Origin of the sequence: Streptomyces sp. ISL-12 (assembly GCF_018614415.1) — a bacterium.
Classification (GTDB): Bacteria; Actinomycetota; Actinomycetes; order Streptomycetales; family Streptomycetaceae; genus Streptomyces.
Genome location: NZ_JAGGOO010000033.1, coordinates 1 through 56,543, shown reverse-complemented (window position 1 = coordinate 56,543; position 56,543 = coordinate 1). Strand labels below are relative to the sequence as shown.

At 71.8% G+C, this 56,543-nt stretch carries 53 protein-coding genes and 1 riboswitch (1 of these 54 running past the window's edge); of the genes, 14 read left to right on the top strand and 39 right to left on the bottom strand.

The window, feature by feature from the left end:
* A protein-coding gene (locus J7I94_RS10090; RefSeq protein ID WP_215166649.1) for a metallophosphoesterase family protein crosses the window boundary here: on the top strand, nt 1–1,495 show its 3' portion. The gene continues 71 nt to the left of window position 1, outside the view; 1,495 of the gene's 1,566 nt are visible here — the last part of the coding sequence; the start codon falls outside the window, past its left edge; it ends in the stop codon at nt 1,493–1,495.
* A 9-nt stretch (nt 1,496–1,504) separates the two neighbouring features.
* Here the strand turns inward: J7I94_RS10090 and J7I94_RS38980 are convergent, their stop codons facing one another.
* The 3 genes from J7I94_RS38980 to J7I94_RS10080 form a co-directional block, all read right to left on the bottom strand.
* Nucleotides 1,505–1,636 carry a hypothetical protein gene (locus J7I94_RS38980; protein WP_285442520.1) on the bottom strand — a complete coding sequence of 44 codons (132 nt, stop codon included), beginning with the start codon at nt 1,634–1,636 and terminating at the stop codon, nt 1,505–1,507.
* A 252-nt stretch (nt 1,637–1,888) separates the two neighbouring features.
* On the bottom strand, nt 1,889–3,520 hold the full coding sequence (pruA, locus tag J7I94_RS10085; protein ID WP_215166648.1) for an L-glutamate gamma-semialdehyde dehydrogenase: 1,632 nt from the start codon (nt 3,518–3,520) through the stop codon (nt 1,889–1,891).
* A gap of 47 nt (nt 3,521–3,567) precedes the next feature.
* Nucleotides 3,568–4,494 (bottom strand): proline dehydrogenase family protein, encoded by a 927-nt coding sequence (locus tag J7I94_RS10080; protein WP_215166647.1) that lies wholly within the window; start codon nt 4,492–4,494, stop codon nt 3,568–3,570.
* 132 nt (nt 4,495–4,626) lie between these two features.
* Between J7I94_RS10080 and J7I94_RS10075 the strand changes: the two genes are divergently transcribed.
* Nucleotides 4,627–5,865 carry a CdaR family transcriptional regulator gene (locus J7I94_RS10075; RefSeq protein WP_215166646.1) on the top strand — a complete coding sequence of 413 codons (1,239 nt, stop codon included), beginning with the start codon at nt 4,627–4,629 and terminating at the stop codon, nt 5,863–5,865.
* Here the strand turns inward: J7I94_RS10075 and J7I94_RS10070 are convergent.
* A complete protein-coding gene (locus J7I94_RS10070; RefSeq protein WP_215166645.1) occupies nt 5,807–6,391 on the bottom strand; it encodes a TetR/AcrR family transcriptional regulator in 585 nt (194 codons plus the stop codon). The two genes, J7I94_RS10075 and J7I94_RS10070, sit on opposite strands and share 59 nt — an antisense overlap.
* A 66-nt stretch (nt 6,392–6,457) precedes the next feature.
* Between J7I94_RS10070 and J7I94_RS10065 the strand changes: the two genes are divergently transcribed.
* Complete coding sequence (locus J7I94_RS10065; protein WP_215166644.1) at nt 6,458–8,008, top strand: MFS transporter; 1,551 nt, start codon at nt 6,458–6,460, stop codon at nt 8,006–8,008.
* Nucleotides 8,009–8,177: 169 nt separating this feature from the next.
* Here the strand turns inward: J7I94_RS10065 and serA are convergent, their stop codons facing one another.
* The 5 genes from serA to J7I94_RS10040 all read right to left on the bottom strand — a co-directional run bounded on the left by serA (nt 8,178) and on the right by J7I94_RS10040 (nt 16,894).
* Nucleotides 8,178–9,767, bottom strand: coding sequence for a phosphoglycerate dehydrogenase (gene serA / locus J7I94_RS10060; RefSeq protein WP_215166643.1), 1,590 nt, complete (start codon nt 9,765–9,767; stop codon nt 8,178–8,180).
* Between the two features lie 231 nt (nt 9,768–9,998).
* Nucleotides 9,999–10,997, bottom strand: a complete 999-nt coding sequence (ilvC, locus tag J7I94_RS10055; protein ID WP_189234139.1) for a ketol-acid reductoisomerase — start codon at nt 10,995–10,997, stop codon at nt 9,999–10,001.
* Nucleotides 10,998–11,103: 106 nt separating this feature from the next.
* Nucleotides 11,104–11,628: an acetolactate synthase small subunit gene (gene ilvN, locus J7I94_RS10050; RefSeq protein ID WP_215166642.1), complete on the bottom strand. Its 525-nt coding sequence runs from the start codon at nt 11,626–11,628 to the stop codon at nt 11,104–11,106.
* Between the two features lie 20 nt (nt 11,629–11,648).
* Nucleotides 11,649–13,493, bottom strand: coding sequence for an acetolactate synthase large subunit (locus J7I94_RS10045; protein ID WP_215166641.1), 1,845 nt, complete (start codon nt 13,491–13,493; stop codon nt 11,649–11,651).
* 242 nt (nt 13,494–13,735) lie between these two features.
* Nucleotides 13,736–16,894, bottom strand: coding sequence for a bifunctional diguanylate cyclase/phosphodiesterase (locus J7I94_RS10040; RefSeq protein WP_215166640.1), 3,159 nt, complete (start codon nt 16,892–16,894; stop codon nt 13,736–13,738).
* Nucleotides 16,895–16,974: 80 nt separating this feature from the next.
* Here J7I94_RS10040 and J7I94_RS10035 point away from each other — a divergent pair, with 80 nt between their 5' ends.
* Entirely contained in the window at nt 16,975–17,187 is a 213-nt protein-coding gene (locus J7I94_RS10035) for a hypothetical protein (RefSeq protein ID WP_215166639.1), read from the top strand.
* 274 nt (nt 17,188–17,461) lie between these two features.
* Here J7I94_RS10035 and J7I94_RS10030 read toward each other — a convergent pair whose 3' ends face one another.
* On the bottom strand, nt 17,462–18,424 hold the full coding sequence (locus J7I94_RS10030) for a 2-hydroxyacid dehydrogenase (protein WP_251074913.1): 963 nt from the start codon (nt 18,422–18,424) through the stop codon (nt 17,462–17,464).
* Nucleotides 18,425–18,500: 76 nt separating this feature from the next.
* Between J7I94_RS10030 and J7I94_RS10025 the strand changes: the two genes are divergently transcribed.
* Nucleotides 18,501–19,499 carry an aldo/keto reductase gene (locus J7I94_RS10025; RefSeq protein WP_215166638.1) on the top strand — a complete coding sequence of 333 codons (999 nt, stop codon included), beginning with the start codon at nt 18,501–18,503 and terminating at the stop codon, nt 19,497–19,499.
* A gap of 96 nt (nt 19,500–19,595) precedes the next feature.
* A complete protein-coding gene (locus tag J7I94_RS10020; protein WP_215166637.1) occupies nt 19,596–20,762 on the top strand; it encodes a sorbosone dehydrogenase family protein in 1,167 nt (388 codons plus the stop codon).
* Nucleotides 20,763–20,772: 10 nt separating this feature from the next.
* On the opposite strand, the gene J7I94_RS10015 is transcribed toward J7I94_RS10020, so the two are convergent.
* From J7I94_RS10015 to J7I94_RS09975, 9 genes are all read right to left on the bottom strand, one after another.
* Entirely contained in the window at nt 20,773–20,961 is a 189-nt protein-coding gene (locus J7I94_RS10015; RefSeq protein ID WP_215166636.1) for a DUF6191 domain-containing protein, read from the bottom strand.
* Between the two features lie 141 nt (nt 20,962–21,102).
* Complete coding sequence (locus J7I94_RS10010) at nt 21,103–21,690, bottom strand: hypothetical protein (RefSeq protein WP_215166635.1); 588 nt, start codon at nt 21,688–21,690, stop codon at nt 21,103–21,105.
* Nucleotides 21,691–21,725: 35 nt separating this feature from the next.
* Complete coding sequence (locus J7I94_RS10005) at nt 21,726–22,301, bottom strand: GNAT family N-acetyltransferase (RefSeq protein WP_215166634.1); 576 nt, start codon at nt 22,299–22,301, stop codon at nt 21,726–21,728.
* The gene (locus tag J7I94_RS10000; RefSeq protein ID WP_215166633.1) at nt 22,279–24,519 is read right to left on the bottom strand and encodes an MMPL family transporter; all 2,241 of its coding nucleotides are present in this window, start codon (nt 24,517–24,519) and stop codon (nt 22,279–22,281) included. The genes J7I94_RS10005 and J7I94_RS10000 overlap by 23 nt, the downstream gene beginning before the upstream one ends.
* A 203-nt stretch (nt 24,520–24,722) precedes the next feature.
* Nucleotides 24,723–26,237 carry an Asp-tRNA(Asn)/Glu-tRNA(Gln) amidotransferase subunit GatB gene (gene gatB, locus J7I94_RS09995; RefSeq protein ID WP_215166632.1) on the bottom strand — a complete coding sequence of 505 codons (1,515 nt, stop codon included), beginning with the start codon at nt 26,235–26,237 and terminating at the stop codon, nt 24,723–24,725.
* Between the two features lie 15 nt (nt 26,238–26,252).
* Entirely contained in the window at nt 26,253–26,492 is a 240-nt protein-coding gene (locus J7I94_RS09990; protein WP_215166631.1) for a hypothetical protein, read from the bottom strand.
* Entirely contained in the window at nt 26,489–27,988 is a 1,500-nt protein-coding gene (gene gatA, locus J7I94_RS09985) for an Asp-tRNA(Asn)/Glu-tRNA(Gln) amidotransferase subunit GatA (protein ID WP_215166630.1), read from the bottom strand. Before gatA ends, J7I94_RS09990 begins: the two co-directional genes overlap by 4 nt.
* A 6-nt stretch (nt 27,989–27,994) precedes the next feature.
* Entirely contained in the window at nt 27,995–28,291 is a 297-nt protein-coding gene (gene gatC / locus J7I94_RS09980; RefSeq protein ID WP_023546575.1) for an Asp-tRNA(Asn)/Glu-tRNA(Gln) amidotransferase subunit GatC, read from the bottom strand.
* A gap of 97 nt (nt 28,292–28,388) precedes the next feature.
* Nucleotides 28,389–28,757 carry a DUF4267 domain-containing protein gene (locus J7I94_RS09975; RefSeq protein WP_215166629.1) on the bottom strand — a complete coding sequence of 123 codons (369 nt, stop codon included), beginning with the start codon at nt 28,755–28,757 and terminating at the stop codon, nt 28,389–28,391.
* A gap of 88 nt (nt 28,758–28,845) precedes the next feature.
* Between J7I94_RS09975 and J7I94_RS09970 the strand changes: the two genes are divergently transcribed.
* Nucleotides 28,846–29,442, top strand: coding sequence for a TetR/AcrR family transcriptional regulator (locus tag J7I94_RS09970; protein WP_215166628.1), 597 nt, complete (start codon nt 28,846–28,848; stop codon nt 29,440–29,442).
* A gap of 78 nt (nt 29,443–29,520) precedes the next feature.
* On the opposite strand, the gene J7I94_RS09965 is transcribed toward J7I94_RS09970, so the two are convergent.
* From J7I94_RS09965 to J7I94_RS09945, 5 genes are all read right to left on the bottom strand, one after another.
* Nucleotides 29,521–31,743, bottom strand: coding sequence for a bifunctional diguanylate cyclase/phosphodiesterase (locus J7I94_RS09965; protein WP_215166627.1), 2,223 nt, complete (start codon nt 31,741–31,743; stop codon nt 29,521–29,523).
* 261 nt (nt 31,744–32,004) lie between these two features.
* The gene (gene ligA, locus J7I94_RS09960) at nt 32,005–34,200 is read right to left on the bottom strand and encodes an NAD-dependent DNA ligase LigA (protein ID WP_215166626.1); all 2,196 of its coding nucleotides are present in this window, start codon (nt 34,198–34,200) and stop codon (nt 32,005–32,007) included.
* Nucleotides 34,201–34,216: 16 nt separating this feature from the next.
* Nucleotides 34,217–35,224 (bottom strand): methionine synthase, encoded by a 1,008-nt coding sequence (locus tag J7I94_RS09955; protein ID WP_215166625.1) that lies wholly within the window; start codon nt 35,222–35,224, stop codon nt 34,217–34,219.
* Nucleotides 35,225–35,256: 32 nt separating this feature from the next.
* Nucleotides 35,257–35,946, bottom strand: a complete 690-nt coding sequence (locus J7I94_RS09950; protein WP_215166624.1) for an SDR family oxidoreductase — start codon at nt 35,944–35,946, stop codon at nt 35,257–35,259.
* 47 nt (nt 35,947–35,993) lie between these two features.
* On the bottom strand, nt 35,994–36,533 hold the full coding sequence (locus J7I94_RS09945; RefSeq protein WP_215166623.1) for a TIGR00730 family Rossman fold protein: 540 nt from the start codon (nt 36,531–36,533) through the stop codon (nt 35,994–35,996).
* Nucleotides 36,534–36,623: 90 nt separating this feature from the next.
* Here J7I94_RS09945 and J7I94_RS09940 point away from each other — a divergent pair, with 90 nt between their 5' ends.
* Both J7I94_RS09940 and J7I94_RS09935 read left to right on the top strand, forming a co-directional pair.
* A complete protein-coding gene (locus J7I94_RS09940; RefSeq protein ID WP_215166622.1) occupies nt 36,624–36,947 on the top strand; it encodes a DUF427 domain-containing protein in 324 nt (107 codons plus the stop codon).
* 37 nt (nt 36,948–36,984) lie between these two features.
* Complete coding sequence (locus J7I94_RS09935) at nt 36,985–37,764, top strand: alpha/beta fold hydrolase (RefSeq protein ID WP_215166621.1); 780 nt, start codon at nt 36,985–36,987, stop codon at nt 37,762–37,764.
* 99 nt (nt 37,765–37,863) lie between these two features.
* On the opposite strand, the gene mnmA is transcribed toward J7I94_RS09935, so the two are convergent.
* Nucleotides 37,864–38,997: a tRNA 2-thiouridine(34) synthase MnmA gene (gene mnmA / locus J7I94_RS09930; protein WP_215166620.1), complete on the bottom strand. Its 1,134-nt coding sequence runs from the start codon at nt 38,995–38,997 to the stop codon at nt 37,864–37,866.
* Between the two features lie 60 nt (nt 38,998–39,057).
* Between mnmA and J7I94_RS09925 the strand changes: the two genes are divergently transcribed.
* Entirely contained in the window at nt 39,058–39,819 is a 762-nt protein-coding gene (locus J7I94_RS09925) for an N-acetylmuramoyl-L-alanine amidase (protein ID WP_215166619.1), read from the top strand.
* Nucleotides 39,820–39,841: 22 nt separating this feature from the next.
* On the opposite strand, the gene J7I94_RS09920 is transcribed toward J7I94_RS09925, so the two are convergent.
* The 3 genes from J7I94_RS09920 to J7I94_RS09910 form a co-directional block, all read right to left on the bottom strand.
* Entirely contained in the window at nt 39,842–41,005 is a 1,164-nt protein-coding gene (locus tag J7I94_RS09920) for a cysteine desulfurase family protein (protein WP_215166618.1), read from the bottom strand.
* 68 nt (nt 41,006–41,073) lie between these two features.
* The gene (locus J7I94_RS09915) at nt 41,074–41,346 is read right to left on the bottom strand and encodes a DUF4190 domain-containing protein (protein ID WP_215166617.1); all 273 of its coding nucleotides are present in this window, start codon (nt 41,344–41,346) and stop codon (nt 41,074–41,076) included.
* A 35-nt stretch (nt 41,347–41,381) separates the two neighbouring features.
* A complete protein-coding gene (locus J7I94_RS09910) occupies nt 41,382–41,546 on the bottom strand; it encodes a hypothetical protein (RefSeq protein WP_215166616.1) in 165 nt (54 codons plus the stop codon).
* Nucleotides 41,547–41,662: 116 nt separating this feature from the next.
* Between J7I94_RS09910 and J7I94_RS09905 the strand changes: the two genes are divergently transcribed.
* Nucleotides 41,663–42,289 carry a TetR family transcriptional regulator gene (locus tag J7I94_RS09905; RefSeq protein WP_215166615.1) on the top strand — a complete coding sequence of 209 codons (627 nt, stop codon included), beginning with the start codon at nt 41,663–41,665 and terminating at the stop codon, nt 42,287–42,289.
* Nucleotides 42,290–42,295: 6 nt separating this feature from the next.
* On the opposite strand, the gene J7I94_RS09900 is transcribed toward J7I94_RS09905, so the two are convergent.
* The 11 genes from J7I94_RS09900 to J7I94_RS09850 form a co-directional block, all read right to left on the bottom strand.
* On the bottom strand, nt 42,296–42,619 hold the full coding sequence (locus J7I94_RS09900) for a hypothetical protein (RefSeq protein ID WP_215166614.1): 324 nt from the start codon (nt 42,617–42,619) through the stop codon (nt 42,296–42,298).
* 189 nt (nt 42,620–42,808) lie between these two features.
* Entirely contained in the window at nt 42,809–43,669 is an 861-nt protein-coding gene (locus J7I94_RS09895; RefSeq protein WP_215166613.1) for a thioesterase family protein, read from the bottom strand.
* A gap of 56 nt (nt 43,670–43,725) precedes the next feature.
* Entirely contained in the window at nt 43,726–44,385 is a 660-nt protein-coding gene (locus tag J7I94_RS09890) for a trimeric intracellular cation channel family protein (protein WP_215166612.1), read from the bottom strand.
* A 98-nt stretch (nt 44,386–44,483) separates the two neighbouring features.
* Entirely contained in the window at nt 44,484–45,692 is a 1,209-nt protein-coding gene (locus tag J7I94_RS09885) for an ABC transporter ATP-binding protein (protein ID WP_374198373.1), read from the bottom strand.
* A 23-nt stretch (nt 45,693–45,715) separates the two neighbouring features.
* Nucleotides 45,716–46,813, bottom strand: coding sequence for an ABC transporter ATP-binding protein (locus tag J7I94_RS09880; RefSeq protein WP_215166610.1), 1,098 nt, complete (start codon nt 46,811–46,813; stop codon nt 45,716–45,718).
* Nucleotides 46,810–47,808, bottom strand: a complete 999-nt coding sequence (locus J7I94_RS09875) for an ABC transporter permease (protein WP_215166609.1) — start codon at nt 47,806–47,808, stop codon at nt 46,810–46,812. The genes J7I94_RS09880 and J7I94_RS09875 overlap by 4 nt, the downstream gene beginning before the upstream one ends.
* A 109-nt stretch (nt 47,809–47,917) precedes the next feature.
* A complete protein-coding gene (locus J7I94_RS09870) occupies nt 47,918–49,708 on the bottom strand; it encodes an ABC transporter substrate-binding protein (RefSeq protein ID WP_215166608.1) in 1,791 nt (596 codons plus the stop codon).
* A 70-nt stretch (nt 49,709–49,778) separates the two neighbouring features.
* Nucleotides 49,779–50,786 carry an ABC transporter permease gene (locus tag J7I94_RS09865; protein WP_215166607.1) on the bottom strand — a complete coding sequence of 336 codons (1,008 nt, stop codon included), beginning with the start codon at nt 50,784–50,786 and terminating at the stop codon, nt 49,779–49,781.
* A gap of 309 nt (nt 50,787–51,095) precedes the next feature.
* A complete protein-coding gene (locus tag J7I94_RS09860) occupies nt 51,096–51,893 on the bottom strand; it encodes an enhanced serine sensitivity protein SseB C-terminal domain-containing protein (RefSeq protein WP_215166606.1) in 798 nt (265 codons plus the stop codon).
* 182 nt (nt 51,894–52,075) lie between these two features.
* On the bottom strand, nt 52,076–52,843 hold the full coding sequence (locus J7I94_RS09855; protein ID WP_215166605.1) for an enhanced serine sensitivity protein SseB: 768 nt from the start codon (nt 52,841–52,843) through the stop codon (nt 52,076–52,078).
* A gap of 53 nt (nt 52,844–52,896) precedes the next feature.
* The gene (locus J7I94_RS09850; protein ID WP_215166604.1) at nt 52,897–53,565 is read right to left on the bottom strand and encodes an AAA family ATPase; all 669 of its coding nucleotides are present in this window, start codon (nt 53,563–53,565) and stop codon (nt 52,897–52,899) included.
* A gap of 179 nt (nt 53,566–53,744) precedes the next feature.
* Nucleotides 53,745–53,839: riboswitch (glycine riboswitch) on the top strand.
* Nucleotides 53,840–54,006: 167 nt separating this feature from the next.
* Here J7I94_RS09850 and gcvT point away from each other — a divergent pair.
* The 3 genes from gcvT to J7I94_RS09835 form a co-directional block, all read left to right on the top strand.
* Nucleotides 54,007–55,125: a glycine cleavage system aminomethyltransferase GcvT gene (gene gcvT / locus J7I94_RS09845; protein ID WP_215166603.1), complete on the top strand. Its 1,119-nt coding sequence runs from the start codon at nt 54,007–54,009 to the stop codon at nt 55,123–55,125.
* A gap of 120 nt (nt 55,126–55,245) precedes the next feature.
* Nucleotides 55,246–55,626 carry a glycine cleavage system protein GcvH gene (gene gcvH / locus J7I94_RS09840; protein ID WP_215166602.1) on the top strand — a complete coding sequence of 127 codons (381 nt, stop codon included), beginning with the start codon at nt 55,246–55,248 and terminating at the stop codon, nt 55,624–55,626.
* 12 nt (nt 55,627–55,638) lie between these two features.
* Nucleotides 55,639–56,543 (top strand): serine hydroxymethyltransferase (locus tag J7I94_RS09835; RefSeq protein WP_215166601.1); only part of this gene is annotated, 905 nt, incomplete at its 3' end.

Sequence of the window (56,543 nt, the reverse complement as noted above, 5' to 3'; positions counted from 1 at the left end):
TCTGCGCACCCGGCTCTCCCGGCGCCGGACGCTGGTGACGGCGGGGGCGGTGGCGAGCGGGCTGCTGACCGGCTGCTCCGGCCGTGACGTCCGGTCCGCGTCCGCCCCGGCCGCGTCACCGGCCGCTTCGACGGCCGTCTCCGGGGCGGTGGTCGCGCCGTTCGGCCGTCATCTGGCGTTCGGCGCGGATCCGATGCGGCAGATGCGGATCTCCTGGCAGGTGCCGCTGGCGGTGCGCCGGCCGTTCGTCCGGGTCGGGCCGCGCCCCGACGAGCTGGGCCGCCGCCTCGAGGCCGAGGTGCGTGACCTGACCACTCCGGCCCTGGACGGCGTACGCCCGGCGGCCGAGCAGTACTACGTGCACGCGGCCCTGGACGGCCTGCGGCCCGGCACGACGTACTACTACGGCGTCGGCCACGAGGGCTTCGACCCGGCCGCGCCGGCCCACCGCGCCACGATCGCCTCATTCCGCACGGCGCCCGCGGCACCGGAGCGCTTCACCTTCACGGCCTTCGGCGACCAGGGCGTCGGCGCGGAGGCGGTGGCCAACAACCGCGTCCTGCTGCGCCAGGACCCGGCCTTCCACCTCCACGCCGGGGACATCTGCTACGCCAACGACAAGGGCCGCGGCGAGAAGTCGGACCTGTACGACGCCACGCGGTGGGACCGGTTCCTGAAGCAGACGGAGCCGGTGGCGCGTTCGGTGCCGTGGATGGTGACGACCGGCAACCACGACATGGAGGCGTGGTACTCGCCGGACGGGTACGGCGGCCAACTGGCCCGTTTCTCCCTGCCGGACAGCGGTTTCGACCCGCGTACGGCGCCGGGGGTGTACTCCTTCACCTACGGCAACGTGGGCGTCGTGGCGCTCGACGCCAACGACGTGTCCTACGAACTGCCGGCCAACCTCGGCGTCACGGAGGGCCGGCAGACGCGCTGGCTGGCGCGGAAGCTGGCCCAGCTGCGGGCGGCGCCGGAGGTGGACTTCGTCGTCGTCTTCTTCCACCACTGCGCGTACTCGACGTCGACGCACGCCTCGGACGGCGGCGTGCGCGCCGAGTGGGTGCCGCTGTTCGCCCGCCACCAGGTGGACCTGGTGATCAACGGGCACAACCACGTCTACGAGCGGACCGACGCGATCAAGGGCGGGGAGGTGGGCCGCCCGGTACCGGTCGGCGAGTGGACCGACCCCACCCGGGACGGGACCGTGTACGTCACCGCGGGCGGCGGCGGCAAGGAGCTGTACGGCTTTCCGGCGGGCGTGCCGGAGAGCCACGAGGGGCGGACCGCCCGCGACGAGCCGGTGGACAGCTTCCGCTGGACCCGGTCCCGGGACCGCAAGGCGGAGACGGTCCAGTGGTCGCGGGTGCGCTACCGGGGCTTCTCGTTCCTCAGCGTGGAGGCTCAGGCGGGCGCCGCGCCGAAGCTGAAGGTCTCGGCGCTGACGCCGGAGGGCACCCGCGTCGACCACTTCGAGGTGCGGCGCGGGCGGTGACCGCCCGGCTCAGTGGCCGGTGGCGCCGCCGTTGTCCCGGCGGTCGAGGGCGCGCTGCAGGGCTGCGGCGGCGTTCTTCCGGTCGGACTCGCTGGTACGGGAGGCGTGACGGACTCGGCGGCGGGTGGTCGTCTCGGCCATGGGATCGGCTCCTTCGGCACACGGGAGGAATGTGACGGGCCGGAAGGGGCGGGGAGCGTCGGACCGCAGGGATCGCCTGCGCGGGGCCCGGCTCACGTCCGCCATTCGCTGGGTCGAGCGAGACGTTCGGCTCCTACAAAGCTAAGCGAGGAGCACGCGCCTGTCTCCACAATTACTCGGACTTCCTACTATCTGAGACGGAGGACGGGCCAGGTCGGGGGGAGACCTGGCCCGTCCGGTATCAGAGGGACGTCAGCCCATGTGCGGGTAGCGGTAGTCGGTCGGGGAGACCAGCGACTCCTTGATGGCGCGGGTCAGGGTCCAGCGCATCAGGTTCTGCGGGGCACCGGCCTTGTCGTTGGTGCCGGAGGCCCGGCCGCCGCCGAAGGGCTGCTGGCCGACGACGGCGCCGGTCGACTTGTCGTTGATGTAGAAGTTGCCGGCCGCGTAGCGCAGCTTCTCCATCGTGTACGCGGCGGCGGCACGGTCGTTGGCGATGACCGAGCCGGTGAGCGCGTAGTCCGACACCGACTCCATCTGCGTCAGCGTCTCGTCGTACTTCTCGTCGTCGTAGACGTGGACGGCGAGGATCGGGCCGAAGTACTCGGTGGTGAAGACCTCGTTCTCCGGGTCGGTGCACTCGATGACGGTCGGGCGGACGAAGTACCCGACCGAGTCGTCGTAGGTGCCGCCCGCGACGATCGTGCACGCCGGGTCGGCCGCGGCCCGGTCGATGGCGGCCTTGTTCTTGGCGAAGGCGCGCTCGTCGATGACGGCGCCGATGAAGTTCGACAGGTCGGTGACGTCACCCATGGCGATGCCGTCGACCTCGGCCGCGAACTCCTCCTTGAAGCCGGCGTTCCAGATGGACGCCGGGATGTAGGCGCGGGAGGTGGCGGAGCACTTCTGGCCCTGGTACTCGAAGGCGCCGCGGGTCAAAGCCGTCTTCAGTACGGCGCGGTCGGCGCTCGGGTGGGCGACGACGAAGTCCTTGCCGCCGGTCTCGCCGACCAGGCGCGGGTAGGTGCGGTACTTCTCGATGTTGTTGCCGACCGTCTTCCACAGGTGCTGGAAGGTCTTGGTCGAGCCGGTGAAGTGGATGCCGGCCAGGTCGCGGTGGTTCAGGGCGACCTCGGAGACCTCCAGGCCGTCACCGGTGACGAGGTTGATGACGCCCTTGGGGAGCCCGGCCTCCTCCAGCAGCTCCATCATCAGCACGGCGGCGTGGGTCTGCGTCGGGGACGGCTTCCAGACCACCACGTTGCCCATCAGGGCGGGGGCGGTGGGCAGGTTGGCGGCGATCGCCGTGAAGTTGAACGGCGTGATCGCGTAGACGAAGCCCTCCAGCGGGCGGTGGTCCAGGCGGTTCCAGACGCCGGGGGCGTTGGCCGGGGGCTGCTGGGCCAGGATCTGGCGGGCGTAGGAAACGTTGAACCGCCAGAAGTCGATCAGCTCGCAGGGCGTGTCGATCTCGGCCTGCTGGGCGGTCTTGGACTGGCCGAGCATGGTGGAGGCGGCCAGCGTCTCGCGCCACGGGCCGGACAGCAGCTCGGCGGCGCGCAGGATGATCGCCGCGCGGTCGTCGAAGGACATCGCGCGCCAGGCGGGGGCCGCGGCGAGGGCGGCGTCGACCGCGTCCTGGGCGTCCTGCCGGGTGGCGTTCGCGTACGTGCCCAGGCGCGCCTTGTGGTTGTGCGGCTGCACGACGTCGAAACGGTCGCCGCCGCCCATCCGCTTCTCGCCGCCGATGGTGCAGGGCAGGTCGATCGGGTTCTCGGCCAGTTCCTTGAGCTTGGCCTCCAGCCGGGCGCGCTCGGGCGAGCCGGGGGCGTAGCCGTGCACCGGCTCGTTGACGGGGGTGGGGACCTGGGTCACAGCGTCCATGTTGTTCGTGACTCCTTGACTTGAACGGTGTGCGAGCGGGTGCGGGCTCAGCCCTTGGTGACCATCGAGCGGACGAAGAACCGGAGGTTGGCCGGCTTCTCCGCCAGACGCCTCATGAAGTAGCCGTACCAGTCCGTGCCGTAGGCGGTGTAGACGCGCATGCGGTGGCCCTCGGCGACCAGTCGCAGGTGCTCGTCGCCGCGGATGCCGTAGAGCATCTGGAACTCGTACTCGTCGGGCTTTCGCCCGGCGCGGTGGGCGAGCTCCTGGGCGATGGCGATCAGACGCGGGTCGTGGGACCCGACCATCGGGTAGCCCTCGCCGTCCATCAGCGTCCGCAGCACGCGCACGTACGCCTTGTCGATCTCGTGCTTGTCCTGGTACGCGACCTCGGCGGGCTCCTTGTAGGCGCCCTTCACCAACCGTACGCGAGCGCCGGCCGCGGCGAGCCGGCGCGCGTCGGCCTCGGTGCGGAACAGGTACGCCTGGATCACGCAGCCGGTCTCCGGGAAGTCCTTCCGCAGTTCCTCGTGGACGGCGAACATCGAGTCGAGGGTGGTGTGGTCCTCGGCGTCGAGCGTGACCGTGGTGCCGATCTCCGCCGCCGCCTCGACGACCGGGCGGACGTTGGCGAGTGCCAGCTCGTGGCCGCCGGCCAGGGCCTGCCCGAACATCGACAGCTTCACGGACATCTCCGCGCGCGTGCCGAGGTCGAGCGGCTTGAGCCGGTCGATCAGCTCCAGGTAGGCGTCGCGGGCGGCGGCGGCCTGCTCGGGCGTGGTGATGTCCTCGCCGACGACGTCCATCGTCAGCTCCAGGCCCTTCGCCGTGAGGTCCCGGATGATCGGGACGATCTCGTCGACGCCCTCGCCGGGGATGAAACGGTCGACGACCTGCTTGGTCACCGGGGCCGCCGAGACCAGACGGCGCATGCGATCGCTGCGCGACGCGGCGAGAATCACGGGACCCAGCACGGGGCACCTCCACTGACGGAACAACAAGGTCGGCCACCGTGAAACCTAAGGATGGCTCCGATCCTGGGCCATCGACAGCTGTCACGCATCCGTGCCGCAGATCTCAGACACATGTATGAAAGGCGTACCGGGATGGGGGAGAATGCCCGGGTGACGTCGGATTCCCAGGGTGACTACCAGGAGCTGGTCGACGAGGTCTCGGAGCTGCTGGGGGCGCCCGCCACCCTGGAGAACCGGGACTTCGAGCTGATCGCCTTCGGCGCCTACGACAGTGAGGGCGACCTCGATCCCTCCGCGCTGGACCCGGTGCGCGCCCGCTCGATCCTGACCCGGCGTTCGACCCCGGCGGTCCGCGCCTGGTTCGAGGGGTTCGGCATCACCCGGGCCACCCGCCCGGTCCGCATCCCGCCCACCCCGGAGGCGGGGGTGCACCGGGGCCGGATCTGTCTGCCGGTACGCCATCGGGGCGTGGCGCTGGGTTACGTATGGCTCCTGGACACCGATCCGGGGCCGACCGCGCGGCAGCTGACCGCCGCCATGACGGTCACCGCCCGGATCGGGGCGCTGCTCGCCGACGAGGCCCAGCACGGCGCCGACCTCAGCCGGGAGCTGCGGGCCGTCCTCACCGCCGAGCCGGGCTGGCAGCGGGACATGGCCGTCGCCGAACTGCGCACCGCGCTCGGGCCGCGCGCCGGGGTCCCGCACACGGTGGTGTGCGTCGCGCCCTGGCCCTCGGCCGACCCGGACGACACCCCGTCGGTGCGTACGGTGCCGGGGGCGACGGCGCTGTGCACGGTGCCGTGGGGTGTCTCGGCGTACGCGCTGGCGCTGCTGGTCCGGCTGCGCTCGGTGGACGTACCGGCCCCGGCCCTGGCCGCGGCGGGGCGGCTGCTGGAGCGGGCGCGGGGCCTCGGGGGCGCCCGTTCCGCCGCCGGGGTGGCTGCCGCCCGTACCGGTCTCGCGGAGCTGGGGACGGGCTGGCGGGAGGCGTCGGCGGCGGCCCGCGCGGCCCTGGCGGAGGCCCGGTTCGCCCCGGTCGCCGAGTGGGCGTCGATCGGCCCGTACCGCCTGCTGACGGGGCTGGCCCCGGAGGCGACGCGGGACCCGGCCGTGGGGGCGCTGCTCTCCCCCGCCCACCGCGAACTGGCCCGCACCGCCGAGACCTACCTCGACCGGGCCGGCCAGGCCGGCCGCACGGCGGCGGAACTGGGCATCCACCGCCAGACCCTCTACTACCGCCTCTCCCGCGTCGAACAGCTCACCGGCCTCGACCTGGACGACGGCGAGGACCGGCTGCTCCTGCACATGGCGCTCAAGGCGCACCGTCTGCGGCACGGGCGGCGTCGATCACCTGACGAAGGCCTTCGGTGAGCTGCCCGGCCTCCGGCGCGGTCTTCGGATCGAAGGTCCACTGGGCCATGAGGCCCATCATCAGGGTCGTGTAGAAACTGCCGAGCGTGTCGATCACCTCGTCCGGCTGATCGTCCTCGGGCACCCCCGTGAACATCGCGACGAAGCCGCGCGAACCCTCCCGCTGAGCCCGCGCGAGGTGATCCCGCACCACCGGCAGCTGGTCGCCCATGGCCACGATCTCCATGCTGAGCCGCCACATCGACCCCGGCTCCCGCATGGTGCCGATGATGTTCGACCACACCGAGGCGAACCGCTCCAGCGACCCGGACTCCCCGCGGATCTCGCCGTCGAACAGCTCGGACATGTCCTCGACCATCGCCACGTACGCCTGCGCCAGCAGCGCGTCCTTCGACCCGTAGTGGTAGCCGATGGACGCCAGGTTGGTCCCCGACTCCTTGACGATGTCCCGCGCCGTCGTGCGCACGAACCCCTTGGCGAGCAGGCAGCGCTTGGCGCCTTCGAGCAGATCCTCACGGTGTCCCATGCGGCCAGCCTATCCCCGGATACATACAGCCGTCTTAAACAATCGTCATAGACAGTCGTATAAGACATGCGTACAGTCTCCGCCATGACGACGAACCCGACGCGAGCCGGGAGGCGCGAATGGACCGCGCTCGCTGTGCTGATGCTTCCGCTGCTGCTGGTCTCGATGGACGTCTCGGTCCTCTACTTCGCCATCCCGGCCATCAGCGCCGACCTGGAACCGAGCGGCGCCCAACAGCTGTGGATCTTCGACATCTACGGCTTCGTCCTGGCCGGCCTGCTGATGACCATGGGGGCGGTGGGCGACCGGATCGGCCGCCGCCGGCTGCTGCTGATCGGCGCCGCCGCCTTCGGCGCGGCCTCCCTGGTGGCCGCCTACGCGCACACCGCCGAGACCCTGATCGCCGCCCGCGCGGTCCTCGGCATCGGCGGCGCGACCCTGATGCCGTCGACGATGGCGCTGGTCCGCACCATGTTCACCGACCCGGGCCAGCGCGCGAAGGCGATCGGCCTGTGGTCCGGCGTGATGACGGCCGGGATCGCGCTCGGCTCCGTGATGAGCGGCGTCCTGGTCGAGTACTTCTGGTGGGGCTCGGTCTTCCTGGTCAACCTGCCCGCGATGGCCCTGCTGCTGCTCCTGGGCCCCGTCCTGCTCCCGGAGTCGAAGACCTCGCGCCCCGGCCGCTTCGACCTGCTGAGCGTCCCGCTGTCGATGGCCGCCGTGCTGCCCGTGGTCTACGGCCTCAAGGAGATCCCGACCGAGGGCTGGCACGTGCGGTACGTGATGTCGGTGACGGTCGGCCTGCTGTTCGCCGCGCTGTTCGTGCACCGCCAGCGCACGGCGGCCTCCCCGCTGATCTCACCGGAGATCTTCCGGGGCCGCGGCTTCACCCCCGCGGTCGTCCTCAACCTGGTGTCGGCCGCGGGGATGATGGGCTCGACCTACTTCACCACCCAGTACATCCAGTCCGTGCTGGACAAGAGCGCGCTGGAGGCGGCGCTGTGGGCGCTGCTGCCCTCGGTGCTCATCGGTTTCGCCGCGCCGATCGCCACGCAGTTGGTCCAGCGGGGCGTGGAGCGGGCGCATGTCGTCGCGGCCGGGTTCGCCGTCGCGGCGAGCGGCTACGCGCTGCTGGCCCTCGCGGACACCGACTCCCTGTGGCTGGTGCTGGCCGCGTGCGGTGTCCTGGCCGCCGGCATCGTCGCCGTGATGTCCCAGCTCACCGACCTGGCGCTCAGCTCCGCGCCGGTGGAGAAGGCGGGCGTGGCCTCGTCGCTGATGGAGACCGGCACGGAGTTCGGCGGCGCGCTGAGCATGGCGGTCTTCGGCTCCATCGGTACCGCCGTCTACCACCATGAGATGCCGGCCTCGGCACCGGACGCGGCCCGCGAGACCCTGGGCGGCGCGCTGGCGGTGGCCGGCCGGTTGCCGGGGTCCGCGGGAGAGGCCCTGGCGACGGCGGCACGGGAGGCGTTCACCAGCGGGATGCGGGGCGCCGCGGTGGCGGGGGCGGTACTGCTGCTGGCGGCGGCGGTCCCGGCGGCGCGGGCGCTGCGCGGCATCCGGGTACGCGAGAACGCCGGGGAGGCCGAGCGACTCGACCTGTCCGGCGTGTGAGAGGACGCGAGCACGCCGGACAGGTGGTCAGCCCAGCCCGTCCGGCGTCAGAGAGCACGAAAGAACGCCGGACGGGCTGACCGACTCAGCCCGTCCGGCGTGTGAGGACGAGGCCCGTTCAGGGCCCGAAGCGGGGGCCCGGGGGCGGCAGCTCCCGGACGACGGTCACCTAGACCAGGTTGACCGATCGGGCCGACGTCGCCCCGATCTCCGACGCGACCTCACCGAGCACCGCGGAGCCCACCGTGTCGTCGACCGTCAGGACGGCCAGCGCCTCGCCGCCGACGGTCGCGCGGGCGACCTGCATGCCGGCGATGTTGATGCCCGCCTCGCCGAGGATGCGGCCGACGGTGCCGACGACACCGGGACGGTCCTCGTAGCGCAGGACGAGCATGTGGTCGGCGAGGGCGAGGTCGACGTCGTACTCGCCGACGGCGACGATCTTCTGGACGTGCTTCGGGCCGGCCAGCGTGCCGGAGACGGAGACCTCCTCACCGTTGGCCAGGGTGCCGCGCACGGTGACGACGTTGCGGTGCTCCGCCGACTCCGAGCTGGTCGTCAGCCGGACCTCGACGCCGCGCTCCTGGGCGAACAGCGGGGCGTTGACGTAGGAGACGGTCTCCTCGACGACGTCCTCGAAGACGCCCTTGAGCGCGGACAGCTCCAGCACCTTCACGTCGTGCTGGGTGATCTCGCCGTAGACCTCGACGTCCAGGCGGACGGCGACCTCGCCGGCGAGCGCGGTGAAGATGCGGCCGAGGTGCTCGGCGAGCGGCAGGCCCGGCTTGACGTCCTCGGCGATGACGCCGCCCTGGACGTTGACCGCGTCCGGGACCAGCTCACCGGCGAGGGCGAGGCGGACCGACTTGGCGACGGCGATGCCGGCCTTCTCCTGGGCCTCGTCGGTGGAGGCGCCCAGGTGCGGGGTGCAGACGACCTGGTCGAACTCGAAGAGCGGGGAGTCCGTGCAGGGCTCCTTGGCGTACACGTCGAGGCCGGCGCCGGCGACCCGGCCCTCCTTCAGCGCCGAGTACAGCGCCTCCTCGTCGACGATGCCGCCGCGCGCGGCGTTGACGATGCGGACGCTGGGCTTGACCTTGCGCAGCGCCTCGTCGCCGATCAGGCCGAGGGTCTCGGGGGTCTTGGGCAGGTGGACGGTGATGAAGTCGGAGACCTCAAGCAGCTCGTCCAGCGACAGGACCTTGACGCCCATCTGCGCGGCCCGCGCGGGCTGTACGTAGGGGTCGTAGGCGACGACCTTCATCCCGAAGGCGGACATGCGCTGCGCGACGAGCGCGCCGATGCGGCCGAGGCCGACCACACCGAGGGTCTTCTCGGCCAGCTCGACACCGGTGTACTTGCTGCGCTTCCACTCGCCGTTCTTCAGGGCGGCGTTGGCCTGCGGGATGTTGCGCGCGGTGGCGACGATCAGGCCGCAGGCCAGCTCGGCGGCGGTGACGATGTTGGAGGTCGGGGCGTTGACGACCATCACGCCGGCCTTGGTGGCGGCGGAGACGTCCACGTTGTCCAGGCCCACGCCGGCCCGGGCGACGACCTTCAGTTTCTGCGCGGCGGCGATGGCCTCGGCGTCGACCTTGGTGGCGGAGCGGACCAGGATCGCGTCCACGTCGGCGATGGCGGTCAGCAGTTCGGCGCGGTCGGCTCCGTTGCAGTGCCGGATCTCGAAGTCCGGACCGAGTGCGTCGACGGTCGCGGGCGACAGCTCTTCAGCGATGAGTACGACAGGGTTCGAGCTCACGTGAGTCCTCACAAGTCCAATGCGGACGGCCGTCCCGACGGCCGCAAGCGGTGGAGGTTGGCTAGCCGCGTGGAAGACGCACGACGCTGTGGGCCTGACGCGTATGTAGTGCAGCAGTGTAGTGGCGTCGAGGGCGTCGTCTTACGCCGCTACGGAAGGATCACCCGTCCGTGGCTGGACGGGTTGGACAACAGGGGCCGGGGCTGTCGCCCCGGCCCCTGCCGTTGAGGCTTACGCCTCCTCGTCGACCCAGCTCATGAGCTTGCGCAGCTCCTTGCCGGTGGTCTCCAGCAGGTGCTCGGAGTCCTGCTGCTTGTACTCGTTGTACTTCTTCAGACCGCCGTGGTACTCGTCCATCCAGTTCTTGGCGAACGTGCCGTCCTGGATCTCGGCGAGGACCTTCTTCATCTCGGCCTTGGTGGCGTCGGTGATGATCCGCGGGCCGGTGACGTAGTCGCCCCACTCGGCGGTCTCGGAGATCGACCAGCGCATCTTCTCCAGGCCGCCCTCGTACATGAGGTCCACGATCAGCTTCAGCTCGTGCAGGCACTCGAAGTAGGCGATCTCCGGCTGGTAGCCGGCCTCGGTCAGGGTCTCGAAGCCCGCCTTGACCAGCGCGGCCGTGCCACCGCAGAGGACGGCCTGCTCGCCGAAGAGGTCGGTCTCGGTCTCTTCGGTGAAGGTCGTCTTGATGACGCCGGCGCGGGTGCCGCCGATGCCCTTGGCGTAGGACAGGGCCAGCGCGAAGGCGTTGCCGGTCGCGTCCTGCTCGACGGCCGCGATGCAGGGAACGCCGCGGCCCTCCTCGTACTGGCGGCGCACCAGGTGGCCCGGGCCCTTGGGGGCGACCATGCAGACGTCCACGCCGGCCGGCGGCTTGATGAAGCCGTAGCGGATGTTCAGGCCGTGGCCGAAGAACAGCGCGTCGCCGTCCTTCAGGTTGTCCTTGATGTGCTCCTCGTAGACCTGGGCCTGGATCGGGTCCGGGACCAGGATCATGATGACGTCGGCCTCGGCGGCGGCCTCCGAGGGGCTCACCACGCGCAGGCCCTGCTCCTCGGCCTTGGCCTTGGACTTGGAGCCCTCGTGCAGACCGACGCGCACGTCGACGCCGGAGTCGCGCAGCGACAGGGCGTGGGCGTGGCCCTGGCTGCCGTAACCGATGACCGCGACCTTGCGGCCCTGGATGATGGACAGGTCGGCGTCGGCGTCGTAGAACAGCTCGGCCACTTTGGGTTCTCTCCTTGTGTGCAGGTGTCGCGTCCCACCGTATGCCGGTGGGGGGAAGGGAAGGTGGGGGGTCTCGGAATACGGGCGGTGCCCGCACCCCTCGGCGTCACGCCGACCGGTCGAGGGCGCGCAGCGAGCGGTCCGTGATCGAACGGGCGCCGCGGCCGATGGCGATCGTGCCGGACTGCACCAGCTCCTTGATGCCGTACGGTTCCAGCATCCTGAGCATGGCGGACAGCTTCTCGCCGCTGCCGGTCGCCTCGATGGTGACGGCGTCCGGGGAGACGTCGACGGTCTTGGCGCGGAACAGCTGGACGATCTCGACGATCTGGGAGCGCGTCTCGTTGTCGGCGCGCACCTTCACCAGGACGAGTTCGCGCTGGACGGCCTGCGACGGCTCCAGTTCGACGATCTTCAGCACGTTGACCAGCTTGTTGAGCTGCTTGGTGACCTGTTCGAGTGGCAGGTCCTCCACTCCCACGACGATGGTGATGCGGGAGATGTCGGGGTGTTCGGTGACGCCGACGGCGAGCGAGTCGATGTTGAAGCCGCGGCGGGAGAACAGGGCGGCGATCCGGGCGAGGATGCCGGGGGTGTTCTCCACCAGGACGGAGAGCGTGTGCTTGGACATGGTCTCTTGGTCTCTCTCGCTCAGTCGTCTTCGTTGTCGCCGAAGTCGGGGCGGACGTCCCGGGCGGCCATGATCGTGTCGTTGGAGGTGCCGGCGGCGACCATCGGCCAGACCATCGCGTCCTCGTGGACGATGAAGTCGACGACGACCGGGCGGTCGTTGATCGAGTTCGCCTCCTCGATGGCCTTGTCCAGGTCGGCGGGGTCCTCACAGCGGATGGCGTAGCAGCCCATGGCCTCCGCCAGCTTGACGAAGTCGGGGACGCGGGTGCCGCGGGCCGCCGGGTTGACGTCGTCCGGGCCGGAGTGCAGCACCGTGTTGGAGTAGCGCTGGTTGTAGAACAGCGTCTGCCACTGGCGGACCATGCCGAGGGCGCCGTTGTTGATGATGGCGACCTTGATCGGGATGTTGTTCAGGGCGCAGGTGGTCAGTTCCTGGTTGGTCATCTGGAAGCAGCCGTCGCCGTCGATCGCCCAGACGGTCCGGTCGGGCAGGCCGGCCTTGGCGCCCATGGCGGCCGGGACGGAGTACCCCATGGTCCCGGCGCCACCGGAGTTCAGCCAGGTGGCGGGCTTGTCGTACTGGATGAAGTGGGCGGCCCACATCTGGTGCTGGCCGACGCCCGCGGTGAAGACCGTGCCCTCGGGGGCGAGCTGTCCGATGCGCTCGATGACCGCCTGCGGGGAGAGCGAGCCGTCCTCGGGCCGGTCGTAGCCGAGGGGGTAGGTCTCGCGCCAGCGGTTGAGGTCCTTCCACCAGGCGGCGTAGTCGCCGCGCTGGCCCTCGCTGTGCTCCTTCTGCACGGCCTGGACCAGATCGGCGATGACCTCGCGGGCGTCGCCGACGATCGGGACGTCGGCCTCGCGGTTCTTGCCGATCTCGGCCGGGTCGATGTCGGCGTGGACGATCTTGGCGTGCGGGGCGAAGCTGTCCAGCTTGCCGGTGACGCGGTCGTCGAAGCGGGCGCCGAGGGCGACGATCAGGTCGGCCTTCTGGAGCCCGGTGACGGCGGCGACGGAGCCGTGCATGCCCGGCATCCCCAAGTGCTGGGGGTGGGTGTCGGGGAAGGCGCCCAGGGCCATCAGGGTGGTGGTGACGGGGGCGCCGGTCAGCTCGGCGAGGACCTTCAGCTCGGCGGTGGCGCCGGCCTTGAGGACGCCGCCGCCGACGTAGAGCACGGGCCGCTTGGCGGCGGTGATCAGCTTGGCGGCCTCGCGGATCTGCTTGGCGTGCGGCTTGGTCACCGGGCGGTAGCCCGGCAGGTCCATCACGGGCGGCCAGGAGAACGTGGTCTTCGCCTGGAGGGCGTCCTTGGCGATGTCGACCAGGACCGGGCCGGGGCGGCCGGTGGAGGCGACGTGGAAGGCCTCGGCGATGACCCGGGGGATGTCGTCGGCGTCGGTGACCAGCCAGTTGTGCTTGGTGATCGGCATGGTGATGCCGACGATGTCCGCCTCCTGGAAGGCGTCCGTGCCGATCGAGTCGGAGACGACCTGGCCGGTGATGGCGACCATCGGCACCGAGTCCATGTGCGCGTCGGCGATCGGCGTGACGAGGTTGGTCGCGCCGGGTCCTGAGGTCGCCATGCAGACGCCGACCTTGCCGGTGGCCAGCGCGTAGCCCTCGGCCGCGTGGCCCGCGCCCTGCTCGTGGCGGACCAGGACGTGGCGGACGCGGGTGGAGTCCATCAGTGGGTCGTACGCCGGGAGGATGCAGCCACCGGGAATGCCGAATACCGTGTCGGCGCCGACCTCCTCGAGAGAGCGGATGAGGGACTGCGCGCCCGTGACGTGCTCGGGCGCGGACTGTCCTCCGGATCGGGGCCGGGGCTGCGGGTGAGGGGCCCCGGTGGCCTGCTCGGTCATCGGCATTCTCTTCTCGATGCTGAGGGTTTCGCTGGGTGTTTTGGTGCGGTTTGTGCGGTGTGCGGCAGGTGCCTGTGCAACAAAAAACCCCTCGTGCCGAAAGGCAAGCGAGGGGAGCGCGCCGGTGTGGGTCGCTGGGATTCCGGGTCGTCCGGACGTCACCAGCTTCAGCCGACGCGCTGACCAAGTACGAGAATTCGGGTGCGCATGGAACTGACCCTCCCCCCGGCACGCACCCACTGTCAAGTGGGTGGGACGGGGGTCTCATTATGTGAGCGCAGTGCCGTGCCGCCGCCGAGGACGACCGGCACGGCTCCGGAAACCTGGCTGGTGAGGCCGGTGGCGATACCGCCGGCGACGGTCCCGACGGCAGTGCCGACCGCCCCGCCCGCGAAGGCCGGCTCGGCCGGTCCGTGCGGCACCGGATAGCGGCCGGTGGCGAGGGCCCGGCGCAGCCGGTGCTCGTCGAGCGGTCCGGAGAACGCCATGCCCTGGCCGTGGGTGCAGCCCATCGCGCGCAGGGCGACGACCTGCTCGGGCAGGTCCACCCCGTCGGCCACGGTCTTCAGCCCTAGATCGGTGGCGATGCGCAGCAGCCCCTTGGTGATCTTGTACAGCCGGGCTGACTCGACGATCCCCTCGACCATGGTCCGGTCGAGTTTCAGGATGTCCACGGGGAGTCTGCGCAGGGCGGTGACGGTCGCGTGGCCGCTGCCGAAGCCGTCCAGCGCGATGCGTACGCCCGCCCGCCCGAGCGCGTTCAGCCGGCGCTCCAGCTCGTCCAGGGGGACCCGGGGGTCGAGGTCGGACAGCTCGATCACCAGGGAGCCCGGCGGCAGCCCGTACCGGGTCAGCAGGGCCTCCACCGAGCCGACCGGCATCGAGCGGTCCAGCAGGCGGCGGGCGGCGATCCGGACGGTCACGGGTACGCCGACGCCGGCCGCCACCCGTTCGGCGGCCTGTTCCACGGCCTCCTGGAGCATCCACCGGTCGAGCTCGGCGGTCTTGTCGCCGGCCTCGGCCACCCTGAGGAACTCGGCGGTGGTGAACAGGACGCCCTGCGAGGACCGCCAGCGCGCCTGGGCGCGGACCGACGAGATCCGGCCGTCCGTCAGGGACACCACCGGCTGGTGCAGCAGCGCGAACTCGCCGTCGTGCAGCGCCGCCCGCAGCCGGCCGGCCAGCTCGGCCTTGCGTACGACGTCCTGCTGCATCTGCGGCTGGTACAGCTCGACGCGGCCCTTGCCGCCCGCCTTGGCGCGGTACATCGCCAGGTCGGCGTTGCGCAGCAGCTCGCCCGCGCCGAGGCCGGGCTCGGCGAAGGCGACGCCGATGGAGGCGTTGACCCGGACATCGTTGCCGTCGATGAGGTAGGGCTGGGAGAGGGTCAGCCTGAGGCGGTCGGCGAGCTCCAGGATGTGTCCCTCGCGGGCGGCCCGGTCCCGGGTGCCGTCCCCGATGATCAGGGCCGCGAACTCGTCGCCGCCCAGCCGGGAGGCGGTGTCGCCCTGGCGGACCGCCTCGTGGAGTCTGCGGGCGGCCTGGACGAGCAGTTCGTCCCCGGCCTGGTGCCCGATGGTGTCGTTGACGGCCTTGAAGCCGTCGAGGTCGATGAAGAGGACCGCGGTGCCGCGCAGGTGGGCGCCCCGGTCGGAGGCGCGGCGGCCGGACAGGGCCTGCTGGACGCGCTTGGTGAACAGGGCGCGGTTGGGCAGGTCGGTGAGCGGGTCGTGCTCGGCGTTGTGCTGGAGCTGCGCCTGGAGGCGCACGCGCTCGGTGACGTCGCGGCTGTTGAAGATCAGTCCGCCGTGGTGCCGGTTGACGGTGGATTCGACGTTGAGCCAGCCTCCCCCGCCGTCGGCTCCGCCCGAGCGGGAGGTGCCGCCACCGCCGGAGCGGAAGCGGCACTCGATGCGGGTGGTGGGTTCCTCGACCGGGTCGGCGGCGAGGAAGCGGCGCACCTCGTGCACCACGCAGCCCAGGTCCTCCGGGTGGATGAGATCGGCCAGTTCACCGCCGACGAGTTCCTCGGCGGGGCGTCCGTAGACCCCGGCGGCGGCCGGGGAGACGTAGCGCAGGATGCCGTTGGGCGCGGCGATCATGATGACGTCGCTGGAGCCCTGCACCAGCGAGCGGAAGTGGTTCTCCTTCTGGGCCAGTTCCTGGGTGAGGGTGATGTTGTCGAGCAGCATGATGCCCTGGCGCACCACGAGGGCGAGGACGACCGTGCCGCCGGTGAGCAGGACGACGCGGTCGACGCTGTGGCCGTTGAGCACGTTGTAGAGGATGCTCAGGGTGCAGACGGCGGCGGCGAGGTAGGGCGTGAGGGCGGCCAGCGACCCGGCGATGGGCCGGGCGGCCGGGTAGCGGCCGTGCTCGCCGCCCGGAACGGGGGCCGGCCGGTGGGCGGTGACGCGCTGGCCGGGTACGTGCTCGTGCACCACGCGCGGGTGCCCGTCGGATTCGTCCGCGCGGCCCGCGCGGTCCGTTCGGCCCGTGTGGTCCGTGCGGCCCGTGTGGTCCGTGTGGTCGGGGCTGTCTGCGGTCCGTCGCTGTCCGTGCCGCGGGGCGGCCCAGGGGGCGTACGCCAGCAGCAGCGAGCCCGCGAACCAGCCCGCGTCGAGCAACTGGCCCGAGCGGTAGTCGTTGTGCAGCAGCGGTGAGGTGAACAGGGCGTCGCACATCACCGTCAGGGCGAGCGCCCCGATCGCGGTGTTGACCGCGGACCGGTACACCGGGGAGCGCCGGAAGTGCAGCGCGAGCACGATGCTGACCAGGGCGATGTCGAGCAGCGGGTACGCCAGCGACAGCGCGGTGTGCGCCACGCTGGAGCCGTCCGCCTCGGCGGCCTGGGCGAGCGCCAGGCTCCAGGCCAGGGTCAGCAGCGAGCCGCCGATCAGCCAGGCGTCGAGGCCCAGGCAGACCCAGCCGGCCTTGGTCACCGGCCGTTTGGCGAACACCAGCAGGCCCACGATGGCGGGCGGCGCGAAGCACAGGAAGAACAGGTCCGCGTAACTGGGATCGGGCACGGGCCGCCGCAGGACGACCTCGTACCACCCCCAGACCACGTTGCCCGCGCAGGCCATCGTCGAGGAGAGGGCGAACAGCAGCCAGGCCGGCCGGAAGCGGACATGGCGGGCGCGGGCGTAGAGGAAGCAGGAGACGGCCGCGGCGGCGGCCGCGGCGGCCAGGCCGAAGTCGCCCATGAACACGGCGAGCCGGTGGGAGCCCCAGCCGAGCGCGGAGCCGATGGCGTAGGCCGCGCAGACCGCCGCGAGGAGCAGTTGGCCGACCAGTCCGGGCCGGCCGTCACCGGCCGACGGCCGGGCGGGCCGGTAGGCCGGCACGGAGTGCGCCCGGGACGCTCCGTCGAGGGTCGGGGCGGGAGGGGGTGGCAACATCACCTGGGCCTCCCGATCCGTGCCGCGCCCGGGACCCCCGGGTCCCGGTGCGCCGAGCCGGCCCGGCCGCTACGGCCGCCGTGCCCGCGCTGATGGTCACCGTGCTCGTGGTGATGGCTGTGGTCGTGGTGATGGCTGTTGCCGTGATGGCTGTGGTCGTGATGGCTGTGGTCGTGATGCTGGCTGGGATGGCCGTGCCGACCGCCGTGGTGGCCGTGGCGACCGCGTTCGCGGGCCGCCGTACACCAGGGCCGTCGGCGGCGGCTCCGCCGCGTCGGATCGTTGGTCCATAGGCCGTGCATCGCCCGTCGCCCCCCTCGCAGTCTCCATGTCCGTCCCCGGCGCCGAACGGTGCGCGGCGCAACCCCTGTCGGGACGATACACCAGTCTCGTCACTCAGGGACATAGGTTCTCTACGCTCCGTGACGACCAGCGGATATGCGGGTACCCACTGCTCCCGACAGAACGCAGAGGGTGCCCGAAACGGATTGCGCCGTTGTCACCACGCGCGCGCCGTGCGTGCCGTCACGGCGCGAAAAACGCGCCGGGGGCACTCGGCGCCGCGCGTCACGCGCCGGGGTCTCCCGTCGTCAGGATCACGTTGCGCAGCGGCTCCCGGTTCACGAAACGGGTCAACTGATCGGCCAGCAGACGCTTCGCGCGCGGCAGGAAGGCGGACGTGGGCCCGCCGACGTGCGGGCTGATCAGCACGCCCGGCGCCTGCCACAGCGGGTGCCCCGGCGGCAGCGGCTCGGGGTCGGTGACGTCGAGGGCGGCGGTGAGGCGGCCGGTGGCCAGCTCGGCGAGGAGCGCCCCGGTGTCGACCACGGGCCCGCGGGCCACGTTGACCAGCAGGGCCCCGTCCTTCATCCGGGCCAGGAACCCGGGGTTCACCAGGTGCCGGGTGTCCTCGGTGAGCGGCGTGGAGAGGATGACGACGTCCGCTTCCGGGAGCAGGGCGGGCAGTTCGGCGAGTGGGTGCACCGGGCCGCGCGCCGTGGTGCGTGCGGAGCGCGCGACGCGCGCCACCCGCGCCACCTCGAAGGGCACGAGCCGGTCCTCTATCGCCGCGCCGATCGCGCCGTAGCCGACGATGAGCACGTTCTTGTCGGCCAGCGCGGGCCGGAAGCCGCCGCGCCACTCGCCCTTGTCCTGGGCCCGGACGAAGTCGGGGACGCCGCGCAGCGCGGCGAGGGTCAGGGTGAGGGCCAGTTCGGCGGTGCTGGCCTCGTGCACGCCGCGGGCGTTGCAGAGCCGGACGCCGGGCCTGATCACCGACAGCCGCCCCATGACGTCGTCGACGCCGGCGGTCAGCGTCTGGACGACCTGGACGCGGCTCAGGTGCTCCAGCGGCCGGACCCGTACCGGATGCGGCTTCATGTACGGCACGACGTAGAACGCGCAGTGCGCGGGGTCGCCGGGGAAGTCCCGCTCGCCGTCGTCACCCCCGTCCCAGAACAGGTACCGGGGTCCCTCGGGGAGCCCGTCGATCTCGTCCGGCGGTATGGGCAGCCACACGTCAGCAGTCATGCCAGGAGGCTATGTCAGGGGCCTTGACCGGCAGAGGTTAGGTTGGGGTGGCCACAAGAGGGAGGGTCACGACCACGTGGAGCGCAGGACGATCGGCGCGGCGGCACTCGCGGTGGGGGCCGTCGGTCTCGGGTGCATGCCGATGAGCTGGGCGTACAGCACCTCCCGGCAGCGCGGCGACGAGTCGCTCAGGGCGGTGCACCGGGCGCTGGACCTGGGCTCCTGTCTGCTGGACACCGCCGACATGTACGGCCCGTTCACCAACGAACTGCTGCTGGGGCGGGTGTTGAAGGAGCGGCGGTCCGACGCCTTCGTGTCGACCAAGGTCGGTCTGCTCGTCGGCGAGCAGCACATCGTGGCCAACGGCCGCCCCGGGTACGTGAAGCGGGCCTGTGACGCGTCCCTGCGCCGCCTCCAGACCGACGTGATCGACCTCTACCAGTTGCACCGGGCCGACCCCGAGGTCCCGGTGGAGGAGACCTGGGGCGCGATGGCGGAGCTGGTCCGGGCCGGGAAGGTACGGGCGCTGGGGCTGTGCGCGGTGGGCGCCCGGTCGGCGCGGCGGTCCGGGGCGCGACTGCACGACGGAACGATCCGGCAACTGGAGCGGGTGCAGCAGGTGTTCCCGGTGAGCGCGGTGGAGGCCGAGCTGTCGGTGTGGTCGCCGGAGGCGCTGGAGGCGCTGCTGCCGTGGTGCGCGACGCGCGGTGTGGGGTTCCTGGCCGCGATGCCGCTGGGCAACGGCTTCCTGACCGGCACGCTGACGCCGGGCGAGGGCTTCGAAGCGGACGACCTGCGCGCCCGGCACCCCCGCTTCACCGCGGAGATGATGGCCGCCAACCAGCCGATCGCGGCCGGTCTGCGCCGCGTCGCCGCCCGGCACGGCGACGGGGTGACACCCGCGCAGGTGGCGTTGGCCTGGGTGCTGGCGCAGGGCGGGCAGGTGATCCCGGTGCCGGGCACCAAACAGGAGCGCTGGGTGACCGAGAACGCCGCCGCGGCCGGGCTGCGGCTGTCCCCCGGGGACCTGGCGGAGGTGAGCGCCCTGCCGAGGGCGCTGGGCTCCTGGGAGTGAGGGACCGGGGCGTACGGAAGGGTCCGCGCGGGAACCTGTGGGGCACGGGCGGGGTTCGTCACTGTGAGGACCCACCGCGTCGAAGGGACCGTGATCGTGCGACGTCGAGCCGTACCGGCCGCGCTGACCACCGCCGTGCTGCTGCTGGCGGCCGGCTGCTCCTCCGGCGACGGGGACGGTGAGGGCGCGGCCGGCTGGAACGAGCGCGCCACCCCCGGCCGTACGGCGTCGTCCGCGCCGTCCACGCCCGCGGAACAGGCGCCGCCCGCCAAAGGCTCGGTCGAGGTGACCCGTACGGTCGCCACGGGCCTGGACAGCCCCTGGGGCCTGGCCCCGCTGCCCGACGGCGACCTGCTCGTCTCCTCCCGGGACGAGGGCACGATCACGCGGGTCGACACCGCGACCGGGAAGAAGACGGAACTGGGCGAGGTGCCCGGGGTGTCACCGGCCGGGGAGGGCGGCCTGCTCGGCATCGCGCTCTCCCCCGACTACGCCGCCGACCGTACGGTCTACGCCTATTACACCTCCGCCTCGGACAACCGGATCGTGCGGATGCTCTACGACACCGGCAAGCCGTCCGGCGAGCAGCTCGGCGCCCCGGACACGGTGTTCAGGGGCATCCCCAAGGGCTTCGTCCACAACGGCGGCCGGATCGCCTTCGGCCCGGACAAGCTGCTGTACGTGGGCACGGGCGAGAGCGGCGACACCGGGCTGTCCCAGGACGAGGAGTCCCTCGGCGGGAAGATCCTGCGCCTGACCCCCGAGGGCGAGCCGGCGCCGGGCAACCCCTCCTCCGGCTCCCCCGTGTACTCCTACGGCCACCGCAACGTCCAGGGGCTGGCCTGGGACGCGCGGCGGCGCCTGTTCGCCGCGGAGTTCGGCCAGGACACCTGGGACGAGCTGAACGCGATCACGCCGGGCGGCAACTACGGCTGGCCCGAGGCCGAGGGCGAGTCGGACGACGACGCGTTCCGTGACCCGGTGGCGCAGTGGAGCACCGACGAGGCGTCCCCGAGCGGCATCACGTACGCCGGGGGGTCGGTGTGGATGGCGGGGCTGCGGGGCGAGCGGCTGTGGCGCGTGCCCCTGGACGGCACCGAGGAGGCGGCCGAACCGCGGTCCTTCCTCCGGGGCGAGTACGGCCGGCTGCGCACGGTCGTGGCGGCGGGCGACGGCAAGCTGTGGCTGGTGACCAGCAACACGGACGGGCGGGGCGATCCGGAGCGGGAGGACGACCGGATCCTGGAGCTGGAGGTGCGGTAGACGGCGCCGGTCACTCGTCTGCGGATGCGGCCTCCGGCCGCTTCGGGGGCCGTACGACGACCTTCCCGGAGGTGAGGTCTATCGGGCCGTGTCCGGGGTCGCCGTCGCCGGCGTCCTCCCGGGTCAGCTCCAGCCTGTTCTGCTCGTCCCGGGTGTGTTTGCGGCCGGGTGCGAACAGTTCCTCGAAAGCGTTGAACACGTGACCTCCTCGGCCGGTGTTCCCCAGCGTACGTCCACCCCGCCGTACGGGAGGCGGCCCCGGACGCGCGCGGGGGCCCCGGGGCGTCCGGCGCTCCTTGTGCGCCGGGTACCCCGAGGCCCCCTCCGGTCCGTACGGGCGTCAGCTCGCGGACGGCACGGCCAGCAGGATGTCGGTGTACTTGAGCACGGCCAGGAGCAGGCCGATCACGCCCAGGGCGACGCCCGCCCAGGAGACCGACTTGATCCACGCCGGCTGCGGCCTGCCCGGCGCGCCGAACGCGGGGCGGGCCAGGACGAAGACGCCGACGATCAGCGCGACCAGGGCGAAGACGCCGCCCCACAGCGCGGTGGCCTGCCAGGCGTCGCCGTAGCCCTTCTGCAGCATCGTCTGGACGTCCGAGGTCTGGGTCGTCGCCAGCTGCCCCAGGACCGCCTGGCGGGCGGAGGCCACGGTGCCCACCCAGCTGCCGGTCAGCGACACGATGCCGAGCCCGGCGGAGACGACGGCGCCCGCGCCCTGGCCGACGCCGGAGGGTCCCTCGGTGGCGGTCCCGGTCTCCGTGACCGCCTCGGGCTCGGTGTCCTCGGCGCCCTCGGCCGCCGCCTCACCCTCCGTGACCTGCGACTCCTCCTGAGCCTCGGGGGCGTCGGTGACGTCGGTGACGTCCGTCCTGTCCTCGTCCGCCTTCGTCGCGGCGCCGGTCTCGTCCACTGTCTTCGTTCCCATGTCTCGCACCGTACGGACGCTCTCTGAGAGGTCCCTTAATGATCGTTGTGAGAGGTACGCGCGCGTGCCGCACGCCACTGAGGCACGAGCACGGCCCATATCTCCAAGTCCTGCCGCACCCCACGGTACGGGTGGTGCTCCCGGAGCACGCCCTCGCGGGTCATGCCGAGCCGCCGGGCGCCGTTGACGCTGGGGATGTTGGCGGAGGAGGCGCGCCATTCCACGCGGTGCATCCCGCGCTCGTCGAAGGCCCAGTCGATCAGGACGCGGGCGCCGCGGGTGACGAGGCCCTTGCCGGTACCGGCCGGTTCCAGCCAGCAGCCGATCTCGCAGGCGCCGGTCGCGGCGTCGAAGGTCCGGAACATCAGTCCGCCGACCAGCTCGCCGCCGAGCCACAGCCCGTGCAGGAAGCCGCTGTCGGCGGCACGCTTCTCGGCGTACACGGTGAGCAGCGCCCGCGCGGAGGCGGTGTCGGTGGCCTGTGTCCCGAACGGGATGTGCCGGGTGATGAACTCCCGGCCCCGGTCGAGGTGGGCGAGGAACTCCTCGGCGTGCCAGGGCTCCAGCGGACGCAGTTCGGCTCCGTCGTCACCCAGCGATATCGCGTACATCCCGGTCCCGCTCCTTCGGCGTTTCCTGTTCCATGGCGCTCACTACGTCGGTGAGCCTCTCATGGGCGGCACGGCACTCGGGCGGTTCGATGCTGATCCGGGGCAGCCGGGCCGCCAGCCACTTCGGCAGCCACCAGTTGGCGCGGCCCAGCAGGTGCATCAGGGCGGGCACCAGCAGGGTGCGCAGGACGAAGGCGTCCAGGGCGACGGCGGTGGCGAGCGCGATGCCGAACATGGCGATGACGCGGTCGCCGGTGAGGACGAAGGCGAGGAAGACGGAGATCATGATGACCGCCGCGGAGTTGATCACCCGGCTGGTCTCGGCGAGTCCCACCCGTACCGCCCGCCGGTTGTCTCCGGTCTCCAGCCACTCCTCGTACATGCGGCTGACCAGGAAGACCTGGTAGTCCATGGAGAGTCCGAAGAGGACCGAGACCATGATCACGGGGAGGAAGGGCTCGATCGGGCCGGCGCTCCCCAGGCCCAGCGCCTCGCTGCCCCAGCCCCACTGGAAGACGGCCACGACGACGCCGAAGGACCCGGCGACGGCGGCGATGTTCATCGCGGCGGCCTTCAGCGGGATGCCGGCCGACCGGAAGGCCAGCAGGAGCAGCAGACAGCCCAGGCCCACGACGACGCCGACGAAGACGGGGAGTTTGCCGACGATGACGTCGGCGAAGTCGTCGTACCCGGCCGTCACCCCGCCGACGTGGACGTCGAGCGCGGTGCCCCGCTCGGCGCGCGGCAGCACCTCGGTGCGCAGCCGGTCCACGAGGTCGCTGGTGCGCGGCGACTGCGGGGCCGACTCGGGGACGACGGTGAGGTACGCGGTGTCGCCGCCGGAGTCGAAGGTCACCGGCGTCACCGAGGCGACGCCGTCGGTGGCCCGCAGCGTGGCGTCGAGGTTGTCCAGGGCGAGCCGGTCCTCGGCGCCGCCGACCTCGGTGACCAGGGTGAGGGGGCCGTTGACGCCGGGGCCGAACCCTTCGGCGACCAGGTCGTAGGCGGCGCGGGTGGTGGTGCCCTTCGGGTCGTTGCCCTGGTCGGAGGTGCCCAGGCGCAGGCCCAGGGTGGGCAGGGCCAGGACGGTGACCACGAGGAGGGCGGCGGCGCCGAGGGCCTTGGGGTGGCGTTCGACGAAGGCCGACCAGCGGGCCGCGAACCCGGTGGGCAGCTCGGGTTCGGGGCCGTGCTCGGCCAGCCTGCGGCGCTCGCGGCGGCTGAGGGCGCGGGGGCCGAGGAAGGAGAGCAGGGCGGGCAGGAGGGTGACGGAGGCGGCGACGGTGAGGACCACGGTCAGCGCTGCGGCGACGGCGACCCCGTTGAGGAAGCCCAGCCGCAGGACCAGCATGCCGAGCAGGGCTATGCAGACGGTGGCGCCCGCGAAGACGACCGCGCGGCCGGTGGTCCGTACCGCGTTCACGGCCGCCTCGGCGGGGCTCAGGCCGCGTTTGAGGCCGCGTCGGTGCCGGGTGACGAGGAACAGCGCGTAGTCGATGCCGACGCCGAGCCCGATCAGCAGGCCCAGCATCGGCGCGAAGTCGGCGACGGTCATCACGTGGCCGAGGAGGGTGATGCCGGCGTAGGCGGTGCCGACGGAGACCAGCGCGGTGGCGATGGGCAGCAGCGCGGCGGCGAGGGAGCCGAAGGCGAGGAACAGGACGAGGGCGGCGACGGCCACGCCGACGGCCTCGGCGAGGTGTCCGCCGGGCGCCTCGGTCACCGCGACGGCACTGCCGCCCAGTTCGACCTGGAGCCCGTCGGTCGCGGCGGCCCGGGCGGTGTCGGCGACGGCCCGGGCGTCGGCCTCGGCGATGTCCTCGGCCCGCTCCTCGAAGGCGACGGTGGCGTAGGCCGTGTGGCCGTCCTCGCTGATCCTGCCCGTGCCCTGGTCCCCGTAGGGACCGGTGACAGCGGCCACGCCGGGCAGGGCGGCGATGTCGTCGAGCGTGCCGGTCATGGTCTGTTCGACTGCGGCGGACCGGACGGTGCCGGACTCGGTGTGCCAGACCACGGTGACGCTGTCGCCGCCGACTCCGGGGAAGCCGGCGGCGAGGAGTCCGGCGGCGCGGCTCGACTCGGTGCCGGGCACGTCGTAGTCGTTGGAGTACGAGGGGCCGGTGACGACCGCGGCGGCGGCGACGCCGGCGAAGGCGAGCAGCCACAACAGGACGGCGACGAGGCGGCGTCGGACACACCAGCGTGCGAGTGCTGCCACGGACCTGCTCCCAGAATGCCTGATTGTGGATCTTTGATTCAGGAACAGCCGCTCATCGACCGAACTGCCCGCAAAGAACGCATGAGTGATGCGATGACACTCTTACAGGGAGAAATGATCCTTGGCGCGGTTCGTGGGTTTACTCACAAAACTGGGGGCGCGTCGTGTCCGACGCGCCCCCGGGGCTCACAACGAGGAGCGGATCAGCCCTCCTCGACCCCCAGCTTCTGGAGGATCAGTTCCTTGACACGGGCCGCGTCCGCCTGGCCGCGTGTCGCCTTCATGACGGCGCCGACCAGCGCGCCGGCCGCGGCCACCTTGCCGGACTGGATCTTGGCGACGATGCCGGCGTTGCCGGCGATCGCCTCGTCCACGGCGGCCGACAGCGCGCCCTCGTCCGATACGACCTTCAGACCGCGCTTGTCGACGACCTCGTCCGGCGTGCCCTCGCCGGCGAGGACGCCCTCGATGACCTGGCGGGCCAGTTTGTCGTTCAGGTCGCCCTTGGCGACCAGCTCGGTCACCCGGGCCACCTGCTGCGGCGTGATGGCCAGCTCGTCCAGCGGCTTCTGCGACTCGTTGGCGCTGCGGGCCAGCTCGCCCATCCACCACTTGCGGGCGGAGGCCGCGTCGGCTCCGGCGTCGATGGTGGCGACGATCGGGTCCAGCGCGCCGGCGTTGAGGATCGCCTGCATGTCGGTGGCCGAGACGCCCCACTCCTCGCGGAGCCGGTTGCGGCGCACCAGCGGCAGCTCGGGGAGCTGGGCCCGGATCTCCTCGACCCACTCGCGGGCGGGGGCGACCGGCACCAGGTCGGGCTCCGGGAAGTACCGGTAGTCCTCGGCCTCCTCCTTCACGCGGCCCGAGGTCGTGGACCCGGTGTCCTCGTGGAAGTGGCGGGTCTCCTGGATGATCGTGCCGCCACTGCTCAGGACAGCCGCGTGCCGCTGGATCTCGAAGCGGGCCGCGCGCTCCACGGACCGCAGCGAGTTGACGTTCTTCGTCTCCGAGCGGGTGCCGAACTTCTCGGTGCCGTGCGGGCGCAGCGACAGGTTCACGTCGCAGCGCATCTGCCCCATCTCCATGCGGGCTTCCGACACGCCGAGCGCCTTGATGACCTCGCGCAGCTCACGCACGTACGCCCGCGCGACCTCGGGTGCGCGCTCCCCCGCGCCCTCGATCGGCTTGGTGACGATCTCGATGAGCGGGATGCCGGCGCGGTTGTAGTCGAGCAGGGAGTGGGACGCGCCGTGGATACGGCCGGTGGCGCCGCCGACGTGGGTCGACTTGCCGGTGTCCTCCTCCATGTGGGCGCGCTCGATCTGGACGCGGAAGGTCTCGCCGTCCTCCAGCTGTACGTCGAGGTAGCCGTCGAAGGCGATCGGCTCGTCGTACTGGGAGGTCTGGAAGTTCTTCGGCATGTCCGGATAGAAGTAGTTCTTCCGGGCGAAGCGGCACCACTCGGCGATCGAGCAGTTCAGCGCGAGGCCGATCTTGATGGCGGACTCGACGCCGGTCGCGTTGACGACCGGGAGCGCGCCGGGCATGCCGAGGCAGACCGGGCAGGTCTGGGTGTTCGGGTCGGCACCGAGCGCGGTCGAACAGCCGCAGAACATCTTGGTCTTGGTGCCGAGTTCGACATGGACCTCAAGGCCCATGACGGGGTCGTACGACGCGAGTGCGTCCTCGTACGACACCAGGTCGGTCGTGGTGGTCACGGTGAAACTTCCCTCTCAGCCCAGCAGGACGTCGTCGTCGCCCAGCCGCTTCAGCTCGCGGTAGAGGATGGCGAGGCCGGTGACGATGGCGGCGGCGGACACGGCGGCGTCGACCAGGCGGAGCGTGTCGCTCTCGGTGCGGGCGAGCTTCGCCTGCTTGGCGACGCTGAACGCGCCGAACGCGGTGGTGGCCATGGACAGGTACAGGCCGTTCTTGGACTTCTTGAAGCCCTTGGCCTTCGACAGCTTGCTCACAGCGACGGTGCCTCCTCGATCAGCGGGTGGCCCCACTTTTCCACGAAGGCGGCCTCGACGGCGGCGCCGACCTTGTACAGCCGGTCGTCCCGCATGGCGGGGGCGATGATCTGCAGACCCACCGGCAGGTTGTCCTCGGGCGCGAGGCCGCAGGGCAGCGACATGGCCGCGTTGCCCGCGAGGTTGGTGGGGATGGTGCACAGGTCGGCGAGGTACATCGCCATCGGGTCGTCGGCGCGCTCGCCGATCGGGAAGGCGGTGGTCGGGGTCGTCGGGGAGACGATCACGTCGACCTGCTCGAAGGCCTTCTCGAAGTCGCGGGTGATGAGCGTACGGACCTTCTGCGCGGAGCCGTAGTACGCGTCGTAGTACCCGCTGGACAGGGCGTACGTGCCGAGCATGATGCGGCGCTTGACCTCGGGGCCGAAGCCGGCCTCGCGGGTCAGGGAGGTGACCTCCTCGGCGGAGTGCGTGCCGTCGTCGCCGACGCGGGCGCCGTAGCGCAGGCCGTCGAAGCGGGCGAGGTTGGAGGAGCACTCGGACGGGGCGATCAGGTAGTACGCCGACAGGGCGAGGTCGAAGGACGGGCAGTCCAGCTCGACGATCTCGGCGCCCAGCTTCTTCAGCAGCTCGACGGACTCGTCGAACCGCTGGATGACGCCGGCCTGGTAGCCCTCGCCGCGGAACTGCTTGACGACGCCGACGCGCATGCCGTCCACGCTGCCGTTGCGGGCGGCCTCGACGACCGGCGGGACGGGCGCGTCGATCGACGTGGAGTCCATCGGGTCGTGCCCGGCGATCACCTCGTGCAGCAGGGCCGCGTCCAGGACCGTACGGGCGCAGGGGCCGCCCTGGTCGAGGGAGGAGGAGAACGCCACCATGCCGTAGCGGGAGACGCCGCCGTAGGTCGGCTTGACGCCGACCGTGCCGGTGACGGCCGCGGGCTGGCGGATGGAACCGCCGGTGTCGGTGCCGATGGCCAGCGGCGCCTGGAAGGCGGCGAGCGCGGCGGAGGAACCGCCGCCGGAACCGCCGGGGATCTTGGTGAGGTCCCAGGGGTTGCCGGTCGGCCCGTACGCGCTGTTCTCCGTCGACGACCCCATGGCGAACTCGTCCATGTTGGTCTTGCCGAGGATGACGACGTCGGCGGCCTTGAGCTTCTTGGTGACCGTCGCGTCGTAGGGCGGGAGCCAGCCTTCGAGGATCTTCGAGCCGACGGTCGTGGGGACGCCCTCGGTGGTGAAGATGTCCTTGAGCGCGAGGGGGACCCCGGCCAGCGGGCCGAGCTTCTCCCCCCGGGCGCGCTTCTCGTCCACGGCGCGGGCCTGGGCGAGGGCGCCCTCGCGGTCGACGTGCAGGAAGGCGTGCACCTTCTCGTCGACGGCCTCGATGCGGGCCAGGTGGGCCTCGGTGACCTCTACGGCCGTCAGCTCGCCGGAGGCGATCTTCGCGGCGATCTCGGCCGCGGTGAGCTTGATGATGGGGCTGTCCGTCATGGCGGGTTACTCCTCCCCCAGGATCTGCGGCACCTTGAAACGCTGCTGCTCCTGGGCCGGGGCGCCGGAGAGCGCCTGCGCGGGCGTGAGCGACGGACGGACCTCGTCCGGCCGCATGACGTTGGTCAGCGGGAGCGGGTGCGAGGTCGGGGGTACGTCTTGGTCGGCGACCTCGCTGACGCGGGCGACCGCGCCGATGATGTCGTCCAGCTGTCCCGCGAAGTGATCGAGCTCTTCGGGCTTCAGCTCCAGACGCGCCAGCCGGGCGAGGTGGGCGACCTCCTCGCGCGTGATGCCAGGCATGCAGCGTTCCTCTGGGGTGAGAGTGGGTGTGTCAGTGTGTGGGTGTGTCGCCCAATCCTATGGGGCGGCGCCCGCTCGCCGTTAAACGGTTTGCCGGTCAGACGGCGAAGAGCAGGCCCGCGCTGACCAGAACGACGATCGCGGTGGCGAAGTGGATGCCGAAGGCCACCGCCCTCGTACCGCCGTGGCGCAGCACGATCAGGGTGTCGCCGAGCGGCGCGAGCGCCACGGCCAGCATGAACCAGGCCTCCGCGGCGGCCCCGGCGAACGCCAGCAGCGCCAGCCCCACCGCACCGAAGGTGGCGTCCCTGACCCCCTTGACGGCCAGGTAGGCGGCGTCGCCGTCCGGCTTGGCGGGCACGCCGTACCCGGCGGCGGCGAGCCGGGGCCGGAGCAGGAAGCGGGCCCCGACGAAGAGGATGAAGAGGTTCAGGACGACGGCCAGGGTGCAGGCGGTCACGGTCATGGCATTACCCCCTTGCTAGCAGCGCTAGATACACGAGCGACACTAGACCTGCCGTTGATAGATTGTCTAGCACTGCTAGACTCGGGTCATGTCGATCCAGACGCGCCGGGAGCGCGAACGAGCGGAGCGGGAGCGGCTGATCGTGGCCGCCGCGCGGGAGCTGGCCGAGGCCGAGGGCTGGGACGCGGTGACCACACGGCGGCTGGCGGCCGAGATCGAGTACAGCCAGCCCGTCCTCTACAGCCACTTCAAGGGCAAGGACGCCATCATGGCGGCGGTCGCGGAGGAGGGGTTCGCGGAACTCGCCGCGGAGCTGCGGGCGGCCCGTGCCGGGGCTCCGGAGGGCCGGGCGGCGCTCGCCGCGGTGGGCGAGGCGTACACGGCGTTCGCGCGGCGCCGGCCCGCCCTGTACGACGCCATGTTCACGCTCACCGTGGGACTGCCGTTCGCCACGCCGGAGGCGCCGGAGGCGCTGCGGGAGGCGTTCGGGGAACTGGCGGGGGCGGTGACGCCGGTCGCGGCCGAGGGCGAGGACCCGGCGCTGCTCACCGAGACCTACTGGGCCGGCCTGCACGGCCTGGTCACCCTGATGCGCAGCGGCCGCCTCCCGGAAGAGGCCCACGACCGCCGACTGGCACTGCTCTGCTCACGCTTCCAGAGGTACGGGGGTGCAGGCGCCCCTTGAGGGGCGCGGAACTGCCGGGGGCCCGGAACCGTGCGACGAGCCCCGGCGGACCGGCACCCGGCGACGGACCGGACCGCCCTACTCCTCCACCGCCGCCGGGAGGACGGCGGCCGGCCGCTGCCATCCCCTCGACCCCCGCGCCCGCAGCCAGGCCGTCGTCTCGTCCGGCGGCATCGCGGCGGCGACCAGCCACCCCTGCACCGCGTCGCAGCCGAGATCCCGCAGCCGCTCCCACGTCTCGTCGTCCTCGACGCCCTCCGCGACGACCAGCAGGCCCAGGGAGTGGGCCAGGTCGACCGTGCACCGCACGATCTCCGCGTCCTCGTTGTCGATGGCCAGCCGGGCCACGAAGGAACGGTCGATCTTCAGCTCGCTGACGGGGAGCTTGCGCAGGTGGACGAGGGAGGAGTACCCGGTGCCGAAGTCGTCCAGGGACATCTTCACCCCGTGCCCGGTCAGCCCGGCCAGGGTGTCGGCGGCGCGCTGCGGGTCCTCCAGGAGGACGTGCTCCGTGATCTCCAGCTGGAGCGCGCCCGCCGGGACGCCGTGCCGGGCGAGGCGCGCGGCGACCAGGCCGGCGAAGCCGGGCGAGTGCACGTCCCGCGGGGAGACGTTGACCGCGACCGGCACGAACAGGCCCTGCGCCCGCCACCGGGCGACCTGGGCGAGTGCCGTCTCCAGCACGTACTCCGTCAGCTGGGGCATCAGCCCCGAGGACTCGGCGATGGCTATGAACTCGTCCGGCGGCACCTTGCCCCGCTCGGGGTGCACCCACCGCACCAGCGCCTCCAGGCCCGCGACCTGACCGTCGAAGCGGACCTTGGGCTGGTAGTGCAGCTCGACCTCCCGGGCGTCCAGAGCGCGGCGCAGGTCGCCGAGGAGGCCGAGGCGGTCCGGGGTGTTGGAGTCCCGTTTGGACTCGTAGACCTCGACGCCCGTACGGTCCCGCTTCGCCTGGTACATCGCCACGTCCGCCCGGCGCAGCAGCCCTTCGGCGTCCAGGCCGTGGTCGGGGAAGACGGCGACCCCGGCGCTGGCCTCCAGGACCAGGGTGAGTCCGTCCAGGTCGAGCGGGGAGCTGAGGGCGCCGACCAGGCCGCGGGCGACCCGGGTCGCGGAGGTGGTGGAGTCGGTGACGGGCAGCAGGACGGCGAACTCGTCGCCGCCGAGCCGCGCGGCCTCCGCCCCGCGCGGCAGCGCCACCCGCAGCCGGTCGGCGATCTGGAGCAGCAGCCGGTCACCGGCCAGGTGCCCGAGGGTGTCGTTGACCGACCGGAAACGGTCGAGGTCGATCAGCATCAGGGCGGTACGGACACCGATCCGCTCGGCGTCGTCCAGCGCGGTCCAGATGCGTTCCTGGAGCCACTGCCGGTTGGGCAGTCCGGTCAGCGGGTCGCGGAGCTGTTCCTCGGCGCGGGCGCGGGCGATCCACAGGGTGGAGTCGAGGGCGATCAGCGGGATCGCGAACAGCGGCAGCAGCACCGGCTGCGCGAAGGCGACGACGCAGATCAGCGGGGCGATGCCGAGCAGGGCGACCGCGACCAGGCCCTGTCTCGCCAGGGCGGTGCGGGCGATGGTGGGCAGGCCCGGGCGCGGAGTGTGCAGGTACCAGAGCAGGGTGCGGGTGACGGCGAGGTAGGCGACGGCGACCAGCACCACCTTGGGCGCCGCGGCGACCGTCCAGGTGCCCGGGTCCCAGGGCGTCTCGACGGACGGGGCGGCGCCGCAGGCGCCCAGCAGGGCGGCGCCGGCGGCGATGCCGAGGATGTCGACCGCGCCGTGCAGCACGCCCTGGCGCCAGCGGCCCCGGCGGGCGACGCCGACCAGGACGACGACGGTGAGGCTGACCATGCCGGCCGGGACCCAGCCGTAGAGCAGCAGCACGGCGAGGGTGAGGGCGGCGCCGGAGCCGGTGCCGCCCCACCAGCGGGCGCGGCCGAGCAGGACGAGGTGGCCGACGACGATGCCGGTCAGCACGGCGAGCGACCAGCCGGCCGCGCCGGACGGGAAGAGCGCGTGCCCGTCGGTGAACGCCCGGTAGAACCCGGCGCCCAGGACGAACCCGGCCGCCGCGACGACCGCCGCGGGCAACGCGGGCCAGGACAGGTGCCGTTCGGCGTCGGTGTCCGGCAGGCCGGAGGCGTGCCCGGTGCCACGGCCGGCCGGTGCGACCCGGGCGGTGCGCCCCTGGCCGCCGCCCTCCTGAGAAGGCCGCCCGGCCCACCGGCTCGCACGCGCCGCGTCCCACAGGCGACGCGGGCGCAGCCGTGAGCCCGGGGCGGCGCTCTCGGTCGGTTCCATTCCCGTCCCTCTCACAGCCGGCGGTGCCCACGCCACGCGGCCCGGTGCCCGAGGGGGCCGCCGACGGTTCCGCGTGAAAAGTCCGTATCCCGGCCCCTTCGGAGCACGGGCAATGCCCCGGCCGCGGCTGGGCACGGCAGGCGCACGTCCCAACAGTAGGCCGCGGAAGGCTTCCACGGGCACCGGTCGTCGACGGTTGCCCGATTGCGCCCTGGCCACCCTTATGCATCTGATATGCGCCGAACGGGTGGCCTTCAACCGCTATTCCTCAGCCGAAAGCGCGACGTCCGAGGCTGCTTCGGGCCCTTGTTCGAGCAGGACGTCGAAGCCGTCCTCGTCGAGCACCGGGACCTTCAGCTGCATCGCCTTGTCGTATTTCGACCCGGGGTTGTCGCCCACGACGACGAACGAGGTCTTCTTCGACACCGAACCGGTCACCTTGGCGCCCCGGCCCTGCAGGGCCTCCTTGGCGCCGTCCCGGGTGTAGCGCTCCAGGGTGCCGGTGACGACGACGGTGAGTCCTTCGAGCGGGCGCGGCCCCTCGTCCTCGCCGGAGGACTGCTCCTCCAGGGGGACGCCGGCCGCCTTCCACTTGCGGACGATCTCGCGGTGCCACTCCTCGGCGAACCACTCCTTGAGGGAGGCGGCGATGATCGGCCCGACCCCGTCGGTGTTGGCCAGCTCCTCCTCACTGGCCTGCTCGATGCGGTCCACGGAGCGGAACTGGCGGGCGAGTTCCTGCGCGGCGACCGGTCCGACGTGCCGGATGGAGAGCCCGTTGAGGAACCGGGCGAGGGGGCGGGTCTTGGCCTCCTCGATGTTCCTCAGCAGGGCGAGGGTGTTCTTCTTCGGCTCGCCCTTCTGGTTGGCGAAGACCGTGACGACCTTCTCCTCACCGGTCTTGGGGTCGCGCTTGGGCAGCCCGCTGTCCGGGTCCAGGACGTACGCCTTGATGGGCAGCAGCTTCTCCACCGTGAGGTCGAACAGGTCGCCCTCGTCGACCAGCGGCGGCTCGGCCGGCTCCAGCGGCTGGGTCAGCGCGGCGGCGGCGACGCCCCCGAAGTGCTCGATGTCCAGGCACTGACGGCCGGCGAGGTAGGTGACGCGCTCGCGCAACTGGGCGGGGCAACTGCGCGCGTTGGGGCAGCGGAGGTCGATGTCGCCCTCCTTCATGGGGCGCAGCGGCGTACCGCACTCGGGGCACTCGGCCGGCATCACGAACTCCCGCTCGCTGCCGTCCCGCAGGTCGGCGACCGGCCCGAGGATCTCCGGGATCACGTCACCGGCCTTGCGCAGCACCACCGTGTCGCCGACGAGGACGCCCTTGGCCTTGACGACCTCCTGGTTGTGCAGCGTGGCGAACTCCACCTCGCTGCCGGCCACCGTCACCGGCTCGACCTGGGCGTAGGGCGTGACCCGGCCGGTGCGGCCGACGCCGACCTTGATGTCGACGAGCTTGGTGTTGACCTCTTCGGGCGCGTACTTGTAGGCGATGGCCCAGCGGGGGGCGCGGGCGGTGGAGCCGAGCCGGCCCTGGAGGCGGATCTCGTCGAGCTTGACGACGACGCCGTCGATCTCGTGCACCACCGAGTGCCGGTTCTCGCCGTAGTAGGCGATGAACTCGTGGACCTCGGCGAGGGTCTCGACCGCCCGGTTGTACGGGGAGGTGGGCAGCCCCCACTCCTTGAGCAGGCCGTACGCCTCGGAGAGGCGGGTCAGGCCCGCGTAGCCCTCCAGGACACCGATGCCGTGGACGACCATGTGCAGCGGGCGGCTCGCGGTGACGCGGGGGTCCTTCTGGCGCAGCGAACCGGCCGCCGCGTTGCGCGGGTTGGCGAAGGGCTTGTCGCCGGCCTCGACCAGACGGGCGTTCAGCTCCTCGAACTTCTCCATCGGGAAGTAGACCTCGCCGCGGATCTCCACGAGGTCGGGGACCTTGTCGCCGGTCAGCCGCTCGGGGATGTCGGCGATGGTGCGGACGTTGGGCGTGATGTCCTCGCCGGTGCGGCCGTCGCCGCGGGTGGCGGCGCGGACCAGGCGGCCGTGCTCGTAGGTGAGGTTGACGGCGAGGCCGTCGACCTTCAGCTCGCACAGGAAGTGGAACTTCTGCTCGCCCAGCTCCTTGTGGAGGCGCTCGGCCCAGGCGGTCAGCTCCTCCTCGTTGAACGTGTTGTCCAGGGAGAGCATGCGCGAGCGGTGCTCTACGGCGGTGAACTCCGTCTCGTAGGAGCCGGCGACCTTCTGGGTCGGCGACTGCGGGGTGCGCAGCGGCGGGTACTCCTCCTCCAGCGCCTCCAGGTCGCGCAGCAGCCGGTCGAAGTCCGCGTCGCTGATGACGGGGGCGTCCTTCACGTAGTACCGGAAGCGGTGCTCCTCGATCCGCTCAGCGAGCTGAACGTGCTTCTCCCGTGCCTCGGCGGGCACGTTCGTCGTCTCCGCCTGCTTGTCGCCGGCCACCGTGTATGTCCTCCCGTTACTCTGGGTTGTCCGCGAGGGATCTCGCCGCCCGGACGCAGTGGGCGAGGGCCCGCCGCGCGTACTCGGGGGACGCGCCCGCGAGTCCGCACGCCGGAGTCACCGTGACCGCGTCCGTGAGAAGCCCCGGACGCAGCCCCAGCCTGCGCCACAGCGTCCTGACACCCGAAACGCTACCGGCAGGGTCTGACAACGGGCCCCCGGCGGACGGCACGACACCGGCGAACAGCCGCGTCCCGCCCTCCACGGCCTCTCCGATCACCTCGTCGTCACGCTCGGTGAGCAGGGAGAAGTCGAACGAGACGCCCGCGACGCCGGCCCGGCGCAGCAGGGCGAACGGAACGTCGGGCGCGCACGAGTGGACCACGACCGGGCCGTCCCCGTGCACCCCGGCGACGTCGCGGAGGGCCGCCTCGACGACCTGCCGGTCGGGGGCCCGGTGGGTGCGGTAGCCGCTGGCGGTCCGCACCTGGCCGCGCAGTACGGCGGTGAGGGACGGCTCGTCGAGCTGGAGCACGAGGGTGGCGCCGGGGACGCGGCGGGCGACCTCCGCGAGGTGCTCGCGCAGCCCCTCGGCGAGGGAGGCGGCGAGGTCCCGGCAGGCCCCGGCGTCGCTCAGTACCGCCTCGCCGCCCCGCAGCTCCAGCGCGGCGGCCAGCGTCCACGGGCCCACGACCTGCACCTTCAGCGGGCCCTCGTACCCCTGGGTGAACTCCTCCAGGGCGTCGAGGTCCTCCCGCAGCCAGGACCGGGCCCGCTTGGTGTCCCGGCCCGGCCGGTCGCCGAGCCGCCAGCCGCTGGGCTCCACGCGCGCGTACAGCTCGACGAGCATCCCGGCGGTGCGCCCGATCATGTCGGCGCCGGGCCCGCGGGCGGGCAGCTCGGGCAGGAACGGGAAGTTCTCGAAGGTGCCGGTGACGGTCTTGACGGCCTCGCGCGCGTCCTGCCCCGGCAGGGACCCGACGCCGGTGGCCGCACCGAACCTGATCTGGCTGTTGTCGCTCACCCCGGCAGCCTACGGAACGTACGGCGCCCCGCTCACCGCCCGGGGCGCACCGTCAGGTCGTTGACCTCGGCGTCCCTGGGCAGGTCCAGGGCCATCACGATCGTCGTGGCGACCGACTCGGGGTCGATCCAGCGCGCCGGGTCGTACTCCTTGCCCTCCTGCTGGTGCACCTTGGCCTGCATGGGGCTCGCCGTGCGGCCCGGGTAGACGGAGGTGACCCTGACCCCGTTGCCGTGCTCCTCGTGGCGCAGGGAGTCGGCGAGGGCCTTCAGGCCGTGCTTGGAGGCGGCGTACGCGGCCCACTCGGCGTGGGCGTTGAGCCCCGAGCCGGAGTTCACGAAGATCACGTGCCCCTGGGCGGCGCGCAGCTGCGGCAGCATCAGGCGGGTCAGCTCGGCGGGCGCGACGAGATTGACGTTGAGCTGGTGGCGCCAGGACTTCGGGGTCAGCTCCCCGACCGGGCCGAGGTCGACGACGCCGGCGATGTGCAGCAGGGAGTCGACCCGGTCCGGCAGCGACTGGTGGGACAGGGCCCAGGAGAGCTTGTCGGGGTCCGCCAGGTCGCCGACCAGGGTGCGGGCGCCCGGGTACCCGGCGGCCAGTTCCTTGGCGCGGCCCGCGTCACGCGCGTGCAGCACGATCTCGTCCCCGCGCGCGTGCAGACGGCGGGCGACGGCCGCGCCGATGCCGGAGCCGGCTCCGGTGATCACATGTGTAGCCATGCCGCCATGCTCGCATCACCACCGGACCGTTCCGTGCCCCGGCCGGCTCAGGCGACGCCCCGGCTCTCCTCCAGGTAGGCCAGCGCGCCGACCGGCTCCTCGGCGAAGAACACCAGCTCGCCCAGGGGGCGCGGCAGGAACCCCTCGTCCTCCATCCGGCGGAACTGCTCCTTGAGTCCGTCGTAGAAGCCCGCGGTGTTGAGCAGGACGACCGGCTTGTCGGTGTGCCCGTGCTTCTTCAGCTCCAGGATCTCGGTCGCCTCGTCGAGCGTCCCGGTACCGCCCACCATGATCACCACGGCGTCGGCCTTCTCCAGCAGCAGCCGCTTCCGCTCGGCCAGGTCCCGGGCGACGATCATCTCCTCGACGCCCTCGCGCGCCTTGGCCGCCAGGAACTCCACGGAGACCCCGCACAGCCGCCCGCCGGCCTCCTGCACCCCATCGGCGACCACCTTCATCAGCCCGACGTCCGAGCCGCCCCACACCAGCGTGTGCCCGCCCTTGCCGAGCAGGGTGGCGAACTCCTTGGCGGGGCGTGTGTAGCGCTCGTCGAGGTCGGCGGCGGAGAGGAAGACGCAGATGTTCATGGGGCAACGGTACGGCGCCGTCCCAGCGGGGAAGAAGTCGGTTTCGCGGCGCGCTGTCACCAAGGACACCGCCCATCGAGGAGGACGATCGTGACCACCGGACACCGCATCACCGTGGAGCCCAGTGACCGGCACGTGCGCGTGACGCGCGACGGACAGGTCCTGGCGGAGAGCGACGAGGCCCTGCTGCTGCGGGAGACGGGCTGCCCCGACCGCTACTACATCCCCTCACTGGACGTACGCGTGGACCTGCTGACCCCGTCCCGCACGACCACCCACTGCCCGTTCAAGGGCGACGCCGTCTACTGGTCGCTGCCGGACGCCCCGGACTCCGTCTGGGCGTATCCGGACCCCAAGGAGGAGGTACAGCAGATCAAGGATCACCTGTGCTTCTACGACGTGGAGGTGTCGTGACCGGTTGACCGCGCGCCGTAGGGCAACCTGCACAGGCATGGAGAAGACACAGTCACGCGACGGCACCCCGCTCGCCCACACCCGCACCGGGACGGGTCCCGCGCTCGTCCTGGTCAGCGGCGCCCTGTCGACGGGCGCCACGCTCGCGCCGCTGGCCGCCGCGCTCTCGGACCGCTTCGAGGTCCTGGTGTACGACCGCCGGGGCCGCGGCGAGAGCGGCGACACGCCGCCCTACGCCGTCGACCGCGAGGTCGAGGACCTGGCGGCGCTGGTCGGGACGCTGGGCGACGAGGCGTGCCTGTACGGCATCTCGTCCGGCGGCGCGCTGGCCCTGCGGGCGGCGGCGAGCGGGCTGCCGGTGCGGCGGCTGGCGGTCTACGAGGTGCCGTACGCGATGGACGACGCCGCCGTGGCGGCCCGCGCGGAGTACACCGGGCGGCTGACTCAGGCGCTGCGCGGCGGCCGGCGCGGGGACGCGGTGGAGCTTTTCCTGCGCCTCACCGGCCTGGGCGAGGACGTCATCGGCAGGGCCCGCCAGTCCCCCATGTGGGCGGGCCTGGAGTCGGTCGCGCCGAGCCTGGCGTACGACGACGCGGTACTGGGCGACGGGCGTCCACCGCGCGAGGCTTTGGCCGGAATCAGCGTGCCGGTGCTGGCCCTGGCGGGCGGCGCGGGCACGGCGTCGATGCGCGCGGCGGCCCGGGAGATCGCGGAGACGGTGCCTGCCGGCCGGTACGGCGAGCTGGAGGGTCAGAGCCACATGGTGGAACCGGGGGTGCTGGCGCCGGTGCTGGCGGAGTTCTTCGCGGGGAACTGAGCGCCCCCGGGCCTCCCGGCGGTCGGGCGGGGCGGCGTCGCCACCCGCGCCGCGTCCAGGAGGCCGGGCCTCCTCCGCCGAGCACCGGCTCGCACCGGATCAGACCGACGCCGTCGCCCGCGCGGTCGAGGCGATCGTCGCCGAGCCCACCACGCGCGTGCCGTCGTACAGGACGATCGCCTGGCCGGGGGCGACGCCGCGGACCGGCTGCTCGAAGACGACCTCCAACTCGCCGTCGATCACCTCCGCGCGGACCGGGGTCTCCTCGCCGTGGGCGCGGAGCTGGGCCGTGTAGGTGCCGGGCCCGGAAGGGGCGGCGCCGCACCAGCGGGGCTTGATCGCGCGCAGGGCGTTGACGTCCAGGGCGTCGGCGGGGCCGACCGTCACCGTGTTGGTCACCGGGGAGATGTCCAGGACGTAGCGCGGCTTGCCGTCGGGGGCGGGGGTGCCGATGCGCAGGCCCTTGCGCTGGCCGATGGTGTAGCCGTACGCGCCCTCGTGGGTGCCCAGCTTGTTGCCCGCCTCGTCGACGATGTCGCCCTCGGCGCGGCCGAGGCGGTCGGCGAGGAAGCCCTGGGTGTCGCCGTCGGCGATGAAGCAGATGTCGTGCGAGTCGGGCTTCTTGGCGACGGCGAGGCCCCGCCGCTCGGCCTCCGCGCGGATCTCCTCCTTGGTGGTGACCGTGTCGCCGAGCGGGAACATCGCGTGCGCGAGCTGGCGGTCGTCCAGGACGCCGAGGACGTAGGACTGGTCCTTGGCCAGGTCGGAGGCGCGGTGCAGTTCGCGGGTGCCGTCCTCCTTGACGACGACCTGGGCGTAGTGGCCGGTGCAGACCGCGTCGAAGCCCAGGGCGAGGGCCTTGTCGAGGAGCGCGGCGAACTTGATCTTCTCGTTGCAGCGCAGGCAGGGGTTGGGGGTGCGGCCGGCCTCGTACTCGGCGACGAAGTCCTCGACGACGTCCTCGCGGAAGCGGTCGGCGAGGTCCCACACGTAGAAGGGGATGCCGATGACGTCCGCGGCGCGGCGGGCGTCGCGGGAGTCCTCGATGGTGCAGCAGCCCCGCGCGCCCGTGCGGAAGGATTGGGGGTTGGCGGAGAGCGCGAGGTGGACGCCGGTCACGTCGTGCCCGGCCTCGGCGGCGCGGGCGGCGGCGACCGCGGAGTCGACTCCGCCGGACATGGCGGCGAGGACACGGAGAGGGCGGCGGGTGCGCTGCGGGGTGTCGTCAGTCATAACTCCTCCAGGGTACGGGGGTCCGGGAACCGGAACGCGCGGATATGCGTTCTCGATCACATGGAGGCGAACAGCCGATCCCCCGACGGATCGCCCAGCGGATCACCCAAGGACACCGACCGGCGCATCGGCAGGCGCGCGCTGATCGTCGGCGGCGCGGTGACGGCCGTGGGCGCGGCCGTGCTGGCCCGCGACGAGCTGGGCCGGCTGTGGTGGCGGGTGCCGGGCGTGGACAGACCCCGCGACGACGGGGTGGTCGACTACAAGGGCGCGCGGTGGGTGGCGGCGGCGGACGCGAACTGGCGGCGCGCGGACCGGCCCGAGGACTACCCCATAGACATGGTGATCATCCATGTCACGCAGGGCAGTTTCGACGGCGCGGTCAGCGCCTTCCAGAACCCGGACCACCAGGCCGCCTCGCACTACATCGTGGGGCAGGACGGACGGATCACCCAGATGATCCGCGAGCTGGACGTGGCGTACCACGCGGGCAACCGCGAGTACAACGAACGCAGCGTCGGCATCGAGCACGCCGGGTTCGTGGACCGGCCGCAGGACTTCACGGACGAGATGTACGAGGCGTCGGCGCGGCTGACGGCCGGGGTCTGCGCGCGGTACGAGATACCCGTGGACCGGGAGCACATCATCGGGCACGTGGAGGTGCCGGGGACCGACCACACCGATCCGGGGCCGCACTGGGACTGGGACCGGTACATGAAGCTGGTGCGGCGGGCGACGACGGCGCTGCCCTCGGACACGCCCTCCCCCTCGGCCTCCGCCGCCTCCGCGTCGAGGGGCGGACCGGGCGACTCCGCCGTCTGAGCCCCCTGAGCCGCCCGAGGCCCTACGTCAGTCCGGCCGCCCGTGCCCGTTCCACCGCCGGGCCGATCGCCTGGGCGACCGCCTCGACGTCGGCCTCGGTGGAGGTGTGGCCGAGCGAGAAGCGCAGGGTGCCGCGGGCCAGGCCGGGGTCGGTGCCGGTGGCCAGCAGGACGTGGCTGGGCTGGGCGACGCCGGCGGTGCAGGCGGAGCCGGTGGAGCACTCGATGCCCTGGGCGTCGAGGAGGAGGAGCAGGGAGTCGCCTTCGCAGCCCGGGAAGGTGAAGTGGGCGTTGGCGGGCAGCCGGTCCACGGGGTCGCCGCCGAGGATCGCGTCCGGGACCGCCTTGCGCACCGCCTCGACCAGGCTGTCGCGCAGGGCGCCGATCTCGCGGGCGAACCACTCGCGCCGCTCGGCGGCGAGCCGCCCGGCGACCGCGAAGGAGGCGACGGCGGGGACGTCGAGGGTGCCGGAGCGGACGTGGCGTTCCTGGCCGCCGCCGTGCAGCACGGGGACCGGGGTGTGCTCGCGGCCCAGCAGCAGCGCGCCGATGCCGTAGGGGCCGCCGATCTTGTGGCCGGAGACGGTCATCGCGGCCAGCCCGGAGGCGGCGAAGTCGACCGGGAGCTGACCGAACGCCTGCACCGCGTCGGCGTGCAGCGGTACGCCGAACTCGGCGGCGACGTCGGCGAGTTCACGGACCGGCAGCACCGTACCGATCTCGTTGTTGGCCCACATGACGGTGGCCAGGGCCACGTCGGCGGGGTCGCGGGCGATGGCCTCGCGCAGCGCCTCGGGGTGGACGCGGCCGTGCGCGTCGACCGGGAGGTACTCGACGGTGGCGCCCTCGTGCTCGCCGAGCCAGTGCACGGCGTCCAGGACGGCGTGGTGCTCCACGGGGCTGGCCAGGACCCGGGTGCGGGCCGGGTCGGCGTCGCGGCGCGCCCAGTACAGGCCCTTGACGGCGAGGTTGTCGGCCTCGGTGCCGCCGGAGGTGAACACCACCTCGCTGGGGCGGGCGCCCAACGCCTCGGCGAGGGTCTCCCGGGCCTCCTCGACGGTGCGCCGGGCGCGGCGGCCGGACGCGTGCAGGGAGGAGGCGTTGCCGGTGACGCCGAGGTGCGCGGCGAGTGCCTCGACCGCCTCGGGAAGCATCGGGGTGGTCGCGGCGTGGTCGAGGTAAGCCATGGTGACGCCGATTCTACGGGGCGTCCCCGGCCGGGCTCAGATCAAGGTCGGTCTGCTGGCGGAGCGGCTCACAGGCTCCAGGAAATGGTCTGGTCGGCTTGGACGAGCGCCGCCAGGACGACCAGGTCGGCGATGCCCAGGCCGAGGCCCAGCAGCGCCCGGCCGCGGCGGGCCGTGCCGCGCCACAGGGCGGCGCCGGCCAGCGCGATGGCGACCGGCCCCAGGACGACGTTGAGGACCAGCAGGCCGAGCAGGCCCAGGACGAAGGAGGCGACGGCCATGCCGTCCGCGTCCTGGAACCCGGTGCGGCGGGTGGCCGTGGCCGGTGCGGTGAGTCGCACGATGATCTCCCTCTGATGGTTCCGTGGTCCGTGCGTCAGTGGGCGGAGGTGCTCCGGCGGCGGTGCCGCTCGCGGAGCGCGAAGACGCCGAGCCAGACGGCGATGACGGCGGCGGCGACGGCGGAGAGGCCCAGCGGCGCGTGGGCGACGGTGCCCAGCACGAGGCCGAACAGCAGAAGCGCGGCGACGAGGAACAGCATGAGGTCGACTCCCCCAACATTCGGTGAACGGTTGTAGTAACACTTGTCCACTGAGTTCCCAGTCTAGCGCGCGGGACGACTTTCCAATTCTGGAGAACAGTTGTTAACTACATGGCATGAGTCACACCCTCGGCGTCCGGCAGGCCCAGAAGCAGCGGACCCGGCAGGCGCTGCTGGACGCGGCGCTCGAACTGCTGGAGGAACAGAGCCTGAGCAGCCTGGGGCTGCGTGAGGTCACCCGCGCCGTGGGCGTGGCGCCGACCGCCTTCTACCGGCACTTCCGTTCCACGGCCGACCTCGGCGTCGCGCTGGTCGAGGAGGCGCTGGGCAGCCTGCACCCGATGATCCGCACGACGCTGTCCCCGGAGGGGGACCGCGAGGAACGCATCGCCCGCGCCGTCGAGCTGATCGCCCGCCACGTGCGCGAGCACCCCTCCCACGTGCGCTTCATCGCCCGCGAACGCCACGGCGGGGTGCAGCCGGTGCGGGAGGCGATACGGGAGCAACTCGCCCGGTTCGTCGGGGAGGTGAAGGCCGAACTGGCCACGGACCCGGAGTCGGCGGGCTGGCACGACGACGACCTGCTGATGCTCGCGGGCCTCTACGTCGACCAGATGCTGAGCACGGCCTCGCTCTTCCTGGACGCGGCACAGGCCCCGGCCGAGGAACACGAACGCCTCCGCCGGCTGGCCTCCCGCCGGCTGCGGCTGATCGGCCTCGGCCGCGAGCACTGGACGGACTGAGCCGGCTCAGCCTTGCTGCGCCTGTCCGCCGCCGGGACCCCCGCAGCCTCCGCCCGGGCCACCACCGGGCGTCCCCGAAGGGCCGCCCGACGGCATACCGGACGGCATCCCCGAGGCCCCGCCGGACGGCGCACCGGACGGCACCCCCGACGGCCGCCCCGAAGGCACGCCGCTCGGCACGCCCGACGGCATCCCCGACGGCGTCGGGCACTCCTGCCCGGAGGTGCCGCCACCCGAGGACGACGAGTCGTCACCCGAGCCGCAGGCGGTCAGCGCCAGCGGGGACAGGGCCAGCAGGGCCACGACGGGGACGAGACGCGCACGCTTCATGAGAAGACGCTCCACAGTCGATGAGTAACTCCTGAGGACGTCACTCGACCAACGGCGGTTGGGACTGAGTCGGGGCCGCACTGTCGCCCGCCTGTGCGCGCGGCAAAGGGCACGCAAAGACGAGCAGCACGAGCAGCACAGCAGTACGAGCCGTATGGCCGTACGACCGTACGACCGTACGAGCAAGGATCAGCCGAGCTTCACCCGCGCCAGCTGCCGCGACTGCGCCACCAACCGGCCCGCGCTGTCCCAGACCTCGGCGTCCTCCTCCAGGAAGCCGCCGGCGAGGTTGCGGGTGGTGACGGACACGCGCAGCGGGCCCGGTGCCGGGCGGCACCGTACGTGGACGGTGAGTTCGACCGTGGGCACCCAGCCGGACAGGCCCATCTCGAAGGCGGTCGGCGGCAGCGCGTCGACCGCGAGGAGCAGCGCGAAGGGGTCGGCGTCGCGGCCGTCGGCGAGCGCGAACCAGGCCCGCATCTCGCCCTTGCCCGAGGGCTGTCCGAGCGCCCAGCCCAGCGTGGCCGGGTCCAGCTTGAGCAGCAGCCGGTCGGCGAAGGCCGAACCGCCGGAGACCGGCGCGGGCCCGTCCTCCGGGCCGAAGCACTGGTCGAGCGGCGGCATCGCGGGCGGCTCGGCCGAGGTGCGGACGTCGTCGGGCAGGGCGCCCAGGTCGCCGTAGGAGGCGAGGACGCGGATGCGTTCGACCTCGTTGCCCTCCTCGTCGTACTGGAAGAGGGACGCCTGGCCGGTGGAGAGGGTGCGGCCGGTGCGTATGGTCTCGGTGCGGACGAGGGCCGGGCCGGGGCGGGACGCGGTCAGGTAGTGCGCCGAGACGGTGAACGGGTCGGGGTGCGGCAGGGCGTCGGCGAGCGCGCGGCCCAGGACCGCCAGCAGGAAACCGCCGTTCACCACGCCGAAGATGGTCCAGTCGGCGGAGAGGTCGATGGCGTAGACGCCGGGTTCGCGCGGGGTCAGGGCGGTGTCCCGGTCGAACTCGCTGTCGCCGAGGGTGGCCCGTACGGCCGCTGCGGAGGCTGCTTCTGGCATGGCTGCACGGTACAACAGGAGAATACTAAGCGGTAGCTTTTTGCGACGGACGGCGGTTACTCCGCCTCCAGCACCGTCGACCGCCGGTTCCAGGCCCTCGGTGCCCGCCAGTGGAACCGCATCGCGCACAGCCGCAGCACGAAGGCGGTGACCACCGCGAGGGTGGTGGTGAGCGGGGTGAGGACGTCGAAGCGGATGCACAGGGCGGCCATCGTGGCGCCGACGGTCGCGGGCACGGCGTACAGGTCGCGGTCCCAGCGCAGCAGGGACGGCACCTCGTTGGCGAGCACGTCCCGCAGCACACCGCCGCCGACCGCGGTCGCCAGGCCGAGGCAGGCGGAGGCGGTCAGCCCCAGGCCGTAGTCGTACGCCTTGGTGGTGCCGGCCACGCAGAACAGGCCGAGCCCGGCCGCGTCGAAGACGTTGACGCCGGTCTGGAGGCGCTCGACGTGCGGGTGGAGGAAGAAGACCAGCGCGGTGGCGAGCAGCGGGGTGACGAAGTACCCCAGGTCGGTGAAGGCGGCGGGCGGTACGGCGCCGATGACCAGGTCCCGGAAGAGTCCGCCGCCGAGCGCGGTGACCTCGGCGAGGACGGCGATGCCGAACACGTCGAAGTTCTTGCGGACGGCCAGCAGCGCGCCGGAGATGGCGAAGACGAAGATGCCGATCAGATCGAGCGTGTGCTGGACGGACGGGGTGAACAGTTGCTGGTACACCCGGTCATTCTCACCCGCGGGCGAGCCCCCGCCTTGCGAACGAAGGCGGGGGCTCGCTGGGCAGACCGTGACGGCAACCGTGCGCTCCAGCCGGTGGACTACTTCTCCTCGGCGGCCTTGTTCTCCGTCTGCTCTTCCGTCGCCGCCTCGGACGCCACCTCCGCCGCCACCGCCGCCGAGGTCGCCGCCGACGCCGCGAGCGCCTCCTCCGACACCAGCTCCGCCGCCTCCTTGGCGTCGGAGAGCAGGACGACGTCCTGCGGGGCCTGGTCGGCGAAGTTCTCCGGGTGGTGGCAGGCCACCTGCTGTCCCGGCCGCAGTTCCTTCAGCGGCGGCTCGGTGGTCTTGCACACCTCCGTCGCCTTCCAGCACCGGGTGTGGAAGCGGCAGCCGCTCGGCGGCGAGATCGGCGAGGGCACGTCGCCCTTGAGCAGGATGCGCTCGCTCTGGGCACCGCGGCGCGCGGGGTCCGGGATCGGCACCGCCGACATCAGCGCCTTGGTGTACGGGTGCATCGGCGTCTTGTAGAGCAGGTCGCGGTCGGCCAGCTCGACGATCTTGCCGAGGTACATCACCGCGATCCGGTCCGAGACGTGCCGGACGACGGAGAGGTCGTGCGCGATGATCACGTACGTCAGGCCCAGCTCCTGCTGGAGGTCGTCGAGCAGGTTGACGACCTGGGCCTGGATGGAGACGTCCAGCGCGGAGACCGGCTCGTCGGCCACGACCAGCTTGGGCTTCAGGGCGAGCGCGCGGGCGATGCCGATGCGCTGGCGCTGGCCGCCGGAGAACTCGTGCGGGTAGCGGTTGTAGTGCTCGGGGCTGAGCCCGACCACCGACAGCAGCCGCTGCACCTCCTTCTTGACGCCGCCCTCGGGCTCGACGCCCTGGAGCTTGAAGGGGGCGCTGACGATGGTGCCGATGGTGTGGCGCGGGTTCAGCGACGAGTACGGGTCCTGGAAGATCATCTGCACGTCGCGGCGCAGCGGGCGCATCCCGCCGACCCCGAGGTGGGTGATGTCCTTGCCCTCGAACTCGACCTTGCCCGCGGTCGGTTCCAGCAGCCGGGTGATCAGCCGGCCCATGGTCGACTTGCCGCAGCCGGACTCGCCCACGACGCCGAGGGTCTCACCGGAGCGGACCTCGAAGTCGAGGCCGTCGACCGCGTGCACCGCGCCGACCTGCCGCTGGAGCAGCCCCTTCTTGATCGGGAAGTGCTTCTCCAGCCCGCTCACCTTCAGCAGCACCTCGCCGGGGGCGGCGTCCTTGGTGATCACGGTGCCTTCGCTCTGCGCGGGGATGCTCACCGGTGTGTCCTCTGCCTTGTCACTCACAGCTTCGGCGCAATCTCTTCGGTCCAGATACGCTCCCGCTGCTCCTGCGACATGTGGCAGGCGGCCCAGTGCTTGCTGCCGACCTCGGTCAGCTCGGGCCGGACCGTGCGGGTGATGTCGTCCTTGGGCACGTCGGCGTACGGGCAGCGCGGGTTGAAGGCGCAGCCGGACGGGATGTTGATGAGCGAGGGCGGCGAGCCCTTGACCGGGATCAGCCGCTCCTGCTGCTCGCGGTCGAGCCGCGGCATCGAGCCGAGCAGGCCCCAGGTGTAGGGGTGGCGGGGCTCGTAGAAGACCTTCTCGGCCGGGCCGCGCTCCACGCACCGGCCGCCGTACATCACCAGCAGGTCGTCGGCGAGTTCGGCGACGACGCCCAGGTCGTGGGTGATGATGATGACCGCGGAGCCGAACTCCTTCTGCAGGTCCCGGATCAGGTCCAGGATCTGCGCCTGGACGGTGACGTCCAGGGCGGTGGTCGGCTCGTCGGCGATCAGCAGCTCGGGGTTGTTGACCAGCGACATCGCGATCATCGCGCGCTGGCGCATACCGCCGGAGAACTCGTGCGGGTAGCTGTCCACCCGCTTGTCGGGCTGCGGGATGCCGACCCGGTCGAGCATCTCCACGGCGCGGCGCCTGGCGGTCTTCTTGTCCACGGGGTGGTGGACGCGGTACGCCTCCACGATCTGCTGGCCGATCGTGTAGTACGGGTGCAGCGCGGACAGCGGGTCCTGGAAGATCATCGCCATCTGCCGGCCGCGCAGCTTGCGCACCTCGTCCGGGTCGGAGGAGAGCAGCTCGGTGCCGTCGAGCCAGATCTCGCCGGACAGCCGCGCCTTGCGCTTGCCGTACTGGCCGGCGGTGTGCAGGCCCATGATGCCCAGCGAGGTGACCGACTTGCCGGAGCCGGACTCGCCGACGATGCCGAGGGTCTTGCCCTTCTCCAGCTGGAAGCTGAGCCCGTCGACGGACTTGACCAGGCCGTCGTCGGTCGGGAAGTGCACCTTCAGGTCGCGTACTTCGAGGAAGGCGGTCGGCGCGGGAGAGGTGCCGGTGGGCTCGCCCACCGCGGCTCCGCTCTTGCTGAGGTCGGTCATGCGAGCCTCACTCGGGGGTCGATCACGGCGTACAGGACGTCCACCACGAGGTTGGCGATGAGCACCGCGAGAGAAGTGATCAGGGTGACGCCCAGGATGACGGGCAGGTCCTGGTTGCGGATGGCGGCCAGCACCGCCTGGCCGAGACCGGGCAGGTTGAACGTGGTCTCGGTGAGGATGGCGCCGCCGATGAGGGCGCCGAGGTCCATGCCCAGCATGGTGAGGATCGGCGTCAGCGTGGAGCGCATGGCGTGCTTGCCGATGACGGTCTGCTCCCGCAGGCCCTTGGCGCGGGCGGTGCGGATGTAGTCCTCGCCGAGGATCTCCAGCATGGTGGCGCGGGTGATCCGGGCGTACATCGCGGCGTAGAGGAACGCCAGGGTGATCCACGGCAGGATGAGGCCGCCGAACCAGCCGGTGAAGCTGTCCGCCAGGGGCACGTACCGGGCGTCGAGCCAGTCGAGCCCGAACGCGAAGACCGCCAGGCTGGCCATGCCGGTGAAGTAGACGGGCAGGGAGACGCCCGCCAGGGCCACGACCATCGCGCCGCGGTCCCAGAAGCTGCCCCGCTTCAGCGCGGAGAGCACACCGGCCGCCAGGCCGAAGATCAGCCACAGCACGGCCGCGCCGAGCGCCAGCGCCAGGGTCACCGGGAAGCGGTCGGTCAGCACCGGCCAGATGGCCTGTTCGCTGCGGAAGGAGTACCCGAAGCAGGGGGCGGCGCAGTGGGTGACGTCGCCGCCGCCCGCGTAGGTGCGGCCCACGAAGATGCCCTTGAAGAACTCCCAGACCTGGGAGTAGATCGGGTCGCTCAGGCCCAGCTTCTGCCGCACCGCCTCGACGGCGGCCGGGTCGGCCTGCTTGCCCACGAAGCTCGAGGCGATGTCGACGCCCGCCCACTTGGGGACGAGGAAGAAGATGCCGAAGACCACCAGGATGATGACCACCAGCATCACTGCGGCGGCGAACAGCCGCCTGATGAGGTAAGCGAGCACAGCGTGCGGCCCGCCGCGGTACCGCGGGCCCCGGAGATTGTCCGGGGCCCGCGGTCACGCCGCGCCGGCCTTCACCTGCCTTTCGTGCCGTACGGCGGGTGTTTACCGGTTACTTCGTGGACTTCAGGCCGAGGTTGACGAAGTCGTACATACCGCTGTAGCCGTCGGAGGTGTACACGTTCGCCAGGCGGCTGGAGCGCCAGTTGACGAACTTCTCGAAGACGAACGGCAGGTAGTACGCGCCCTCCATCACCTTGTGGTTGATCTCCGTGGCGATCTTGGCCTTGCCGGCGTCGTCCAGCGTGTCGACGTAGTCGTCGAACAGGCCGTCGATCTCCTTGTCCTTGATGAGCGCGTAGTTGTTGTTACCGCTCTCCAGGATGTAGTCGCTGTCCCACAGCGGCAGACCGTAGCCCTGGACGGACGGGAAGTCCGGGCCCCAGCCCATGATGATGATGCCGTAGTTCTTCTTCTTGACGTTCGAGGGGCTGCCGATGATGCCGGCGGTCTGCGAACCGTCGTACTGGTCGATCTCGGCGGTGATGCCGATCTTCTTCAGCGACGCCTGGAGCGACTGGGCGGTGGCCACCTCGACCGGCTTGTTGTTGCGGACCGCGATGGTGGTCTTGAAGCCGTTGGGCTGGCCGCAGGCCTTCAGCGCCGCCTTGGCCTCCTCGACGTTGCCCTTCTTGTTGTCGCCGGCGAGCTTGTACGGGTCGTACTTCTGGCCCTCGGCGCCCGGGACGGACGGCGGCAGCATGTTGGTGCCGATGTCGCCGCCGGCGATCGGGCCGCCGCGCGCGGTCTGCAGCGAGACGTGGTCGGCGCCGAGGATGACGGCCTTGCGGCACTCCAGCTTGTCGAACGGCGCCACGCTCTGCGGGAAGACCGCGTAGCGGATGTAGCCGGAGACCGGGTTGTCCAGGTTGTCCTTGTACTCCTTCAGCGCCGTGGTACGGCCCTGGGGAGACATGCCGGTCTGGTTGATGTCCAGGTCGATGTCGCCGTTGAGCAGGCGCTGGTCGAGCTGGTTGGCGTCGGAGAAGAACTCGACGGTGATCTTGTCCGGGTAGGCCTTGCGGACCGGGTCGGAGTCCTGCTTCCACTCCGTGTTGCGGACCAGGGTGAGTTCCTTGCCCGGGGTGTAGGACTCGAACTTGTACGGGCCGGAGGAGAACGGGTGCAGGCCGTACTTGGACTTGGTGTCCTTGTCCTGGCGGACCGGGGAGGCGGAGGTGAGCGCCAGCATCTCCTCGAAGTCCGAGTTGGCCTTCGGCAGCTTGAAGACGATGGTCTTGTCGTCCGGCGTCTCGATCGCCTTCAGACCCAGCTTGTCCTTGGACTTGTCCTTGTACGGGCCCTCGTACTCGTCCTTGGGGTCGAGCACCTCCTTGAGGTACGTCGGACCGCCGGACAGCACGTCCTGCGCCCAGACGCGCTCGATGCCGTACTTGACGTCCTGGGACGTGATCGGCTTGCCGTCCTCCCAGGTGATGCCGTCACGCAGGGTGTACTTGTACGTCTTGCCGTCGTCGGAGACCTCGGCGGTCGAGGTGGCGAGGTCCGGGGTGATCTCGGCGCCCGCCGAACCCGGCTCCGTCTTGTTCGTGACGAGCTGACGGCTGTAGTAGCGGGAGAAGTTCCACATGAAGCCGTAGTAGCCGCGCGTGGTGTCCCAGGAGTCGGCGTCCTGGGCGCCGCCGAACTTCAGCGTGCCGCCCTTCTTGGCCAGCGACGCCTGGGCGACCTTGTTGTTCGCGGCGTCGAAGCCGGCCGCGCCGTTCTTCGATCCCCCGTCGCTGTCACCGCCGCCGCACGCCGCCGTGGTCAGCAGCGCGGCGACCACTGCGGCAGCGGCCAGAGCCTGCTTACGCCGCCCTGAGGTGCGTTGGGTAGTCACGATCTCGGATCCTCCGGATTAGATGAGAGACCCCGTGCAGGTGCCACGGGACGCTTGTGCGTGCGGGTGTTCAGCGGGAGCCCTTCGGGTCCAGCGCGTCACGCACGCCGTCGCCGAAGAGGTTGAAGGCGAGCACGGTGATGAAGATCGCCACGCCGGGGACCACCATGTACATGGGGTCCGACTCGTAGTACTCGATCGCGCTCGACAGCATCTGCCCCCACGATGCCGTGGGCGGCTTGACACCCACTCCCAGGAAGCTGAGGGCCGCCTCGGTGAGGATGTTGGTGGGGATCATCATCGTCGTGTAGACGATGATCGGCGCGACCAGGTTGGGCAGCAGTTCCTTGAACAGGATGTACAGCTGCCCCGCGCCCAGGGAACGGGCGGCCTCGACGTACTCGCGCTCACGCATCGAGAGCGTCTGGCCGCGCACCACGCGTCCGATGTACGGCCAGCCGAAGAAGCCGATGACCAGGATCATCACGAAGACGCGCACGCCGGTTCCGTGCAGGCCCAGCATGTCGTTGGGCATCACCGAGACCAGCGCGATGATGAAGAGCAGCTGCGGGAAGGCCAGCAGGCCGTCCATCACCCGGCTGATGACGGAGTCCACCCAGCCGCCGAAGAAGCCGGCCAGGACACCGAGGACCGTGCCGAGGATGACGGCCACGATGGCGGAGAGGAAGCCGACCAGCAGCGAGATGCGGGCGCCGTAGAGGATGCGGGCGAAGATGTCGCGGCCGTTGACCGGCTCGACACCGAGCAGGTGGTCGCCGCTGATCCCGCCGAGCGAGCCCACGGGAGTGCCGAACAGCGGGTCGATCAGGTCCTCGTGGTACTCGTTCGGGTCCTGCCCGAGCAGGCCCGTGATGACCGGCGCCAGCAGCGCGACCACGACGAGGAAGAGCACCACGACGGCGCCCGCGAGGGCCAGCTTGTCCCGCTTCAGGCGTTCCCAGGCGATACGGCCCAGGGACCGGCCCTGTACCGACTTCGCCTCGGCGCCGGCGACCGCCGCCTCCTCGGCAGCGCTCGGGGCCGCTTCGGCGGTCGGCTCGTGCAATGGTGCCGTCATCTGGCAGGGACCCCTCTCAACCGGCGGTAGCCGGCCCGCACTTGCCGCTGTGGCGGCGTGATCAGTCCGTAGTACACAGGGGCGAACACCCCTGGTGCGGGAGTCTTCAACGCATGGGTGATCTGTTGCCAGACTTGGCGGTGAATGGATGCGCAACCGTGATGCTGTCTGAGGGTTTCCGTTATCCGGACGCCGGGTAACACCCTGCGGACATGGAGGAGTTGGGGCACCAGGGACAGAAGGGGACGTTCCCCTTCGCTCTACGCGCGGAGATCACTCCGCTACTCAGCGGAATCTCATCTTCCGCCGTCAGTACCGGCCGCCCGCCGGAGGGTAGCCGTACCCGGCCGCGGGCGCCTGGGCGGGGGCCGCGTGGGCCTCCCGGTCGTAGAACGGACGGGCGTTGGAGCGCAGCCACATGGCGACCGGGTCCAGCGCGTCCGACATCGCCACGGTGGACACCGCCAGCCCGTCCGGCACCGCGCCGACGGACTGCTGCATCATCGCGCGCACCGCGCCGACGGCCGGCGGGGAGGTGTCGTACACGTCGAGACCGATGGCGAGATACGGCGCCCCGAGCGCCGGCTGCACCCAGGCGCGGCGCAGCGAGCGGACGACCGGGGTGCGGTGGGCGTTCTGCGTCAGCAGGGCGTAGAACTGCGGGGTCTCGATGGCCGGTTCGGACAGCCGCAGGGGGCCCGCGGGCTGGCGGTCCAGGCCGGTGGCGATGCGGCGCAGGTCGAGCCAGGGGATGCCGACGCCGCCGCCGGGGGCGTGCGGGTTGAGCCAGAGGCCGAAGCGGTCGGGGAACAGGGCGCGGGCGACCTCCAGTCCGTCGACCACCTCGTAGGACCGGTTCCAGCCGCTGGCGGACAGCTCCTGGGCGGAGGTGACGCAGGGCGCGTAGCCGTGGCCGTCGACCTCCATGTTCCCGTACTGGGCGTCCGGGGAGCCCGCCTGGCCGTGCCAGAGCAGCATCCAGACCTGGCCGGAATCGGGGGCCGCGAGGGCGCGCAGCAGTGACTCGTAGGCGTCGTAGCGGCCGGGCGTCACCTGGCGCAGCATGTGCTCGACCTGCCCGGCTGCGGCGGTACCGCTCGCGCTCACGTTTTACCGACCTCTCGGGAAGCGTGCGTGGTTGGGGTCCAGCTTAGGTGGCTCCGCGGGCCGGGGGCGCCTTCGAGCTCGGGGCTGATTGTCCGTCGGCGGGTGCGGGTGCGTCGTGGCTTGTCGCGCCCACGCGGCGGAGCCGTATATCCGTTCAGCCCCGCGCGCCCTCGGGGCGACGCTCACACGTCACTTGTGTAGAACGGGCGGACCTGCTGCCGCAGCCAGTCGCAGACCGGGTCCTGGGCCGCCTCCAGGAGGACCAGGTTGACCGGCCACTTGACCGGGACGCGGCCCAGGGCGCGGCCGAGGGCGTCCAGCGGGACGGCGCGGGCGTCGCCCTCCCAGTGGGTGAGTTCGACGCCGACGAACATGACCGGGTCGGCGGTCTCGATGGCGGCCAGGCAGCGGCGGGCGGTACGGACCACGCCGGTCGCGGCGAACTCGGCGGAGGCCGCGGAGAGGAAGTCCACCGGGTCGTCCTGCCAGTCGGGCTCGAACAGCCGGACCCGGCCGCCGCCGGCGGGGCCGTCCAGCGGGCCGCGTCCGGCGCGGCACAGCTCGGCCACGGCGGGCGGCGGCAGCGGGATGCCGACGACCCCGTCCGGGTTGACGGCGATGCCGACCTGCGGGGGCAGTCCGCGGGCGAACTCCACGGCGGGGGCGATGGTGTACGCCATGTGCGCGCCGACGACCTGGCGGAACTGCTCCTCGGAGCTGAACACCGGGACGTACGCCTGGCCCTGGATCTCCAGCGTGGGCAGGTCCAGGGGGCCGCTGTGCGGGCCGCCGCCGTTGGGCAGCGGGACCCAGACGAAGCTGCGGCCGAGGACCTCGACTATCCGGCCGCCGGCGCCCGGCACGCCGAGGGCGGCGGAGAGCACCTCCTCCAGTTCGTTGCCGGGCCATCCGCCGTGCGGGTGAGGGTGCGCCTGCGCCGGGAAGTCCATCTGCCTGCCTACCGCCTGTGGGGAACCGCTGGTGTGGCTGAAAAGGCTACCGGTCAGCCGGTGAAGCCGATCCGGCGCAGGGTGTCGGCCGCCGCGCGGTCGAGCAGGACGGCGGCGCCGCAGCCGGGCGGCAGCTCGCCCCGCTGGGCCGCGCTCAGCAGCCGGTGGGTGGCCGCGCGGTGGCGCAGGAACGCGTACCGGGACACGCCCCGGCCGCGCTCGCGCTGGCCCTGGAGCGCCTGCTCGGCGTCGACGTCGAGCAGCAGCAGGTGCAGGGTGCCGCCGCGCCGCCGGGCCTCGCGGGCCAGCCAGCGGCGCACCCAGGTCTGGGTGCCGCAGTCGTGCACGACGACGCCCTCGCCGGAGCGCAGGGCGCGGCGCAGCCCGGCGTAGTGGGCGATCCGGACGAGGGGGCGGTAGACCGCGTACGGCAGGAAGCGCGGCATGCGCCGGTCCCAGCGGTCGCGGGTGTCCTGCGAGTCGATGCGGGTCCCGCGCACGGTCCGCTCCATCAGCGTGGACTTGCCGCTGCCGGGCAGGCCGGTGACCGCGACGAGGTCCTTCGGGCCGAAGAGCAGGGCGTGCGGGCTGCGGCCCGCCCGGTCCCGCAGGTCGCGGACGACGGGTGCGGGCCGCTCGGCGCACGCCTCCCGGGCCGGGGCCGTGTGCTGCTCGGGCAGCGCGAGTCCCGAGGTCGTGGCGTATGCCGTGGTCCTGTTCACCGTGATCGTCCTCCCCTGGGGCGGTTCACGTGTTCCATCCCCGTCGAGTGTAAAGAGAAGGTAATGCCGAGGTCTCGCGATTTCGTTCGCTTCGCGCCACAAGCCGGTCACAAAGGCGGCGCCGGGGGCGGCACCGAGGGCGGTGCTACTGTGGCCGCGCCAACTGCATACCGGCCGTTTGAATCCGCGCGGGAGAGTCCCCGGTCGTCGCCGGGGCGCCGAAGGAGCAAGTTCCTCCCTTGAATCTCTCAGGCCCCGTCACCGCGCGGGCGAGGCACATCTGAAAAGCGGGCCGCCGTCCGGGCGGCCCCACCCAAGGTGCAAGTCCTGACCACGACCGGTACTCCGGTGACAGGCGTGGTCACGGCGAACCTCTCAGGTACCGATGACAGATGGGGAGGGCCTTCCTCGCCCGTGCCGTCCTGCCCTGGGAGACGACCGATGAGCAGTACCCTGCCCCGCCGTACCGCGCTCGACGCGGTCCACCGCGCGCTCGGCGCGACCATGACCGACTTCGCCGGCTGGGACATGCCGCTGCGCTACGGCTCCGAGCGCGACGAGCACACCGCCGTACGCACCCGGGCCGGGCTCTTCGACCTCTCGCACATGGGCGAGATCACGGTCACCGGCCCCCAGGCCGCCGCGCTGCTGGACTTCGCGCTGGTCGGCAACATCGGCACCGTGCGGCCGGGCCGCGCCCGCTACACCATGATCTGCCGGGCGGACGGCGGCATCCTGGACGACCTGATCGTCTACCGGACGGCGGACGACACGTACCTGGTCGTCGCCAACGCCTCCAACGCCCAGGTGGTGCTGGACGCGCTCACCGAACGGGCGGCCGGGTTCGACGCCGAGGTCCGCGACGACCGCGACGCCTACGCGCTGCTCGCCGTGCAGGGGCCCGAGTCGGCGGGCATCCTCGCCGCGCTGACCGACGCCGACCTGGACGGGCTGAAGTACTACGCCGGCCTGCCGGGCACCGTGGCCGGCGTGCCCGCCCTGATCGCGCGCACCGGCTACACCGGCGAGGACGGCTTCGAGCTGTTCGTCGCCCCGGACGGCGCGGAGCGGCTGTGGCGGGCGCTGACCGAGGCGGGCGCGTCCGCCGGTCTGGTGCCGTGCGGCCTGTCCTGCCGGGACACGCTCCGCCTGGAGGCGGGCATGCCGCTGTACGGGCACGAGCTGACCACCGCGCTGACGCCCTTCGACGCCGGGCTCGGCCGGGTGGTGAAGTTCGAGAAGGAGGGCGACTTCGTGGGGCGCGCGGCGCTGACCGAGGCCGCCTCCCGCGCTCAGGACAGCCCCCCGCGCGTCCTGGTCGGCCTGGTCGCCGAGGGCCGCCGGGTCCCGCGCGCCGGGTACGCGGTGGTCGCCGGCGGCCGGGTGATCGGCGAGGTCACCTCCGGCGCCCCCTCCCCCACGCTGGGCAGGCCGATCGCGATGGCGTACGTCGACGCGGCGCACGCGGCGCCGGGGACGCCCGGGGTCGGTGTGGACATCCGCGGCAGCCATGAGCCGTACGAGGTCGTGGCGCTGCCGTTCTACCGGCGCGAGAAGTAAGCGACCGCGTCAGCGGTCAAGAAGTCCAGAAGTCAGCGACCAGCGCCGGAGGCGAGCACGCCTGCCTTCCGGCATCCCCCTCATTCACCGCCACTCCACCTCTTACGGGAGAATTCAGCCATGAGCAACAACCCCCAGCAGCTCCGCTACAGCAAGGAGCACGAGTGGCTGTCGGCCGCCGAGGACGGCGTCGCGACGGTCGGCATCACGGAGCACGCGGCCAACGCCCTCGGTGACGTCGTCTTCGTCCAGCTCCCCGAGACCGGTGCCACCGTGACCGCGGGCGAGACCTGCGGCGAGCTGGAGTCGACCAAGTCGGTCTCCGACCTGTACTCACCCGTCTCCGGCGAGGTCACCGAGGTCAACGAGGACGTCGTCGACGACCCGTCGCTGGTGAACTCCGCGCCCTTCGAGGGCGGCTGGCTGTTCAGGGTGCGCGTCGCCGAGGAGCCGGCCGACCTGCTCTCCGCCGACGAGTACACCGCCTACTCGGCCGGCTGAGGAGCCCTCGCGATGACCCTCCTGAACACCCCCCTGCACGAACTCGACCCCGACGTCGCCGCCGCCGTCGACGCCGAGCTGCACCGCCAGCAGTCCACCCTGGAGATGATCGCCTCCGAGAACTTCGCGCCGGCCGCGGTGATGGAGGCCCAGGGCTCGGTGCTGACCAACAAGTACGCCGAGGGCTACCCGGGCCGTCGCTACTACGGCGGCTGCGAGCACGTCGACGTCGTCGAGCAGATCGCCATCGACCGGATCAAGGCCCTGTTCGGCGCCGAGCACGCCAACGTGCAGCCGCACTCCGGCGCCCAGGCCAACGCGGCGGCGATGTTCGCGCTGCTGAAGCCGGGCGACACGATCATGGGCCTGAACCTCGCCCACGGCGGTCATCTGACCCACGGCATGAAGATCAACTTCTCCGGCAGGCTCTACGACGTCGTCCCGTACCACGTGGGCGACGACGGACTGGTCGACCTGGCCGAGGTGGAGCACCTCGCCAAGGAGAAGAAGCCGAAGCTGATCGTGGCCGGCTGGTCGGCCTACCCCCGGCAGCTGGACTTCGCCGCCTTCCGCCGGATCGCGGACGAGGTCGGCGCGTACCTGATGGTCGACATGGCGCACTTCGCCGGTCTGGTCGCGGCGGGCCTGCACCCGAACCCGGTGCCGCACGCCCACGTGGTCACCACCACGACCCACAAGACCCTCGGCGGCCCGCGCGGCGGTGTGATCCTCTCCACGGCCGAGCTGGCCAAGAAGATCAACTCGGCGGTCTTCCCCGGTCAGCAGGGCGGCCCGCTGGAGCACGTGATCGCCGCCAAGGCGGTCGCCTTCAAGGTGGCGGCCAGTGAGGAGTTCGCGGAGCGCCAGCGTCGTACGCTGGAAGGCGCCCGCGTCCTCGCCGAGCGCCTGGTGCGGGA

Coding starts and splice junctions, on each gene's coding strand:
- J7I94_RS38980 (WP_285442520.1), bottom strand. CDS start 1,636: ATGGCCGAGACGACCACCCGCCGCCGAGTCCGTCACGCCTCCCGTACC.
- pruA (WP_215166648.1), bottom strand. CDS start 3,520: ATGGACGCTGTGACCCAGGTCCCCACCCCCGTCAACGAGCCGGTGCAC.
- J7I94_RS10075 (WP_215166646.1), top strand. CDS start 4,627: ATGGGGGAGAATGCCCGGGTGACGTCGGATTCCCAGGGTGACTACCAG.
- J7I94_RS10070 (WP_215166645.1), bottom strand. CDS start 6,391: ATGGGACACCGTGAGGATCTGCTCGAAGGCGCCAAGCGCTGCCTGCTC.
- J7I94_RS10065 (WP_215166644.1), top strand. CDS start 6,458: ATGCGTACAGTCTCCGCCATGACGACGAACCCGACGCGAGCCGGGAGG.
- ilvN (WP_215166642.1), bottom strand. CDS start 11,628: ATGTCCAAGCACACGCTCTCCGTCCTGGTGGAGAACACCCCCGGCATC.
- J7I94_RS10045 (WP_215166641.1), bottom strand. CDS start 13,493: ATGACCGAGCAGGCCACCGGGGCCCCTCACCCGCAGCCCCGGCCCCGA.
- J7I94_RS10040 (WP_215166640.1), bottom strand. CDS start 16,894: ATGTTGCCACCCCCTCCCGCCCCGACCCTCGACGGAGCGTCCCGGGCG.
- J7I94_RS10030 (WP_251074913.1), bottom strand. CDS start 18,424: ATGACTGCTGACGTGTGGCTGCCCATACCGCCGGACGAGATCGACGGG.
- J7I94_RS10010 (WP_215166635.1), bottom strand. CDS start 21,690: ATGGGAACGAAGACAGTGGACGAGACCGGCGCCGCGACGAAGGCGGAC.
- J7I94_RS10005 (WP_215166634.1), bottom strand. CDS start 22,301: ATGTACGCGATATCGCTGGGTGACGACGGAGCCGAACTGCGTCCGCTG.
- gatA (WP_215166630.1), bottom strand. CDS start 27,988: ATGACGGACAGCCCCATCATCAAGCTCACCGCGGCCGAGATCGCCGCG.
- gatC (WP_023546575.1), bottom strand. CDS start 28,291: ATGCCTGGCATCACGCGCGAGGAGGTCGCCCACCTCGCCCGGCTGGCG.
- J7I94_RS09975 (WP_215166629.1), bottom strand. CDS start 28,757: ATGACCGTGACCGCCTGCACCCTGGCCGTCGTCCTGAACCTCTTCATC.
- J7I94_RS09970 (WP_215166628.1), top strand. CDS start 28,846: ATGTCGATCCAGACGCGCCGGGAGCGCGAACGAGCGGAGCGGGAGCGG.
- J7I94_RS09965 (WP_215166627.1), bottom strand. CDS start 31,743: ATGGAACCGACCGAGAGCGCCGCCCCGGGCTCACGGCTGCGCCCGCGT.
- J7I94_RS09950 (WP_215166624.1), bottom strand. CDS start 35,946: ATGGCTACACATGTGATCACCGGAGCCGGCTCCGGCATCGGCGCGGCC.
- J7I94_RS09945 (WP_215166623.1), bottom strand. CDS start 36,533: ATGAACATCTGCGTCTTCCTCTCCGCCGCCGACCTCGACGAGCGCTAC.
- J7I94_RS09935 (WP_215166621.1), top strand. CDS start 36,985: ATGGAGAAGACACAGTCACGCGACGGCACCCCGCTCGCCCACACCCGC.
- mnmA (WP_215166620.1), bottom strand. CDS start 38,997: ATGACTGACGACACCCCGCAGCGCACCCGCCGCCCTCTCCGTGTCCTC.
- J7I94_RS09925 (WP_215166619.1), top strand. CDS start 39,058: ATGGAGGCGAACAGCCGATCCCCCGACGGATCGCCCAGCGGATCACCC.
- J7I94_RS09920 (WP_215166618.1), bottom strand. CDS start 41,005: ATGGCTTACCTCGACCACGCCGCGACCACCCCGATGCTTCCCGAGGCG.
- J7I94_RS09910 (WP_215166616.1), bottom strand. CDS start 41,546: ATGCTGTTCCTCGTCGCCGCGCTTCTGCTGTTCGGCCTCGTGCTGGGC.
- J7I94_RS09905 (WP_215166615.1), top strand. CDS start 41,663: ATGAGTCACACCCTCGGCGTCCGGCAGGCCCAGAAGCAGCGGACCCGG.
- J7I94_RS09900 (WP_215166614.1), bottom strand. CDS start 42,619: ATGAAGCGTGCGCGTCTCGTCCCCGTCGTGGCCCTGCTGGCCCTGTCC.
- J7I94_RS09895 (WP_215166613.1), bottom strand. CDS start 43,669: ATGCCAGAAGCAGCCTCCGCAGCGGCCGTACGGGCCACCCTCGGCGAC.
- J7I94_RS09880 (WP_215166610.1), bottom strand. CDS start 46,813: ATGACCGACCTCAGCAAGAGCGGAGCCGCGGTGGGCGAGCCCACCGGC.
- J7I94_RS09865 (WP_215166607.1), bottom strand. CDS start 50,786: ATGACGGCACCATTGCACGAGCCGACCGCCGAAGCGGCCCCGAGCGCT.
- J7I94_RS09855 (WP_215166605.1), bottom strand. CDS start 52,843: ATGGACTTCCCGGCGCAGGCGCACCCTCACCCGCACGGCGGATGGCCC.
- gcvT (WP_215166603.1), top strand. CDS start 54,007: ATGAGCAGTACCCTGCCCCGCCGTACCGCGCTCGACGCGGTCCACCGC.
- gcvH (WP_215166602.1), top strand. CDS start 55,246: ATGAGCAACAACCCCCAGCAGCTCCGCTACAGCAAGGAGCACGAGTGG.